Source organism: Paraburkholderia lycopersici, from assembly GCF_900096975.1.
Taxonomy (GTDB): Bacteria; Pseudomonadota; Gammaproteobacteria; order Burkholderiales; family Burkholderiaceae; genus Paraburkholderia; species Paraburkholderia lycopersici.
In genome coordinates this window covers 115,344-173,014 of the sequence record NZ_FMYQ01000001.1, presented here as the reverse complement: position 1 = coordinate 173,014, position 57,671 = coordinate 115,344, and the positions used below count along the sequence as shown (strand labels likewise).

Annotated in this window: 42 protein-coding genes (1 of these 42 only partly in view); 22 read left to right on the top strand and 20 right to left on the bottom strand. The window is 67.4% G+C overall.

The window, feature by feature from the left end:
* On the bottom strand, positions 1-938 hold the 5' portion of the coding sequence (locus tag BLU17_RS00665) for a GlxA family transcriptional regulator (protein WP_091993102.1). 67 nt of this gene lie to the left of the window's left edge; the window shows 938 of its 1,005 coding nt (coding positions 1-938); it begins with the start codon at positions 936-938; its stop codon lies beyond the left edge, outside the window.
* A 287-nt stretch (positions 939-1,225) separates the two neighbouring features.
* Between BLU17_RS00665 and galU the strand changes: the two genes are divergently transcribed.
* Positions 1,226-2,194 carry a UTP--glucose-1-phosphate uridylyltransferase GalU gene (gene galU, locus BLU17_RS00660; protein WP_091993100.1) on the top strand — a complete coding sequence of 323 codons (969 nt, stop codon included), beginning with the start codon at positions 1,226-1,228 and terminating at the stop codon, positions 2,192-2,194.
* Between the two features lie 89 nt (positions 2,195-2,283).
* Here galU and BLU17_RS00655 read toward each other — a convergent pair whose 3' ends face one another.
* Positions 2,284-2,736 (bottom strand): GDP-mannose mannosyl hydrolase, encoded by a 453-nt coding sequence (locus BLU17_RS00655; protein WP_091993098.1) that lies wholly within the window; start codon positions 2,734-2,736, stop codon positions 2,284-2,286.
* A gap of 229 nt (positions 2,737-2,965) precedes the next feature.
* The gene (locus BLU17_RS00650) at positions 2,966-4,930 is read right to left on the bottom strand and encodes a hypothetical protein (protein ID WP_245746677.1); all 1,965 of its coding nucleotides are present in this window, start codon (positions 4,928-4,930) and stop codon (positions 2,966-2,968) included.
* A 628-nt stretch (positions 4,931-5,558) separates the two neighbouring features.
* On the opposite strand from BLU17_RS00650, the gene BLU17_RS00645 reads away from it, so the two are divergent.
* The 7 genes from BLU17_RS00645 (at position 5,559) to BLU17_RS00615 (ending at position 15,568) form a co-directional block, all read left to right on the top strand.
* Positions 5,559-6,554, top strand: coding sequence for a GlxA family transcriptional regulator (locus tag BLU17_RS00645; protein WP_091993096.1), 996 nt, complete (start codon positions 5,559-5,561; stop codon positions 6,552-6,554).
* A 96-nt stretch (positions 6,555-6,650) separates the two neighbouring features.
* A complete protein-coding gene (locus BLU17_RS00640; RefSeq protein WP_091993094.1) occupies positions 6,651-8,186 on the top strand; it encodes a mannose-1-phosphate guanylyltransferase/mannose-6-phosphate isomerase in 1,536 nt (511 codons plus the stop codon).
* Between the two features lie 30 nt (positions 8,187-8,216).
* On the top strand, positions 8,217-9,608 hold the full coding sequence (locus BLU17_RS00635) for an undecaprenyl-phosphate glucose phosphotransferase (RefSeq protein WP_091993091.1): 1,392 nt from the start codon (positions 8,217-8,219) through the stop codon (positions 9,606-9,608).
* Between the two features lie 65 nt (positions 9,609-9,673).
* Positions 9,674-11,905: a polysaccharide biosynthesis tyrosine autokinase gene (locus tag BLU17_RS00630; protein ID WP_091993089.1), complete on the top strand. Its 2,232-nt coding sequence runs from the start codon at positions 9,674-9,676 to the stop codon at positions 11,903-11,905.
* Positions 11,906-12,003: 98 nt separating this feature from the next.
* The gene (gene gmd / locus BLU17_RS00625; RefSeq protein WP_091994144.1) at positions 12,004-13,122 is read left to right on the top strand and encodes a GDP-mannose 4,6-dehydratase; all 1,119 of its coding nucleotides are present in this window, start codon (positions 12,004-12,006) and stop codon (positions 13,120-13,122) included.
* A 6-nt stretch (positions 13,123-13,128) separates the two neighbouring features.
* Positions 13,129-14,088, top strand: a complete 960-nt coding sequence (locus BLU17_RS00620) for a GDP-L-fucose synthase family protein (RefSeq protein WP_091993086.1) — start codon at positions 13,129-13,131, stop codon at positions 14,086-14,088.
* Positions 14,089-14,239: 151 nt separating this feature from the next.
* Positions 14,240-15,568 (top strand): glycosyltransferase WbuB, encoded by a 1,329-nt coding sequence (locus BLU17_RS00615; protein WP_091993084.1) that lies wholly within the window; start codon positions 14,240-14,242, stop codon positions 15,566-15,568.
* A 70-nt stretch (positions 15,569-15,638) separates the two neighbouring features.
* On the opposite strand, the gene BLU17_RS00610 is transcribed toward BLU17_RS00615, so the two are convergent.
* Positions 15,639-16,265, bottom strand: a complete 627-nt coding sequence (locus BLU17_RS00610) for a hypothetical protein (protein ID WP_143189148.1) — start codon at positions 16,263-16,265, stop codon at positions 15,639-15,641.
* 217 nt (positions 16,266-16,482) lie between these two features.
* Here BLU17_RS00610 and BLU17_RS00605 point away from each other — a divergent pair, with 217 nt between their 5' ends.
* Positions 16,483-17,172, top strand: a complete 690-nt coding sequence (locus tag BLU17_RS00605; RefSeq protein ID WP_425434049.1) for an LbetaH domain-containing protein — start codon at positions 16,483-16,485, stop codon at positions 17,170-17,172.
* Positions 17,173-17,268: 96 nt separating this feature from the next.
* Here the strand turns inward: BLU17_RS00605 and BLU17_RS00600 are convergent, their stop codons facing one another.
* A complete protein-coding gene (locus BLU17_RS00600) occupies positions 17,269-18,345 on the bottom strand; it encodes a polysaccharide biosynthesis/export family protein (protein ID WP_245746676.1) in 1,077 nt (358 codons plus the stop codon).
* Here BLU17_RS00600 and BLU17_RS32985 point away from each other — a divergent pair.
* Positions 18,344-18,508, top strand: coding sequence for a hypothetical protein (locus tag BLU17_RS32985; RefSeq protein ID WP_176928860.1), 165 nt, complete (start codon positions 18,344-18,346; stop codon positions 18,506-18,508). The genes BLU17_RS00600 and BLU17_RS32985 overlap by 2 nt on opposite strands.
* Positions 18,509-18,737: 229 nt before the next feature.
* On the opposite strand, the gene BLU17_RS00595 is transcribed toward BLU17_RS32985, so the two are convergent.
* Positions 18,738-19,988, bottom strand: coding sequence for a glycosyltransferase (locus BLU17_RS00595; protein WP_176928879.1), 1,251 nt, complete (start codon positions 19,986-19,988; stop codon positions 18,738-18,740).
* Entirely contained in the window at positions 19,985-21,382 is a 1,398-nt protein-coding gene (locus tag BLU17_RS00590; RefSeq protein WP_091993078.1) for a sulfite exporter TauE/SafE family protein, read from the bottom strand. Before BLU17_RS00590 ends, BLU17_RS00595 begins: the two co-directional genes overlap by 4 nt.
* Positions 21,383-21,716: 334 nt before the next feature.
* Between BLU17_RS00590 and BLU17_RS00585 the strand changes: the two genes are divergently transcribed.
* Positions 21,717-22,889: an acyltransferase family protein gene (locus BLU17_RS00585; protein WP_091993076.1), complete on the top strand. Its 1,173-nt coding sequence runs from the start codon at positions 21,717-21,719 to the stop codon at positions 22,887-22,889.
* 81 nt (positions 22,890-22,970) lie between these two features.
* Here BLU17_RS00585 and BLU17_RS00580 read toward each other — a convergent pair whose 3' ends face one another.
* A complete protein-coding gene (locus tag BLU17_RS00580; protein ID WP_091993074.1) occupies positions 22,971-24,290 on the bottom strand; it encodes a glycosyltransferase in 1,320 nt (439 codons plus the stop codon).
* A 261-nt stretch (positions 24,291-24,551) separates the two neighbouring features.
* On the opposite strand from BLU17_RS00580, the gene BLU17_RS00575 reads away from it, so the two are divergent.
* Positions 24,552-25,799, top strand: a complete 1,248-nt coding sequence (locus BLU17_RS00575; RefSeq protein ID WP_091993072.1) for an oligosaccharide flippase family protein — start codon at positions 24,552-24,554, stop codon at positions 25,797-25,799.
* Positions 25,800-25,823: 24 nt separating this feature from the next.
* Here BLU17_RS00575 and BLU17_RS00570 read toward each other — a convergent pair whose 3' ends face one another.
* A complete protein-coding gene (locus tag BLU17_RS00570; protein WP_245746675.1) occupies positions 25,824-26,981 on the bottom strand; it encodes a glycosyltransferase in 1,158 nt (385 codons plus the stop codon).
* Positions 26,982-27,397: 416 nt separating this feature from the next.
* Here BLU17_RS00570 and BLU17_RS00565 point away from each other — a divergent pair, with 416 nt between their 5' ends.
* A complete protein-coding gene (locus tag BLU17_RS00565) occupies positions 27,398-28,336 on the top strand; it encodes a glycosyltransferase family 2 protein (protein ID WP_245746674.1) in 939 nt (312 codons plus the stop codon).
* A gap of 221 nt (positions 28,337-28,557) precedes the next feature.
* Here BLU17_RS00565 and aroG read toward each other — a convergent pair whose 3' ends face one another.
* From aroG to BLU17_RS00545, 4 genes are all read right to left on the bottom strand, one after another.
* On the bottom strand, positions 28,558-29,631 hold the full coding sequence (aroG, locus tag BLU17_RS00560; RefSeq protein ID WP_091993067.1) for a 3-deoxy-7-phosphoheptulonate synthase AroG: 1,074 nt from the start codon (positions 29,629-29,631) through the stop codon (positions 28,558-28,560).
* 438 nt (positions 29,632-30,069) lie between these two features.
* A complete protein-coding gene (tldD, locus tag BLU17_RS00555; RefSeq protein ID WP_091993064.1) occupies positions 30,070-31,536 on the bottom strand; it encodes a metalloprotease TldD in 1,467 nt (488 codons plus the stop codon).
* A gap of 116 nt (positions 31,537-31,652) precedes the next feature.
* Entirely contained in the window at positions 31,653-32,480 is an 828-nt protein-coding gene (locus BLU17_RS00550) for a carbon-nitrogen hydrolase family protein (RefSeq protein ID WP_091993062.1), read from the bottom strand.
* A gap of 70 nt (positions 32,481-32,550) precedes the next feature.
* Positions 32,551-37,023, bottom strand: coding sequence for a YhdP family phospholipid transporter (locus BLU17_RS00545; RefSeq protein WP_091993060.1), 4,473 nt, complete (start codon positions 37,021-37,023; stop codon positions 32,551-32,553).
* Between the two features lie 298 nt (positions 37,024-37,321).
* Here BLU17_RS00545 and glnE point away from each other — a divergent pair, with 298 nt between their 5' ends.
* A complete protein-coding gene (glnE, locus tag BLU17_RS00540; protein ID WP_091993058.1) occupies positions 37,322-40,165 on the top strand; it encodes a bifunctional [glutamate--ammonia ligase]-adenylyl-L-tyrosine phosphorylase/[glutamate--ammonia-ligase] adenylyltransferase in 2,844 nt (947 codons plus the stop codon).
* Positions 40,166-40,213: 48 nt separating this feature from the next.
* On the opposite strand, the gene recN is transcribed toward glnE, so the two are convergent.
* On the bottom strand, positions 40,214-41,893 hold the full coding sequence (gene recN / locus BLU17_RS00535) for a DNA repair protein RecN (RefSeq protein ID WP_091993056.1): 1,680 nt from the start codon (positions 41,891-41,893) through the stop codon (positions 40,214-40,216).
* Positions 41,894-42,021: 128 nt separating this feature from the next.
* Complete coding sequence (locus BLU17_RS00530; protein WP_091993054.1) at positions 42,022-42,933, bottom strand: NAD kinase; 912 nt, start codon at positions 42,931-42,933, stop codon at positions 42,022-42,024.
* Positions 42,934-43,232: 299 nt separating this feature from the next.
* On the opposite strand from BLU17_RS00530, the gene hrcA reads away from it, so the two are divergent.
* From hrcA to pabB, 8 genes are all read left to right on the top strand, one after another.
* Positions 43,233-44,252, top strand: coding sequence for a heat-inducible transcriptional repressor HrcA (gene hrcA / locus BLU17_RS00525; RefSeq protein WP_176928877.1), 1,020 nt, complete (start codon positions 43,233-43,235; stop codon positions 44,250-44,252).
* Between the two features lie 184 nt (positions 44,253-44,436).
* The gene (gene hemH / locus BLU17_RS00520) at positions 44,437-45,504 is read left to right on the top strand and encodes a ferrochelatase (RefSeq protein WP_091993051.1); all 1,068 of its coding nucleotides are present in this window, start codon (positions 44,437-44,439) and stop codon (positions 45,502-45,504) included.
* A 51-nt stretch (positions 45,505-45,555) separates the two neighbouring features.
* Positions 45,556-45,963, top strand: coding sequence for an RNA-binding S4 domain-containing protein (locus tag BLU17_RS00515; RefSeq protein WP_091993049.1), 408 nt, complete (start codon positions 45,556-45,558; stop codon positions 45,961-45,963).
* A 65-nt stretch (positions 45,964-46,028) separates the two neighbouring features.
* The gene (locus BLU17_RS32980) at positions 46,029-46,211 is read left to right on the top strand and encodes a hypothetical protein (protein ID WP_176928858.1); all 183 of its coding nucleotides are present in this window, start codon (positions 46,029-46,031) and stop codon (positions 46,209-46,211) included.
* 289 nt (positions 46,212-46,500) lie between these two features.
* On the top strand, positions 46,501-47,091 hold the full coding sequence (grpE, locus tag BLU17_RS00510; RefSeq protein WP_091994133.1) for a nucleotide exchange factor GrpE: 591 nt from the start codon (positions 46,501-46,503) through the stop codon (positions 47,089-47,091).
* A gap of 207 nt (positions 47,092-47,298) precedes the next feature.
* The gene (gene dnaK, locus BLU17_RS00505; RefSeq protein ID WP_091993047.1) at positions 47,299-49,254 is read left to right on the top strand and encodes a molecular chaperone DnaK; all 1,956 of its coding nucleotides are present in this window, start codon (positions 47,299-47,301) and stop codon (positions 49,252-49,254) included.
* 280 nt (positions 49,255-49,534) lie between these two features.
* On the top strand, positions 49,535-50,668 hold the full coding sequence (dnaJ, locus tag BLU17_RS00500) for a molecular chaperone DnaJ (protein ID WP_091993045.1): 1,134 nt from the start codon (positions 49,535-49,537) through the stop codon (positions 50,666-50,668).
* 44 nt (positions 50,669-50,712) lie between these two features.
* The gene (gene pabB / locus BLU17_RS00495) at positions 50,713-52,632 is read left to right on the top strand and encodes an aminodeoxychorismate synthase component I (protein ID WP_091993043.1); all 1,920 of its coding nucleotides are present in this window, start codon (positions 50,713-50,715) and stop codon (positions 52,630-52,632) included.
* 118 nt (positions 52,633-52,750) lie between these two features.
* On the opposite strand, the gene panB is transcribed toward pabB, so the two are convergent.
* From panB to BLU17_RS00470, 5 genes are all read right to left on the bottom strand, one after another.
* The gene (gene panB, locus BLU17_RS00490) at positions 52,751-53,566 is read right to left on the bottom strand and encodes a 3-methyl-2-oxobutanoate hydroxymethyltransferase (protein WP_091993041.1); all 816 of its coding nucleotides are present in this window, start codon (positions 53,564-53,566) and stop codon (positions 52,751-52,753) included.
* Positions 53,567-53,632: 66 nt separating this feature from the next.
* The gene (locus tag BLU17_RS00485) at positions 53,633-54,322 is read right to left on the bottom strand and encodes a deoxynucleoside kinase (protein ID WP_091993040.1); all 690 of its coding nucleotides are present in this window, start codon (positions 54,320-54,322) and stop codon (positions 53,633-53,635) included.
* Positions 54,319-54,858: a 2-amino-4-hydroxy-6-hydroxymethyldihydropteridine diphosphokinase gene (gene folK / locus BLU17_RS00480; protein ID WP_091993039.1), complete on the bottom strand. Its 540-nt coding sequence runs from the start codon at positions 54,856-54,858 to the stop codon at positions 54,319-54,321. The genes BLU17_RS00485 and folK overlap by 4 nt, the downstream gene beginning before the upstream one ends.
* A 71-nt stretch (positions 54,859-54,929) precedes the next feature.
* Entirely contained in the window at positions 54,930-56,603 is a 1,674-nt protein-coding gene (pcnB, locus tag BLU17_RS00475) for a polynucleotide adenylyltransferase PcnB (RefSeq protein WP_091993037.1), read from the bottom strand.
* A complete protein-coding gene (locus BLU17_RS00470) occupies positions 56,600-57,286 on the bottom strand; it encodes a histidinol-phosphatase (protein ID WP_091993035.1) in 687 nt (228 codons plus the stop codon). The genes pcnB and BLU17_RS00470 overlap by 4 nt, the downstream gene beginning before the upstream one ends.
* Positions 57,287-57,671: the final 385 nt, after the last annotated feature.

The following is a 57,671-nucleotide window of genomic DNA, read 5'->3' as shown; positions in this document are numbered from 1 at the left end:
AAGATTCTTGCAAGGCGCTCGCCGCGCGGCACGCCGCAACGTTGTGCGATTTCGTCGATCGGCAGATTGGTTTGCGAAAGCAGCAGGCAACTGGCATCGAGCCGCGTGCGCAGCAGATATTCGGACGGCGTGAGCCCCGTTTGTGTCTTGAAGTGGCGCAGGAAGTTGCGCATGCTCATCTGCGCGACGCGCGCCGCGTCGGCGACCGAGATCGGCTGGTGATAGTTCTCGCGCAGCCAGTGTGCGGCCGAACTGATCTTGCCGTTCGCGCTGTCCGTTTCGCCGTCGTCGAGCATCGGGCCGAGGCGTTCCCACGAACCCGGCATCGAGTCCTCGGAAACGCGCTGTGCAAGCGCCACGCCATGATTGCGCTTGACGACCTTGAGCGCCGCGACCAGCGCCTCCGAAGGCGCGATGACCGAAGCGCCGGCGTTGCGCGCCTCGAGCGCGCGGCGCAGCCGCTGCGCCGAGGTTGCCGAGTTGCCGCCGGCGCGCAGGAAGGGCACGTCGGCGGCGGCGAGCACGGCGCGCCCTTCGCCGAGCGCGCGGATGATGCGCACCTTGGGCGCGAGCGTCTGCAGCCGTGCGATGAGCCGCGCGTTGTCGCGCGCCAGGGCCGCGCCCGGGCCGCCCGCGATGAAAAGCGTGTCGAAGCCGCTGCGCAGCGGCCCGTGCAGACTTTCCGACCATATCCGCAGGCCGCAGCCGCTCGCCACGTTGCCGCCGGGCTCCGAGAGCATGACGAGCGAATAGGCGGGGAGGGTGTCGGCGCAGGCATCGTTCGCAAGACGAAACACGTCGGCGAGCAAGGTCACGTCCCCGAGCGGGAAGCCCTCGAAAACCAGTATGCCGATGCGTTTGGCCACGTGTCCGAACTTGAAGTGAGCGCCGCGCGGCTGGAAGGCGGCTAGCCGGCAGACCACCCGATCGATGTGCATGGCCGGTTCCTCGCGCAGAAAGGATTCGCAGGAGTACGTTGCGTTTTTGCGTCGCGCGCCCCCGTGTAGCAGGGATTCGCGGTCACATCACGCTCTCGGGATTCATCATAGGCCGGTGAGCCGCCGCCGCACGGCGCAGTCTGAAAATGCCGAGAAGTTGGCAGAATGGCTCGGTATGCGCTGGTTAAGCTGACTGCGCGTCCATCATCGCCATACCGGCGCCTGTTGACGTGAAATCCGCGCTGTCCGGACGAACCACCGAAACCCTGCGAGACAACGAGGCGACCATGATAAAAGTGCGCAAGGCTGTTTTTCCGGTTGCGGGTCTCGGCACGCGTTTCCTGCCGGCCACGAAGGCCAGCCCCAAGGAAATGCTGCCTGTCGTGGACAAGCCGCTCATCCAGTATGCGGTCGAAGAGGCGGTGGCGGCCGGCATCACCGAGCTGATCTTCGTGACGGGGCGCGGCAAGCGGGCCATCGAAGACCACTTCGACAAGTCCTACGAGATCGAGCGCGAACTGCAGGCGCGCGGCAAGGCGGCGCTGCTCGAAACCGTGCAGGGCATCAAGCCCGCCCACGTGGAATGCATATTCGTGCGCCAGCCCGAGCCGCTCGGCTTGGGCCACGCGGTGTTGTGCGCGCAGAAGATCATCGGCGACGAGCCGTTTGCCGTGCTGCTCGCCGACGACCTCATCGCCGCCGACCCGCCCGTGCTCACGCAGATGCTCGCACGCTTCGATCACTACCACTGCTCGCTCGTGGCCGTCGAGGAGATCGAGCGCGAGCACTCGCGCTCGTACGGCGTCGTGATGGGCCGGCCTTGGGACGAGCATGTGTTTCGCGTGTCGCGCATCGTCGAAAAGCCCGAGCCCGCCAACGCGCCCTCCACGCTTGGCGTCGTGGGCCGCTACGTGCTGATGCCCGGCGTCTTCGATCATTTGCGCCGCTTGCGTCCCGCTCCGGGTGAGGAGTGGCAACTGAGCGACGCGATCCAGTCGATGCTCGCCGACGAGCAGGTGCTCGCGTACCGCTATAGCGGGCACCGCTTCGATTGCGGCAGCAAGCTCGGCTATTTGCAGGCGACGGTCGACTATGCGCTGCGCCACCCCGAGGTGCGCGAGGCGTTTGGCGCGTGGCTGCGCGCGCGTGAACGGCGCGAGGCGCCGTGCGAGCAGGAGGGGATGCCTGCTTGCTTCGCGAGCGCGGAGGATGACGACGAACGCGCGACGCTCGCCCCAGCGGCGGCAATAAGCTGAGCGCGTCATTTATCGCGCGGGCGCGCCGTTCGTGCGCGCGCGACGAGCACCGCGACTGAGGCGCGAGACGCCTCGCGCGGCGCCTCTGGCTAGCGGAAATATTCCTTCGTGTTCTTGTGCACGTCGTCGCGCAGGAGCAGTTCTTCGGGCCACAGCCACGCGTACTGGCTGTGCTGATCGAAGCGCCCGACCGGCACCGTGCTGTCCAGCATGAACGCGTAGGCGAGCACGACGTAGTGCGTGCCGATGCCGTTCTCTGCCGCGAAGTTGTCCGGATATAGATGCTCGTACACGCCTACGAAGCGCGCCGACGAGCGCTGCATGCTCGCAATGCCCAGCTCTGTCTGCACGATGCGCGTGAACGCCGCGTCGAGCCGCTCGTCCTTGCGGATGCGCCCTCCCGGCACGAACCACGTGCCGCGCGCCGGACGATTGCGCCGTTGGCCCACGAGCACGCGGCCGTCGGCATCGGCGACGATCAGGTCGATCGCGACGAGCGGTGCGAGTCGCACCACCTCCAGGAATTCGGTAGGCGACAGCATGGATGTGCGTATCCGTGGGGTGTCGGTCGTGTGGACGAGATGGTCCGAGGCGCAGCCGCCGCGCACGCGGCGTGTTCATCAGCAGTCTAGGCGGGTCGATATTGTGTTGCACTGTCCAGAGCCGCCTAAGTCTCGCTATCGTGGGCCAATATGCCGCCGCCCGCAGGCGCCGTCGCGACACGGCCAGCGCGCGGCTTTGCGCCGCGCATCGGCTGCGGGCGGCGCGCGCTCAGGGCTTCTGCGCGACGTATCCCGCGGGCGTGACGGCGTTCGACTTGACGATGTCCGCGTTATTCGACACGACATACACGGGCGATTCGGTCAGCCGCAGCGGGAGCATGCCGTCGTTGTAGGTCATCGTGGTCGCGTTGCCCATCATGTCGAGCACGCTTACCTGGCCCGAGCGGCCGCGCGCGTCCACCTGCAGCGCGTAGTTCGTCGCGCGCGTCGCGTCGAAGCCGGTCTTCGCGCTCCAGCGCGCGTTGTCGTGGCTCCATAGCGCCGTGACGACCTTGCCGCCGCCTTTGCCCTTGCCGTCATCGGGGCGTGCGAACGCGTAGGCGTAGACGCCCGCGGGCGTGCCGCGCAGGGGCCCGAGCGTATAGGTGCCGTCGATGAGGCGCGTCATGGCCGCGACCGCGAGCGCGGCCGGCTTCGGACTGATGTTCGACGCGCCATACATGCCCTTCGGGTGGTCGAGCTCGAAGAACACGCCATAGCCCGGCGTGGTCTCCGGCATGTCCGCGCCATAGAACACGAACGTGGTGTCGGCACCTTCGCCGAGCAGGATCAAATGCGCGCGCGCGACGACCGCGGCCTGCGCGTAGAGCGTTTGCGCATCGGGATAGTCGGCGGCGTAGTTCGTGCCGATGTCGTAGCTGATGCCGGTCTCGGTCACGAAGAGCGGCGCGCCGGGCTTGAGCACGTCGCGCATCGTCGCGCGCAGTTCGCGCATGGCCTCGGGCAGCGAGAGCGTGCCTTTTTCGGGCGTGCCATAGAGCCGTTCGGGCGGATGCGAGGGGCTCGTCCCGAAGTCGTAGTAGCCATGGATCGTCACGCCGTCGAGATACCTGGCAATGCCAAGTGGTGCGAATTGCTTCAGCCACTTCGTGTTGCCCTGCACGCCCGCGTAGGTCGGTCCCATGACGATCGCCGAAGGGTCGCTCGCGTGTATGCCTTCGTAGATCGTCTTGTAGAGCTCGACGAAATGCGCGTCCGTGTCTTTCCAGGGCAGGCCGCCGTCCGCGTCGGGTTCCCATGTGACCTGATAGTAGTTGTGCGCCTGGCGCGGAAAGATCTGCTTGCGCACGCGTGCCGATTCGGCGCCAACGCGCGCCATGTAATCGCGCAGCGCAGCCGCCGAGGCCGGCGCGTAGCTGTGCGTCTCCTTGCCGTCCGGGCTTGCCCATGCGGGAATGCCGTCGAGCTGGATCAGCCGCATGATGTCGCCGGGCTTGAACGAGAGATCGAGCTGGGACGCGGCCGGGTCGAACGTGTTGGGGCCCTTCGGCTCCATGACGTACCAGCCGCGCTTGTCGTTCGCCCATGCGAGACCGAGGTCCGTGTACATGGGACGCAAGCCGTCGCCGCCGCAGCAGTGCTGGCCGGGCGCTATGTATGCGGAACCTTGTCCGCCGAAGCGGTGCAGGTCCTGGCGTGCGAAGCTGGGCGCGGGAAGTGCTGCGCCGACGTCGGGCAGCACGCCGAAGGTGGCGATGCCTGCCGGCCGCGTGCCGCGCTGGGGCAACCCCGCGGAAGGCTGCGAAGCGAGCGAGGCCGAGAACGCGAAGTAGCCCGCCCGCGGCATCGTGCAGGCGATCGACGTGACGCGCGGGCCCGCGTCCACCTGGAAGGCGCCGCTTGCCTGCGTGCGGCTCCAGGTGTCGGAGATCTGCCATTGCACCTTGTCGTCGCGCGTGGCGCGCGTAATAACGTCGATACGCACGCTCTTGCCGCGAGGAAAGAGGCGCGTGCCGTCGCTGCCGGGCGTGTCCGCCGAAATGGGATCGTCGCCCGCGCCCGGCGCTGCGCGGCTGTCGGCGTTGCGGCACACCGGTGCATCGGCGGCGCGGCATGCGCCCGAAGCGACCAGGAACCCGAGCGCAAGCGCTGCGGCCGGCGCCAATGAAGCGCACGTGCGGCGCGCGGCAGACGACTTCAAGAGTGCGGACGAAACGGCTGGGCGCAATGTCATCGGCGGGTTCCTCGCAGCATGAAAGGCTAAGACTAGTTGCTTGCAGACGTCATTTGCCGCCAGCGTCCAGGCTTTTTTCGCAAATCTGCCGGCCGGCGTCGCGCTCGACTTGTGCAGTGCTCGCATAGCCCATTCATATAAATCCGCTCTCCGTGAATTTTTTTATTGTGCGGCGCAAACAAGTTTTAATGGGTTTAAAATGCGTTCCGCGTGCCTCGAAACAGTGCTGAAAGCATTGTTAATGTCATTTAATCAGACGAATAGGCACGCGCTCCTTAATTGCCCGCTTCGCTTCCATCCCATGCGTATGCATCGATCGGAAGGCATCGAATGATTGGTAGTAACAAAGGCGAAAATACCGGCCAGTTGCGGCTAGCCGCCAATTTTGCCTGATCGATGTAATCGAACGAATTCGCTTTCGGGTAGTTTGCGTTTTTGTCTCCAGCCGTAGTGCGCATGGCTTCAAATCGGTCCGCGACCGGACTAAATGCGCCAATGTCTCGCCAGTTTCGGTCAGTCGTCGTTGCGGGAATTTTTATCTGCATATGATGCACTGCACACGGAATGCTATCGAAATGCTATTACCGCGACTTTTCACTTGGGACGGGGGATTGTTTAGGGGAAAAGCATGGCGTATGCAAGTCTGGAATTGCCGTCGTTCAGTCGTCCGCACCTTGTTACCGCGGGCGTCAGTCGCGAGGTGCGTCACGTCGCGATACTGCTTTTTGACGGTTGCTCGTTGCTCGGCGCGGGGATCGTGGCGGAAGTGTTTCATGTCGCTAACGAACTCTCCACCGACAGCACTCGCAGTTCACCCTACGATGTAAGCATCCTTTCAGCCGACGGCGGCAACGTCACCTGTTCGTCGTCGGTGCGGGTCTGGACAGACGGACTCGATGCGCGCCACTACGTCGGCTTCGACGCGCTCTTCGTGGCGGGCGGCAAGGGCGCTTATGCGGCCGCCAACGACGAGCGTCTGATCGCATGGCTGCGTCACGTGCACGCGAACACGGGCACCATTCGTCCGATCGGTGAAGGCCGTTCGCTGCTGGAGGCGGCGAGTCTGTGCAGCCAGCGCACCCAGCACGAGTTCGGTTCGTATGCGATGCAGAACGGCCGCGAGGAAGCAGCCGGCGACGCCGGCGACCGGCTCGAGTCGATGAAGAGCGCGCTCACGCTCGTCAAGCGCGACCTCGGCGTGGACGTTGCGCGCGCGGTGACCGAGCGCCTCATGCCCGATTCGGGCGGCAACCTCATGCCATTTCTCGGTGATGCGCTCGGCAGCGCGCCGGCCGACAAGGTGCGGGCGGCCGCTCGCTGGCTGCAGGAAAACTGTCAGCGTGCCATTTCGATCGCGGACGCAGCCCAGGTCGCCGCGATGAGCGAGCGCAACTTCCTGCGCCGCTTCAAGCTGGAGATGGGCATCACGCCGTCTGATTACCTTTTGCATGCGCGCCTCGCGATCACCTGCAGCCTGCTCACCGATTCGGAATTGCCGGTCGACAAGATCGCGCGCCGCACCGGCATGGGCAACGGCGATCGCCTCGCCAAGATCTTTCGCAAGCGCATGATGATTTCGCCTACCGAATACCGCGAACAAAGCCGCCGCGAAGCCGGCGTGTAAATGCTGTAACAAGCGGTAAATACGGTCGCACATCGCTGTACGGGATTCGCACGTCGAAAGACGACGCGATCCCGCCCGATATGCAGGAGTCCGAATATGAACGAAAGGTCATTGATTCAGCAGGGCCAGAGCGCGGTTCGCGTCGAAAGCGGACCCGGCACGCCGGACGAAGAGGCGGCGGCCTGCACGCGCATCGTCCCCGTCGTGCTGGCGGGCGGCTCGGGCACCCGCTTGTGGCCGATGTCGCGCGAGCATTTCCCCAAGCAGCTAATCGGCGTGGTGGGCAGCGATACGCTGCTGCAGGCGACCGTGCACCGGCTCGACGGCTTTGCGCCGGAATGGCAGGTCGCGAGCGCGCCAATTGTCGTATGTGGCGAAGAACATCGCTTCGTGATCGTCGAGCAACTGCGCGCGTGCGGGATGGACGCACGCCTCGTGGTCGAGCCCGCACGACGCGACACCGCGCCCGCTCTCACGCTCGGTGCGGCGCTCGCGTGCGCCAATGGCGATGACGCGATCCTCGTCGTGATGCCCTCGGACCATGCGATCGCCGACGTGAGCGCGCTGCAGCGCGCGCTCGAATGCGCCGCGCGGCACGCGCAGCGCGGCGCGATCGTGACGCTCGGCGTGCCGCCGCGCTCGCCCGAAACGGGGTTTGGTTACATCCGCATCGGCGAGGCGCTCGCCGATGGCGCGCATCGCATCGACGGCTTCGTCGAGAAGCCCGCGCCCGAGCTCGCCACGCAGTACGTCACCCAGGGCGGCTACTGGTGGAACAGCGGCATCTTCGTGATGCGCGCGAGCGTCTGGCTCGACGCGCTGCGCGTGCTGCAGCCCGACATGCACGAGGCGTGTCTCGCGGCCTTCGTGGACGGCCAGCATGACGGCGCGGTGTTCCGTCCCGCCGTGGAAGCCTTCAAGGGCACGCCCGCCGACTCGATCGATTACGCGGTGATGGAACGGCTTAGCGCGAGCAACGGCTGGGCGCCCGAAGGCGTGGTCGTCGCGCTCGACGCAGGCTGGTCCGACCTCGGCTCGTGGGACGCCGTGTGGGCCGCCATGGAAAAGGACGAAGCGGGCAACGTGGGGCGCGGCCGCGTGGTATTCGAAGGCGCGGTCGCAACCTATGCGCACTCCGACGGACGGCTCGTGGCCTGCGTGGGCACCTCGAACCTCGTGGTCGTCGAGACGGCCGATGCGGTGCTCGTCGCCGACCGCTCGAAGGTGCAGGACGTGAAGGGGCTCGTCGCGCGTATCAAGGCGCAGCACGCGCCCGAGGCCGATTCGCACCGCAAGGTGCAGCGCCCATGGGGCTTCTACGATTCGATCGACCAGGGCGAACGCTTCCAGGTCAAGCGCATCGTCGTCACGCCCGGCGCGCGGCTGTCGCTGCAATTGCATCACCATCGCGCCGAGCATTGGACCGTGGTGCGCGGCACCGCGCTCGTCACGCGTGGTGAGGAATCCTTCCTGTTGACCGAGAACGAATCGACCTACATTCCGCTTGGCGTGCGCCACCGGCTCGAAAACCCCGGCAAGGTGCCGCTCGAGATCATCGAGGTGCAGTCGGGCGCGTATCTGGGAGAGGACGACATCGTCCGCATCGACGATACGTACGGCCGCTGCGGTTGAGCGGGCGGGTGCCGGCGATAGGGAGAAAACATGCGCGAGCTTCAGAATCTGATGGCAAGAGTGCTCGACGTGTCTGCCGTGATGATCGGCGCGAGCGTGGCATCGGAGATTCGCTTCGACGATGTCGCGCCGCGCGGCGTGAACGAGGCCTTCGTGCTGCTCGCCGCCGCCTTTGCGCTGGTGATCTTTCCGGCGTTCGAGCTTTACCAGTCATGGCGCGGCCGCTCCAAGGCGGTGCTCGCGGGGCAGGTGTCGCTCGCATGGCTCGTGGTGCAGGCATGCGCGTTCATTTCCATGTATTCGACAATGCATCACGTAGACGTCGTCTCGCGCCTGTGGTTCGCATACTGGACGGCTGTGGCGGGGGGGCTGCTCATCGCGTGGCGCTTCGCGGCGCACGGCGTGCTCGCGCACGTGCGGCGCGCCGGCATGAACCTCCATCAGGTCGCCATTGCCGGTTCCGCTTCGCAGTGCGACGAGATCGTGCGGCGCATCGATGCGGAGCCCGGCTCGGGCTTTCGCGCGGGCGCGCTCTACAACACGATGCCGCAGGCGGCGACGCCCGCGAGCGCGCGCGAGGCCACGATGTGCGACACGATCGAGGCGTTCGCGCGGTACATCCGCGAGCACGACGTGCACGAGTTGTGGCTCGCGCTTTCGCTTGCGGAGGAGCGCACCGTCGTGCGCCTCGTCTCCGAGTTTCGCAACGACCTCGTGAACATCCGCTTCATTCCCGACGTGCGCTCGCTCGCGCTGTTCGACACCAGCAGCGTGATCGAGCTGCTCGGCGTGCCCGCCATCAATCTCGTCGCCTCGCCGCTGCCCGCGAGCGCGCAGTTCAAGAAGGCGATGTTCGATCGCGTGTTCGCGAGCCTCGCGCTCGTGAGCCTCATGCCGGTTCTGACTGGCATCGCGATTGCGGTGAAGGTCTCTTCGCCGGGGCCGGTGTTGTTCAGGCAGCGGCGCAAGGGCGCCGACGGCCGCGTGTTCACGATCTACAAGTTCCGCACGATGCGCGTGCACAAGGAAGCGCCCGGCACCGTGAGCCAGGCCACGCGCCACGACCCGCGCGTGACGCGTCTCGGCGCGTTCCTGCGCCGCACGAGTCTCGATGAGTTGCCGCAGTTCTACAACGTCTTGCGCGGCGACATGTCGGTGGTCGGTCCGCGTCCGCATGCGCTCGAGCACGACGATCTCTACCAGCGCGTGGTGACAGGCTACATCCACCGCTATCGCATCAAGCCCGGCATCACCGGCTGGGCGCAGGTCAACGGGTTTCGCGGCGAGACCGATCGCCTCGAAAAGATGGAAATGCGCGTCGCGCACGATCTCTATTACCTCGGCCACTGGTCGTTCTGGCTCGACATGCGCATCATCGCGGCCACGATCATTCATGGGCTGGTTGGCCGCAACGCGTACTGAGCGCTGCGGCAGGCGCCGATGGGGGCGCATTCAGGCGAGCAACACCAGGTTTCGGGAGAAGCAAGATGGCGATGAACTATGACGGCGCTTACTATGGCGCGGCAGGCGCCGACGAGCGATACCTTGGCGATTACCTGCGGACGATGGTCGCGAACTGGCGGGCGATCGCGGTCGTGACGCTCGCCGTCACGCTGCTGGGGGCCGCGTACGCGTTCCTCGCCACGCCGACCTATCGCGCCGACGTGCTGTTCCATCTGGTCGACAAGGGCGACGGCGCGAAGAAGGACAGCAGCCTGCCGCCGCTCACGGGCATGTTCGACGAGAAGTCGTCGGCCAATGGCGTGATCGAGATGCTGAAGTCGCGCAACGTGACCGAGGAAACGGTGCGGCGCCTGCATCTCGACATTTCGGCGCGACCGCGCGAAATGCCGGTCATCGGCGGCATGCTTTCCGGCATCATGGGCTCCGAGTGGGCGCAGCGGCTGCCTTCGCTCCTGCGTCCGTCCGGCTATGCCTGGGGCGGCGGCGACATCAAGGTGTCGCGCTTCGATACGCCCGAAGCGCTCTATGAACGCGATTTCACGCTCGTCGCGGGCGACGAGCCCGGCACGTTCCTGCTGCGCGACCCCGACGGCATCCCGCTCCTGCAAGGTCGCGTGGGCGAGGACGTGACGGCCAACACGTCGGTCGGGCCGATCTCGCTCCATGTGGACAGCCTGAGCGGGCCGCCCGGCACGCCTTTCCTGCTCACCCGCGCTTCGACGCTCACCACCGTCGACCGGCTGGAGCGCTCGCTCGAGATTCAGGAAGTCGGGCTGCAGTCCGGCGTGATCCGCGCGAGTCTCGAAGGCCACAACAGCAAGCTGACGGCCTCGATCCTCAACAACGTGGCGCGCGAGTTCATCAAGCAGGACATCGCGAGCCGCTCTGCGGAAGCCGAGCACATGCTCGCGTTTCTCGACGATCAGCTGCCGCAGTTGCGCGCGCAGGTCGATGCGGCCGAGCAGCGGTACAACAAATTCCGCAACGAGCACGGCACCGTCGATCTCGGCGAGGAAAGCCGGCTGCTGCTGCAGCAGGTGAGCGACAACAAGACTCGCCTCGAAGACCTGCGGCAGCAGCGCGCGGAACTCGCGCAGCGTTTCACCGAGCATCACCCGGCCGTGCAGGCGCTCGACGCGCAGATCGGCACGCTGCAGGCCGCGCAGTCGGCGCTCACGCGCAACGTGGCGCAACTGCCCGACACCGAGCAGAACGCGGTGCGGCTCCTGCGCGACGTGAACGTGAGCACGGAGCTTTACACGAGCTTGCTGAACAGCGCGCAGCAATTGCGCGTGGCGCGGGCGGGCCAGGTCGGCGACGTGCGCGTGGTCGATTTCGCCGAAGCGCCCGATGACCCCGTGCGGCCGAAGCGCCTGCTCGTGATCGTGCTCGCCATCGGCGCGGGGCTCGTGCTGGGCGTGCTGGTCGCGTTCGTGCGCAAGTCGCTGTACGGCGGCGTGGAGCGTCCCGACGAGCTCGAAGCGGCGCTCGGCGTGCCGGTGTTCGCCGTGGTGCCGCGCAGCCCGCAGCAGTTGCGGCTGCAGCATCACGTGACGTTGCGCCGCCGCGGGCTGCACGTGCTCGCGCAGCAGAACCCGCAGGACGTCGCGGTGGAGGGCGTGCGCAGCCTGCGCACGTCGCTGCAGCTCACGCTCAACGACGCGCGCAACAACATCGTGATGTTGACGGGCTCGCGGCCCGACATCGGCAAGTCGTTCCTCTCGGTCAATCTCGCGGCGCTGGTCGCTTCGGTGAACAAGCGCGTGCTGATCGTCGACGGCGACATGCGCCGCGGCGACGTGCATTCGCACTTCGGCATTGCGCACCAGCCCGGGCTCTCTGACGTGCTGCTCGGCGCGGACCTGAACGGGGCCATCCAGCACGAAGTGCTGCCGGGCCTCGACGTGCTCGCGAAGGGATCGTTGCACTCGCACCCGTCCGAGCTGTTGATGAGTCCGCGTTTCGAGTCGCTGCTCGAGGAACTGAAGGCGAAATACGACCTCGTGATCGTCGATACGCCGCCGGTGCTCGCCGTGACCGACTCCACGGTGATCGGGCGCTACGCCGGCACGACGCTGCTCGCGATCCGCCATGGCCGCCATCCGATCTCGGAACTCGAGGAGACGGTCAAGCGCCTGCGCATCGGCGGCGTCAATCTGCGCGGCGTGCTGCTCACCGACGTGCCGAAGACCGGCGCGTTCATCGGCGGCGGCTATCGCGGCGGTTACTACGGTTATGAAAGCATTGCAGGGTAGCAGCAGGTTGGCAGCAGGTCCGCGGCCGGCTGGGAGCCGCCGCGGAAAGTGGAACCACCGAATCCCATTTCGCTCACGGCGAGGAGAGAACGATGGCGATGGCTCGCAAGGTTGCGTTGATCACCGGTATCACCGGTCAGGACGGTTCGTATCTGGCAGAACTGCTATTGAACAAAGGCTACGAGGTGCATGGCATCAAGCGGCGTTCGTCGCTCTTCAACACGGACCGCATCGATCACCTGTATCGCGACGTGCATGACCCGGAACCGGGCATCCAGCTGCATCACGGCGAGCTGACCGACTCCACGGCCCTGTTGCGCGTGATCCAGCGCGTCGCCCCCGACGAAATCTACAACCTCGCCGCGCAAAGTCATGTGGCGGTGTCGTTCGAGGAGCCCGAGTACACGGCGAACGCCGACGGCCTCGGTACGCTGCGCATTCTGGAGGCGATCCGCATTCTCGGACTCGCGCAGAAGACGCGCTTCTACCAGGCCTCGACCTCCGAGCTGTACGGGCTCGTTCAGGAAGTGCCGCAGCGCGAGACCACGCCGTTCTATCCGCGCAGCCCCTATGCGGTCGCGAAGCTGTTCGCGTACTGGACCACGGTCAATTACCGCGAGGCGCACGGCATCTACGCGTGCAACGGCATCCTCTTCAATCACGAGTCGCCGCAGCGCGGCGAGACCTTCGTCACGCGCAAGATCACGCGCGCCGTCGCCCGCATTGCGGTCGGACTGCAGAAGGTGCTGTATCTCGGCAACCTCTCCGCCATGCGCGACTGGGGCCACGCGCGCGATTACGTCGACATGCAGTGGCGCATGCTCCAGCAGCAGGAGCCCGAGGACTTCGTGATCGCGACGGGCGTGCAGTACAGCGTGCGCGACTTCGTGCGCGCGGCGGCCGAGGAGCTCGGCATCGCCGTGCGCTTTGAGGGCAGCGGCGTGGACGAGGTCGGCGTTGTCGATCACGTGGACGCGCGCGACATGCGGGTCGAGCCGGGCGACGTGATCGTGCGCGTGGACCCGCGCTACTTCCGCCCGACCGAGGTCGAAACGCTGCTCGGCGACGCTTCGAAGGCCCAGGAAAAGCTGGGCTGGAAACCGGCCACTTCGTTCCATTCGCTCGTCAAGGAAATGGTGCGGGCCGACTACCAGATCGCCCGGCGCGACGCTCTCGTCACGCTGGCTGGCTTCCGGGCGCTGGAACATCACGAGTGAACGCCCATGAACAAGCACTCCCGAATCTTCGTGGCAGGGCATCGCGGCATGGTAGGCTCGGCGCTCGTGCGCGCGCTGCAGGCGCACGGCTACTGGAACCTCGTCACGCGCACGCACGCCGAACTGGATCTCACGGACCAGGCCGCGGTCGATGCGTTCTTCGAAGGCGAGAACATCGATGCGGTGCTGCTCGCGGCCGCGCGCGTGGGCGGCATTCTCGCGAATTCGACGCAGCCCGCGCAGTTTGCCTGGGACAACCTGGCGATCGAGACCAACGTGATTCGCGCGTCGTACAACGCCGGGGTGGAGCGGCTGGTGTTTTTCGGCTCGTCGTGCATTTATCCGCGCGAATGCCCGCAGCCGATCCGCGAGACCTATCTGCTCACCGCGCCGCTCGAACCGACCAACGAAGCCTACGCGATCGCGAAGATCGCCGGCCTTAAGCTATGCGAAGCGTACAACCGGCAGTACGGCACGCATTTCGTCTCGCTGATGCCGACCAATCTGTACGGCCCCAACGACAACTACGACCTCGGCAGCAGCCACGTGCTGCCAGCGCTGATCCGCAAGGCGCACGAGGCGCGCCGGGCCGGCCAGCCCACGCTGACAGTCTGGGGGTCCGGCACGCCGCGCCGCGAGTTCCTGCATGTCGACGATCTCGCCGATGCGACGCTCTTCGTGCTGGAGCACGATACCGGCGACGGCGTGTACAACGTCGGCGTGGGCGAGGACCTGTCGATCCGCGACCTCGCGCGGCGCGTGTGCGACGTGGTGGGCTTCGATGGAGAACTCGTGTTCGACTCGACCAAACCCGACGGCACGCCGCGCAAGCTGCTCGACGTGTCGCGCCTGGGCGGTCTCGGCTGGCACGCGCATATCGGCCTCGAAGAGGGGCTCGCCCGCACCTACGACGACTTTCTTCAAACGCATGCCGCGCCGGCATACGAGGCAGGCATGCGGGCTTGACTTGCCTGAACGGCCGAACGGGGGCGTCTGGTTGGTGGTGGGCGTCGTGCGCGGACCGGATGCACGACGCCCGCTTTTTTTGTCCGGCGCGCGAGACGAAACGAGGCGGCGGACAGGCAGCCGCGGAAAGCCAAAGGACGAAAGACACGCAATGAGAATCCTGATCTACGGACTGAACTACGCGCCCGAAGTGACGGGCGTCGGCAAATACACAGCCGAAATGGCGGAATGGCTGGCGGCGCGCGGCCATGAGGTGCGCGTGGCGTGCGCGCCGCCTTACTACCCGCAATGGCGCGTGCACGACGGCTATCGCGCGTGGCGCTACCGGCGCGAAACGCTGCGCGGCGTGAGCGTGTGGCGCGCGCCGCTATGGGTGCCGTCGCAGCCGGGCGGGCTCGAGCGCATCGTGCATCTGGCGAGCTTCGCGCTGTTCTCGCTGCCGCTGCTCGCGCGGCTTGCGGCGTGGCGGCCGCAGATCGTCATGCTGATCGCGCCGACGCTGCTGTGCGCGCCGGGCGCCCTCATGCTCGCGCGCGCCGTGGGCGCAAGGAGCTGGCTGCATATTCAGGACTTCGAAGTCGATGCGGCGTTCGACCTCGGTCTTCTGCAGGGTGGCCGTGCGTCGCGTTTCGCGCGCGCCCGCGAGCGCGCGCTGCTGCGCCGCTTCAGCGTCGTGTCGTCGATTTCGCCGCGCATGGTCGAGCGCGCGATCGACAAGGGCGTGGATGCGGCGCGCGCCGTATGCCTGCCGAACTGGGTCGACACCAACGCGATCTTTCCGCTGCCGTATCCGAGCCCCTTCCGGCGGCGGCTCGGCATTGCGCCGGAGAACACCGTCGTTCTGTACTCGGGCAACATGGGCGCGAAGCAGGGCATCGAGATTCTCGCCGACGTCGCGACGGCGCTCGCCGCGCGGCCCGACATCAGCTTCGTGTTCTGCGGAGAAGGCGCGGCGAGGCGCGAGCTGATGGCGCGCTGCGAGCCGCTGCCGAACTGTCACGTGCTGCCGCTGCAGCCGGCGTCGATGCTCAACGATTTGCTCAACGTGGCCGACATCCACGTGCTGCCGCAGCGCAACGACGCCGCCGACCTCGTGATGCCGTCGAAGCTCACCGGCATGCTCGCGAGCGGCCGCGCGGTCGTGGCCATGGCGCGGCCCGGCACGAGTCTCGCCGACGTGGTCGCGGACCACGGCATCGTGGTACCGCCCGAGGACGGCGAGGCGCTCGCGGCGGCGATCGTCACGCTCGCGGGCGACCCCGCGCGCCGTGCAACGTTGGGCCGCGCCGCGCGCGGCTACGCGAAGCGCATGCTCTCGCCGCAATCCATTTTCGGCGCGCTGGAAGCGAGGCTCGCCGCGCTCGCTGACGAGGGAGCCGACACGACGGCTGGTTCCCGGCCCGCCGCAGGCGGTGCGCCCTCGGCGCAAAACGCCGCGCGGAAGGCGGCGCGGCCGGAGGTCGAGCAGTCCGATGTCTGAGCGGTGCCCATGCGTGCGTGACGATGGCGCCCTGGACCGCGAGCGGCGGCCCGGCGGTGCGAGCCCGGATTCACCACGGCGATTTGTAGAGCTCCGCGTTCGTCTCCTCAGGCGACCCGTAGGGATTGCTGTAAGGATTGCCATACACTTGGGCAGTCGGCGAGGTCTGGCTGGCGCCATAGTCGTATCCGGCCGTCGCAGCCTGGTGTCCGCGCGCGCCGCTGCCCTTCGTCATCGCGTTGCCGGCGCGCGAGATGCCGTTCGCACCGATCCTGCTGTTGCCCGTGACGCGCCGGCCGTTGCCTGAAGCATCGCTTCTGCCGCCGCCCGTGGCGCTCGCGCCGCTCGTCGCGTAATAGTCCGAGGGCGTGACGATGCGCATGTGCTTTTCGTTCGTGAGCGCGTCGCGTGCGTCATCGGGCGAGGCGCCGTCGCTGCTGTACGGGTTCGCGCTGTACGGGTTGCCGGACGTGCGCGGGGCGCCGAGCAGGCGCTGCTCGTCGGATTTTCCGCGCCGCACGGCGGAGGAGAGTGAGTCGTCCTGCCGGTCGCTCGCCGCGGCGGACGACGCGCCGGTCGCGCTGCGTTGCGCAAGCGCCGCGCATGGCCACGCGGCGCACGCCGCTTGCAGCGCGGCGGCAAGGACGAAGGGCGCGGCGCGCCCGAGCGGGGGCAGACGGGGAGAAAAGCGGGGCATGGCGTCCATCCTGCGCGCCGCCAACGGTGCGGCGTCATGCCTTCATGGTGCCTGGGCCGCGTCGCGCCGCTGCGCCAAAACCCCGGCCCTGTCGGCCACGCGTGCGAGGCGAAGCGGCGGGCGCCGGATAATGAAGCGCTGGCCCGATGCGACCCGGGGTGCGGGCCGTTTCGGCCCGCACCCAGCAGGAACCGACCCGGATGGGCAAGGAGCGTTCATGACGGAAGCGGTCGAAGGAGTTATGCCCATCGGCGCGGGCGTGACGGGCGTGACGGGCTTGGCGGGCGATGAGGCCGGCGAAGCGCGGCAGGCAGAGATCGCGCCGCCGCAGGCACCGCCGCCCGCGCGCGAGGAAATCCGCGTGCTCGACCTGAGCCGCGCGGGCAAGGGCAACTATGTCGCGGGCCGCGGCAAGCTCGTGCAGGCCCTGTGGTATGTCGCCGAGACCTGCGTGCTCGACAACCGTCTGCTGCCGCTCTCGGGGCTGCGTGCGGGTTTGCTGCGGCTGTTCGGCGCGAAGGTCGGCGCGCATTGCAGGCTCGTGCACCCCATGCGCGTGAAGGCGCCGTGGAATCTCGAACTGGGCGACAACTGCTGGATCGGCGTCGACGTCTGGATCTACAACCAGGCGCCGATCCGCATCGGCTCGAACGTCTGCCTTTCGCAGGGCGCGTTCCTGAGCGCCGGCTCGCACGACATGCGCACGAACATGGACCTCCACGTCGCGCCGATCGTGATCGAGGACGGCGCCTGGATCTCGTCGAAATGCGTCGTGCAGATGGGCGTGACGATCGGGCGCTCGGCCGTCGTCACGCCGCTGTCGGTCGTGCACCGGTCGCTCGAGGCGGGCGGGGTGTATGGCGGCAATCCGTGCCGCTTTATCCGCTGGCGCTTCGAGGAACGCTGATCGGCGCGAGGCTGACGTGAGCGGCCGCCGGGCCCGCTCACGCAGGCCACCACCCGCCGCCCCGCAGGGCACCACCAGCCGCCCGTACCCGCCTGGCTAGTACCCGGCACCGACGTACCGGCCCGCCGACGCTGCCTGCGTGCTCGGCAGGATCAGGTTGATGACGCGGCTCCACTTCACGAGCGCCGACGCATCCACGAACACGACGTCGTTCGGTTTCAGGTCGAACTCGTCGGCCGTGGCCATGGCTTCGGGCGTCGACGCGTCGAGGTGGAAGACCGTGCGGTGGCCTTCTTTCTGTCCGCGCACCACATACACCTGCGAGGCGTCGCCCGAGCCCTGGCTGATGCCGCCGGCGTTGCCCAGCGCGTCGTTCAGCGAGAGGTGGCCGTTGTCGAACGGCAGCGGGCCGGGGTGCCCGACTTCACCCAGCACGTACACGCGGCTCTCGTTCGCCGAATAGACGCGCACGAGGTCGCCGTTCTGCAGCAGGATGTTGTCCGGGTTCACGCCCTTCTTGATCATGTCCGGAATGTTCACCATGATCGTCTTCTTGCCGCGCGTCACGCTAACCCGCGAACGGTCGCCTGCCGCCGTGAAGCCTCCCGCGCGGTTGATCGCCTCGGGCAGCGACATCGTCATGTCGTTGAGCACCATGAGGCCGGGCGTGCGCACCTCGCCGTCCACGTACACGCGGCGGCTGCGGTACGACTCGATGCGCAGCGTCACCTGGGGCTTGTTCAGGTAGTAGGCGAGCTTGCTCGCCACGAGGTTGCGCGCTTCCATTTCGGTGAGCCCCGCCACGTGGATCGGCCCGACGTAGGCCACCTGGATCGCGCCCGTCGAGTCCACCGTGTAGCCCGACTGCACCTGGCTCGCGCTCTGGTCGGCCTGGCCGGCGCTGCTCGTCGAGGACGTCGGCAAGTTCATCTCGGGGTGGTCCCACACGACGATGCTGAGCACGTCGCCGGGCCCGAGCGTATAGGGCTTGGGCGTGCCGAACAGCGTCTCGACGTCGGTCGGGATGGTCGTCGTTTTTCCCGCCGTTTCCTTCGCGACCAGTTCGTTATTGATCTCGACGAGCGCGCCCGCCGGCGGTTGGTCGCCGTTGCCGCCCGTGTGCGCGGCTTCGGTGGCGGCCTTCGCCTGCGTGACGCTCGAAGGCGCGGACATGCCCGGCGACATGGCGCAGCCCGACATCAGGGCCGCGATTGCCGCGATCGCCGCCATGGCCACCCACGCCCGGCCCGCCGACACCCTGCGCCGGCCGCCCGCGGGGCTGCATGCGGCGGGCCACGAGACGTCCTCGTGCGCGCGCTGCGTCGCGGTGGATTGAGCGGCCTCCCCGCCAGAACAAACAGGTGTGTTGTGTAACATAGCCTTGCCCCCTCACTCACAGGATTCGCACATCGCCACGAAAGTGCAACGCTCGCTCGTCGTTCGATTCGTTTTGGACGCTTCGGCTGCGTTGCCTCGTCACCCCTGCCAATCCCTACTCATCCGCTGTCCGGCCCGGCTGCCCAAGGGCCGCCCGTGGCCACCCCGTCCGCTACGCCCGCGGGCGTTCAGTTTTGCGCCGACGCCGTCTGTTTTGCCTGTTCCGCCGGTTCGACGCGCGCCATGGCGCTCATCGGGCGCCCCGCGCGCGACCGCGCGGCGGCGTGCGACGGATGCTCCTTCAGCAGGCCGAGCAGCGAGCGCACCATGCCGTCCATCGCGAAGCGCGCGTCGAACGTGCGGCGGGCCTGCAGGCGCATTGCGTCGCGCGCGCGTTCGTCCAGTGCGCGCCACGACGCGAAGAGCCGCTGCGTGCCGGCGACCGTGTCCGGTGCGACGAAGCCCGCGCGATCCGCTTCGACCTCGCGCCATACGCCCACCTTGTCCGAGACCAGCACGGGCAGACCGCACGCCAGCGCTTCGGCCACCGACACGCCGAAGTTCTCCTGGTGCGAGGGCAGCACGAACACGTCGCTCGCATAAAAGGCGCCCCACTTGAGGTTGCCCTGCAGCATGCCCGGCCAGCTGATGCGATGCGCGATGCCGTGCGACTGCGCCATGGCCTGCAGCGCCGGTTGCCAGTTGCCCTTGTCGGGGCCCGCGATCAGCAGATGCGCATCGGGCGTTTCGTGCGCGTGCCCGGCGAACGCGTGGACCAGCATGTCGCAGCCCTTCTTCGGGTGCAGACGTCCGAGAAATAGCACGATGCGTTTGTTCTGCAGGTGCGGCGACTCGCGCAGGAACGCTTCGCGCAACGTCTGCGGGTCTTCGCGAGGCGCATTCGTGCCGAACGGCACGACGCGTTCGTTCGCGCGGTACAGCCAGAACGACTGGCGCGCGAGCAGGCGTTCCTCGTCGGTCGTGAAGACCACGGCGGCGGCGTCGCGCAGTACGCGAAACTCGCCCCACGGCCAGTACGTCCACTTCTTCAAATGCTTGACGGGATAGGTATCCCGGAACCACGGGTCGAGCATGCCGTGCGTGTACACGTAGTACGGCACCTGCGCATGTCGCAGGGCGCGCCATGCGCCGAAGCCGTGGTATTGCCAGAGCCCGTGCACGATCGCCGCGTCGAAGCGCCCGGCGTTCGCGTGCAGCCACGGCACGTAGCCGGCGCAGTAGCCGTAGTGTCCGCGGCCAGGCCCCAGCGCGTGGAGCGGCAGCGGGAAGTCGCGCACATAGGGCGCGTCGATCGGATCGAGCGACGCCACCTCGATCTGATGGCCGAGCGCCGTCATCGCGAGGCCGCTCTGGCGCACGCCTTCTATGGGTCCGCCCGAGCGCGGATCGACGGTGGAAACGAGATGCAGGATTTTCATCGGGGCTCCGGGGTCGCATAAGTGGTGAGCGGCACCGGCGCCGCCACGGGCGCCGTTGGTCTGAAGGCTGGTTCCTGCGGATAGGCGGGAGAGAAGCGCTGGCGTCTGCGTACGAGGTCGATCCGGTAATGAAGCTGCGAGTACAGCGCGACGATGAGCCCGAGCGCGAGGCCGTAGACAAGCCCCGAAAAACGCGTGCCGAGCGGATTGCCGCCGATCGACGCGCCCGGCAGTGCCGCGAGCACGAGGATCGCCATGCTCAGGGGCATGAGCAGCGGGTGGCGCGGCGCGATGCGCCGCCAGCGCCTGAACGCGCAGCCCGCGACGACGAGCGCGACGATCACCGCGAGCGGCATGCAGGCCCCGAACAGGATGCCTTCCGCGTATAGCTGGTACACCCAGAAGTTGTGGCCCGCCACCCAGTCGCTGGTGTTGAAGTAGTCGGACTTGCTGAACGTCTGGTTCACGTACTGAAAATAGATCGGCGAGTAGCGGTAGATGTGGCCATAGCCCTTGCCGAACAGCAGCGATTGCGCCGACTCGGTGGCCTGGTCGTACTGGTCGCGCATTTCGGCGATACGCGTGACCGTGGTCGGATCGCGGTCCGATTCGGAGTTCTGCGCGGCGGTGACGCGCTGTGTCCAGTGGTTCGTGATCGACGGGAAGAGCCACGCGGTGCCCACGCCGAGCGCCACGACGAACGACAGCGCCACGCCGGTACGGAAAAACGACTTGATCAGGTGGCCGAACGATGGCGAGGCGAGCCACGCGGCGAACATCGCGAGCAGCACGGTGGCGATCAGCAGGCTGCGCGTGACGCTCAGCAATTCGACGACGAGCGTGGCGATGAAGACGGCAATCATGCTCACGCTGAAGCGCCGCGCGACGATGAACTGATGGAGCAGCATGGCCTGGAGCGCGAGCATCGTCGGCGAGACGATGCGAAAGCGGATGTCGGCGAGCGGACCGCCTACCGCGAACAACCCGAACAGGAACGTGAAAATGAGGCCGAGCACGTTCGCGTAGTAGAGCGCGCGTTGCATCTGCGCGACGCGTATCGGATGCCATGGGCGGCACATCGCCATATAACCGAGCGCGAACAGCAGAAACGGCAGGATTACGCGCAGATACTGGCCCATCGGGTTGTGCTGCAGCAACTGCGCGATGACGCTGCCGACGAGGCTCAGCACCAGCGCGCCCGTCACGAACGAGCGCAGCCGCGACGGACGGGCGAAGCGCGGACCGATCATCGCGAGGATGGCGGCCCCGGCCACGGCCGGAAACACGGCCAGCCATTGCGCGCTGTGGCCGAACTGGGAGTCCGGTGCCTTGTAGTCGAAAGCAAGCGGCACGAGACACACCCAGATCCACAGGACGGCATGTTTGTTTCGCATCGGCGGTTCTCCCGGTGCGGTGCACAAGTTTGCATACGGGTCGCATGACGGCCGCACGGCTTGAGCGCGCCGCATGCGAGGGCTCGACTCAATATAAAACGGCACAAGTGGCTTGCGCACGCGCGTGGCGGGAAGCGGCTGGGTTGTGGCGGCAGGAAAAAAATTCTGATCCGGCACCGGCGGACCCGGTCACGCCTGGCCGAGAACGCCGGGAAGTTGGCGAACGCTGCAGGGCGGCTATGCCCATGATGGGGTCGGCAGCAGTAAGTTTTTCACCGCTTGCGCTACGAGGATTTGGCAGAGGTATTCGGCGGCACTGAGCGAGGAAACCGTCATGAAGCTATTGCACGGCGTGAGATTGTCGGCGACTGGGCGGTCCGTCGAACTCGACTTCGTGCGCGGCATCGCCATCTTCGTCGTGATGGGCTATCACTTCCATACGGTGCGCACCGGCCATGCGTGGGTGAGCATCATCGAGTACCCGCTGAAACACTTCGGCCACGAGGGCGTGAATCTGTTCTTTACGCTGAGCGGCTTCCTCGTGGGCGGCCTCCTGTTGCGCCACTACGCGCAGACGGGCCAGATCGGCGCGCGCCGCTTCATCGTGCGCCGGATCTTCAAGATCTGGCCTGCGTACTATGCGCTGATCCTGTTCCACCTGATCTCTGGCCGCCATCCGCGCGATACGTTCCTCTGGCAGAACCTCACGCACATGCAGAACTACTTCGGCACCTCCATTGCGCAGACGTGGAGCCTTGCCGTCGAGGAGCACTTCTATCTGTTTCTGCCGGCGCTTCTGATGGTTCTCGCGCACTTCCGGCTGCGCGCCAATGCGCTCATCGCGGTGATGGCCGTGCTGTGCGCGGCCGTATTCGGCGCGCGGTGCTTCGCCGTGGCGAACGGCGACCTCGACGGCGCGTTCAACTACACGCAGTACCGCATGGACAGCCTGCTCGTCGGCGTCATGCTCGCGGCCATTTACTGGATGAAGCCCGAAGTCTGGCGCAGCCTCGTTGCGAAGAAGCGCTGGCTCTTCGGCGTGGTGGCGCTGCTTCTCGCGTGGCTCGTGTTCGCGACGCCCCACGTCGCGCTCGACGAGAGCGTCGGTTATACGATCCAGGCCGTGGGCTATTGCGCGCTCATCATGCTCGTGCTCGAGCACTCGGGCCGCTTGCGCACGACGTGGCTGTATCGCGGACTGGCGTGGCTCGGCGTGTACTCGTACGGCATCTACCTGTGGCATTCGCTCGCGCTCGCGCCCGGCGACTATCTGATCCACAAGGCGAGCGCGCTCGGCGTGCCGCCGCTCGCCGCCTGGCCGGTCGTGATCGTCGCGCAGTTCGCCATTGCTTCCGCGCTGGGCTACCTGACCACGCGCGCCGTCGAGTTTCCGTTCCTGCGCGTGCGCGACGCCCTGTTCCCGGACCTGCGCGGGGTCGTTTCTCCCGTTTCTCCCGCGCGCCGCGAGACGCCGCCCGTGGAAGGCAAGATCGAAGGCGTTGCCTGAGCGCCGCGGGCGGGGCTTCGTTGCCGGTCGGCCAAGTATTTCGGTATGCAAATTATTGTGGGTTGCGTGGCTACGCGTGGATCAGATCATCGCGGCCTGCAGTGTGCGCTTGAACTGGTCGAGCGTATTTTGCGAGAGCAGACTTTCGCCGGCGGGCTGCGCCGCCACGGCGTCGCCGCGCCAGCGCACGGCGAGCGCGTCGAGCGCGCGCGCGATCGTGGCCGGTTCGAGATCGTCGAGCAGCGGTCCGAGCGCACCGTCGCGGCAATACCAGCCGATCAGGCCGTCAGCGCTCGCCACGACCGGCTTGCCGAAGCGGTAGGCCTGCACGAGCACGCCGCTCATGCCGTAGTGCTGCTTGTAGCCGAGCCACACGGCGTCGCACGCGGAAAAGAGATCGCGTTCCATCTCCTCGGGCACGAACTGGTCGAAGATCGCCGGCGCGGGCGTGAGCTGCGGCGCATGCGCGTCGATGAACGCGCGCGTTTCGTCGTCCTGCTGGCCGGCGATCACGAGGCGCGGCACATCGCGCCTGTGCGCGAGCGCGAGCATCAGTTCGCAGATGCCTTTGCGTTCGCCGATCGCGCCGTAGACGAGCAGGTGGCGCGCGTGCGCGTCGAGTTGCAGACGCGCGCGCGCGAGCTGCGGATCGGCGGCATGGGTCTCCGGAAACGGGTCGGCGACGTAGTTCAGCGGCGCGGCGCGCTTGGGCCTCGTGCCTGCGAACCAGCCGGGCAGCGTCGGGTCGATCGTGAAGAGGGTGCGCAGCCCGCGCGCGCGCATGGCGCGCCGGAACAGCGCCGACTTGGCCATATCGACGAGCGGACGGCGCGGCGTGCGCAGGCCGATGCCCGCATGGTGGAAGGTCATGCCCATGACGATCGCGATCCACGGCGTCTTGCCGAACGGCGAATTGAGCCCGCCGAGTGTGTAGAAGAAATAGTCGGCGTAAGGCGCCACGACGAGACGCACGCGCGTCGTCTGGCTAACCTGCCTGAGCGCGCGCGCATAGAAGTTGCGAAAGCGCATGTACACGCTCATGGCGAAGTGCGGCCCGAGCGGAACGGTATGCAGATCGAGCAGCACAAGGCGAAGATCGGGCCGCGCTTCGTGCACGATGCGCTGCGCGAGCGGATGGCTCGCGTATTCGGTATCGGTCACCACGAGACAGCGATGTCCGGCTTCGACGCATGCCTGTGCGATCCAGTCGACGTAACGCCAGCGGTGGCCGGTGAAGTTAGGCTCGATGATCGTGATCCAGTCGTCGCCCGTCGATGCGCGGGTGTCGGGAAGCGCGGAACTCCCGGCCGTACCGGCGTCAGTGTCGGCATCGGGCAGCGAGGCGACGTCCCGGGGGGCGGCGGGGGCATTGCGGTATCTGGCGATCGACACGTTGTCCATGTGGGAGGCCCGATGAATGTTCCTGCGAACACGATAGCAGCGCGGCGCACGCGATATGCGCCAGATTGAGGATCGCACTGGCCGAAAATGCCTGGCATATGCCGCATGGTTCGAGCGGCACGGACGCCGCCCGCGGCCCGTCCGAATCCGCCTGGCTGATGGCGCGTCGCGCCAACGGCGGCGCGGTAAGGTCCAGAACGCGGGACCCGGACGCGTTCCCAAACATGCGGGCCGCGCGGACACCATACAGGAGAGCATACTTTGCGCGCGATGCGGCTGCCGGCATGGCCGGTGAAGGCGGGTTTCGGTCCTGGCGCGGCGACCTGGGTGCTGCTGCAACAGGTCGTCGTGCGCGGCCTCGTGGCGGTCAAGTTCCTCGTGATCGGGCGCATTCTCGGACCTTCGGCGATCGGCCTTGCGAGCGTGGCGCTGCTCGCGGTCGCGATTGCCGAAGCGCTCTCCGACACGGGGCTCGCGCAGGCCGTCATCCAGGGCCAGGCGCCGCCGACGCGCGCCGAGGCCGGCGCCGTCTGGACCACGCTCGCCACGCGCGGCCTCCTGATCGCGCTGCTGCTCGTCGCGAGCGCGCCGCTCATGGACGCGCAGTTTCACCTCGGCGGCGCCATCGGGCTCGTGCAGCTCGCCGCGCTGCTGCCGCTGTTGCGCGGACTCGCTTCGCCCGCCTACTTCATTGCGCAGCGCGACCGGCACTTTCAGCACATCGCGGCGATCGAGATTTCGTCGTCGTGTATCGACTGCGGTCTCGGCATCGCGCTCGCGCTCGCGGGCGCGGGACCGTACTCGCTGCTGCTCGGCATGATGGTCGGCGAGGCCTGCAAGAGCATCGTCACGTGGGTGGCGCTGTCGCCGCGTCCGCCTGTGCGGCTGCGCTGGTCGGGCATCGGGCATTACGTGGGCTTCAGCCGCTGGATCTGGGCGAGCAGCGTCATCATTCTCCTCACCAACCAGTTCGACAAGGTGGTGGTCGGCAAGCTGCTCGGACCGACCCAACTAGGCGCATGGCAGATGTCCTCGAAGCTCGCGCAAATGCTGCTGGCCGACGCCGCGATCGCCATGTCGCAGTACCTGTTCCCCACTTTCGCCGCGCATCATCGCGGCGGCCCGCAGTCGGCCGCGCGCCTCTTCCGGTTCTATCTCACGGTGGCCGCGGGGGGGCTCGCGTGCGTCGTCATCGTGCTGCGCTTCGCCGCCGAGCCGCTCTTCTCGCTCGTGCTCGGCGCCGCGTGGCTGCCGGCCGTGCCGCTCTTTCGCATCTTCGTCATCAACATGGCGATCAGCGCGCTCAACTCGGTGCTGGCTTCGTACCTGCGCGCCGTCGGCGATGCGCGCGCGGTGACCGTCGCGTCGCTGCTGCAGGTCGCCGCGCTCGTGCTGTCGGTGCCGCCCGCGTTGCATCTGTGGGGCGTGACCGGCGTGGCCTGGTCGATGACGTTCGGGCTGGCTTCAGGCGCCGGATGGATGCTGTGCCGCGTATCGCGTCAGAAGTAGCGGACGCGTTCGGCGCTCAGGCGCTCACTCGCGCAAGGCCGCTTCCACGATCTCGGCGAGCTGATGCCCGAGCGTGGGCGAATTGAGCTGGCAGTACACGGCGTGCGCGGCGGCGGCCGTCGCGCGCATGGCCTCGGGCGGCATGGCCCAGATGCGCCGCAGCGTGGCGGCGAGCGCGTGCGCGCCGCCGTCGCGGCCGAAGAAAAAGCCCGTGCGGCCGTCTTCGACATAACCGGGCTCCGGGCCCATGTGCAGCGGCAGCCGGTCATGCACGATGGGCGGCAGGCTCAACGCGAACATGTGCACCACGCTCAGGCCCGCCGAGCCCGGATAGCAGCCCACGCGGCAGCGCCGGCTGATCGTCGCGATCGCGTTGTCGTCGAACACCGCGCCGTACCAGATCACGTCGCCGCGCTCGCCGTACTTGCGCTTGAGGTGCTCGCCCTGCTCGCCGTCGCCGATCACGTGCAGCGTGATGTCGTGGCCTTCGCCGTGGAGCTGGCCGACCACGTCGATCAGCGGTTCGATCTCCGAGCCTTCACGCAGCCGGCCGATGAACAGAATGCCGTTCTCGGCGCCGGTCTTGTCGGCGGGCTCCACGCCGCACGAGACGGTCAGCGAATTGTTCGCGACGACGAGTTTCGCGAGCGGGCAGCCGATGTCCCCGAGCGAGCGCCGCGAAGCCTCCGTATAGCAGACGTAGCGCACGGCGAGCGCGACCGCGAGCCGGTAGCACACCGTGCGCATGACGCCCGCCGATTTGTGCCGGTAGAGCCCCTGGCCGTGAATCAGCACGGGCACGCGCATCACGCGCCCGGCGAGCAGCGCGAGCCAGAGCGACAGATAGCGAACGTCCGCGAAGATCAGGACTGCGTCGGGACGTTCGAGAACGATGCGGCTCAGCACGCGGCTTTGCATGCGGATGCGCCGCGAGGGCAGGCCCGCGATGCGCGTTTCGATGAACTCGTCGCATTCGGGACGTTCGCGCGAAAAGCCGTTGGCTTCCACGCCTTCCGAGCACGCGAACACCTTGACCGAGAAAAGACGGTTCAGCGATTCGATGACTTCGATGCGATAACGCGCAATCAACGGTTGCACGTAAAAGACGACGGGCCGCCCCGCTTGCGCGCCGACTCCGGCTTCGCAAACCGGTGTACCGGAAGCGACGATCTCGTGGTCCACAGCCTGGCTCCGGCGCGTCGATGCGGTCATATGGGAAGAATCTTCCGGTGGGCGGCTATTCGGTCATATTTGCGCGAATCTATAGCAGTTTTAGGCGAGCCTTGGAAAAAGAGGAATCCGAAAATTACTATTGAAAAAATGCGGCCGGGGGCGCCACGCTATGGGCGATGCGCAATCGATAAATGCACCGGAAAGGCGCAATAAATGGGTGATTAATTCACGAAAAAAAAGCGCCGTAAAATCCCGTAAATTCGATGGCGGTGTTTTCCGGCGAGTGCGATGTCGTTCGCAAACCGTTGGAATCAGTCGTTGAATAGATTGTTTCGGACAACTTGAATCGGGGTCGCCTGGAAGCCCTTGGGCGTCGTGCTAACCTCGATTCGAGTCGAAATGACCGCCGGAATGCGGAGAAACCGATGACAACGCTCGCAACCGATGATCTTCCGTCTTCCATGGCGGCCCCAGGCGGTGCGACGGCGCGCTTGCGCGTGGCGGTCGTCATCGCGACGAAGGGGCGGCCTTCGGCGACGGCATGGGCCGTGCGTCTGCTCGCGCGGCAAACCGTGCGGCCCGCCCAGGTCATTCTTTCGGCGAGCAGCACGGACGACATCGGACCGTATGACGCCAACGGTCTGCGCGTGAACGAAATCATCGGCACCGCGGGGTCGAGCGTGCAGCGCAACCGCGCGCTCGACGCGCTCGCGCCGGACGTCGACGCGGTGATTTTCCTCGACGACGATTTCGCGCCCGAGCGCCACTGGATCGAACTCTGCATGCAACTGTTCGAGAGCGATCCGGCGTTGGTGGGTTTTTCGGGCCGAACGCTGCGCGACGGCGCGAACACGCAGCCGATCTCGTGGGAAGAGGCGGTCGCGCTCGTGGACGGCGCGCAAGCCGAAATGTTGCGGCGTCCGCCGCTGCGGCCCTGCGCGGAGCTATACGGCTGCAACATGGCGTGCCGCGCGCAGGCCATCGCCGATCTGCGCTTCGACGAGCGCCTCGTGCTCTATGGCTGGCTGGAGGACAAAGACTTCTCGCGGCGCCTCGCGCGGCGCGGCCGGCTCGTGTATTGCGACTATCTGCTGGGCGTCCATCTCGGGCTGCGAGGCGGGCGCGTTTCCGGCCGGCGCTTTGGCTATTCGCAGGTCGTCAACGCCATGTATCTGTGCAACAAGGGCGTGATGTCGCGCAAGGAAGCGACGAGCAACATCCTGCGCGCGCTGAGTATGAACTGCGTGAAGTCGGTGCGCCCGGAGGCGCATCTCGACCGGCGCGGACGCTTGATCGGCAACATGATCGGCATCGCCGACCTGTGCATCGGTGCTGTGCGGCCGGAGCGCGCAGCGCGACTCTGAACTACCGCGCAGCGCGACTCTGGGTTACGGCGCAGCGCGACTCTGGGTTATCGCACAGCGCGACTCTGGGTTATCGCGCAGCGCGGCTCTGGGTTACCGCGCAGCGCGGCTCTGAGCTATCGCACCGCGCGACTCCAGGTATTCATGCCGCGCGACCCCGGATCACCGTGCCGCGCGGCCCCGGATCCCAGCGCTGCGCATGTCCCGATGGCCGATTGCGATCAGTTGCCCGAGCCGCGCGCGATGCGGCGCTGCTTGACGGCTTGCGCAAGCACTTCGAGCACGCCCACGCTCTCGTCCCAGCCGATGCACGCGTCGGTGATGCTCTGGCCATAGGTCAGCTCGCAGCCTTCCTTCAGGTCCTGGCGGCCCGCCACGAGGTGCGACTCGACCATCACGCCCACGATGCGCTCGTCGCCCCCGCCCACCTGGCGGCCGATGTCGGCGCACACGGGAATCTGGTTCTCGTGCTTCTTCGAACTGTTCGCGTGGCTCGCGTCGATCATGAGGCGCGCGGCGAGGCCCGCCTTGCCGATGTCGCTGCACGCGGCGTCCACGCTTTGCGCGTCGTAATTCGGCGTCTTGCCGCCGCGCAGAATCACGTGGCAGTCCTCATTGCCGGCCGTCGAGACGATGGCCGAATGACCGCCCTTCGTCACCGAGAGAAAATGGTGAGGCTGCGAGGCGGCCTTGATCGCATCGACGGCGATCTTCACGTTGCCGTCCGTGCCGTTCTTGAAGCCGACCGGGCAGGAGAGCCCCGAAGCCAGCTCGCGGTGCACCTGCGATTCCGTTGTGCGCGCACCGATCGCGCCCCACGATACCAGGTCGGCAATGTACTGCGGGCTGATCATGTCGAGGTATTCGGTGCCGGCGGGCAAGCCGAGTTCGTTGATCTCGACGAGCAGTTCGCGCGCGGTACGCAGGCCGTCGTTGATCTTGAAGCTGTTGTCGAGGTACGGGTCGTTGATGAGGCCCTTCCAGCCCACCGTCGTGCGCGGCTTTTCGAAGTACACGCGCATCACGATTTCGAGTTCGTTTTTAAAGCGCTTGCGCTCTTCGACGAGCTTCTTCGCGTAGTCGATGGCGGCCTTGGTGTCGTGGATCGAGCACGGCCCGATGATGACGATCAGGCGGTCGTCCATGCCGTGCAGAATGCGGTGCATTGCGCGGCGCGACTCGAAGATCAGCGTGGAAGCGGCTTCCGAGCACGGGAATTCGCGGATCAGGTGAGCGGGCGGCGTGAGTTCCTTGAGTTCGCGGATGCGGACATCGTCGGTGTTGTGCGGGGGCATGGTCGTTTCTCCTGATCCTGTGTGCGTAGCGTGCGTCGCTTGGACGGTGCTTCAAATCCGGTTAGATGAAAGTGCGGCTCTTGAGGCGAAGGGCAAAAAAAAACCGCCAGGCTTGGCTGGCGGTTTCTCGTGTGTTCGGGGTCCTGCGCGTACTATCAACCCTCTCGATCCGCCAGCGGTCTGAGATACCAAAAGAAGTAAAAGTAAAACTTCGTGGCGAACATGGCGGTGCGAGTGCTGAATGAAAGCGTCGTGAAGACTTCGCGTTCGTGATGTCGAAAAGGGTGATTGCCTTTATAACCCGGGCTTCTCGTGGCTGGCAAGTCGGGTTGGCAAAAAAAGCGGAAGGGCCGCAGAAAAAATGAGGTGCATGCAGGAAATCCGCACGGAGGTGCGGATTTTCCGCATCCCCGTGCATGGAGTTTGCAGGGAGGGTGCTTAAACCGTGCCGCCCACCGTCATGCGGTCGATGCGCAGCGTCGGCTGGCCCACGCCCACGGGCACGCTCTGGCCCTCCTTGCCGCACACGCCCACGCCCGAGTCGAGGCGCATGTCGTTGCCGATCATGCTCACGTACTTGAGCGACTCCGGGCCGCTGCCGATCAGCGTCGCGCCCTTCACGGGGTAGGTGATCTTGCCGTCCTCGATCATGTACGCCTCGGAGGCCGAGAATACGAACTTGCCGTTCGTGATGTCCACCTGGCCGCCGCCGAAGTTCACGGCATAGAGGCCATTCTTCACCGAGGCGATGATTTCCTGCGGGTCCTTGTCGCCGTTGAGCATATACGTGTTGGTCATGCGCGGCATGGGCAGGGCGGCGTACGACTCGCGGCGCGCGTTGCCGGTGACGGGCATTTTCATGAGGCGCGCGTTGAGCGAGTCCTGAATGTAGCCCTTGAGAATGCCGTCCTCGATCAGCGTCGTGCACTGCGTGGCGTTGCCTTCGTCGTCGATGTTCAACGAGCCGCGGCGGTTGGGCAGCGTGCCGTCGTCGACCACGGTCACGCCCTTGGCGGCGACCTGCTCGCCGATACGCCCCGCAAATGCCGACGAGCCCTTGCGATTGAAGTCGCCTTCGAGCCCATGGCCGATCGCCTCGTGCAGCAGCACGCCGGGCCAGCCCGGCCCGAGCACGACGGTCATCGCGCCGGCCGGCGCCGGGCGCGCTTCGAGGTTCACGAGCGCGGCGTGCACGGCGTCGTCCACGTACTTCGAGAGGATCTCGTCGGTGAAGTAGGCGTAGTCGAAGCGTCCGCCGCCGCCGCCGTTGCCGATTTCGCGGCGGCCGTTCTGCTCGGCGATCACCGTGACGGACACGCGCACGAGCGGGCGGATGTCGGCCGCGAGCGCGCCGTCGCTGCGCGCGACGAGCACGACGTCGTACTCGCCGGCGAGCGCGGCCATGACCTGCGTGATGCGCGGGTCGCGGCCGCGCGCCATTTTCTCGACGCGCTCGAGCAGCTTCACTTTTTCGGTGGCGTCGAGCGAGGACAGCGGGTCGGAGGGCAGGTACAGATCGCGGCCCGCGATGCCCGTGAGCGACCTCGCTACCTGGATTTTCTGCTTGCCGCCGCCGGCTCTCGCGATCGAGCGTGTGGCGACGGCCGCCTGGCGGATCGCTTCGGGCGAGAGGTCGTCGGAATAGGCGAAAGCGGTGCGCTCGCCGGACACGGCGCGCACGCCCACGCCCTGGTCGATGCTGAAGCTGCCCGACTTGACGATGCCCTCTTCGAGGCTCCAGGCCTCGCTGCGCGTGGTCTGGAAGTAAAGGTCGGCGTAGTCGACGCGGTGCGTGAAGATCTCGCCGAGCGTGCGCGTGAGCACTGCCTCGTCGAGGCCGTAGGGCGTGAGGAGCAGGTCCTTCGCGGTCGCCAGATTGCGGATGCCGGGTTCGATGATGTTCATGCGCTCAGAGGGATCAGTCGATGAGTCTGTCAATGGAGATTCGGGCGCGGTGCTGCGAAATCAAGCGTCCCGATCGTGGTGGTATGGGTTCGCGGGGTAGTCAGGCCGGGGGATATTCAGCCGCAGTCGAGCACGCGGTGCCGCCACGCGGGCAAGCTCGCACGCACGGCGGCGATGCGTTCCAGATCGATGTCGCCGGCCACCACGCCGGCGCCTTCGTCGCGCACGGCGACGATCTCGCCCCACGGGTCGATCAGCATGGTGTGGCCCCAGGTGCGCCGGCCGTTCTCGTGGTGGCCGCCCTGGGCGGCCGCCAGCACGTAGCACTGGTTCTCGATCGCGCGGGCGCGCAGCAGCACCTGCCAGTGCGCGCGGCCGGTGGTGTACGTGAACGCGGAGGGCACGACCATCAGCGCGCAGTCGCCCATGCGGCGGTACAGCTCGGGAAAGCGCAGATCGTAGCAGACCGACAGTCCGACGCGGCCGAACGGCGCCTCGAACGTGCGCACTTCGTCGCCGGGCCGGATCGTGCGCGCTTCGTCGAACGATTCGGCGCCTCTTTCGAAATTGAACAGATGGATCTTGTCGTAGCGCGCGCGCTCCTCGCCGCTCGGATCGAACACGAGCGTGGTGTTGAGCACGCGCGTGTGCTCGGGCGCTTCCAGCGGCAGCGTGCCGCCGATGAGCCACACGCCATGGCGCTTTGCCGCGTCGGCGAGAAAGCGCTGGATCGGGCCGTCGCCGTGCGGTTCACGAATCGCGAGCTTGTCGCTGTCCTTGTGGCCCATGAAGCAGAAATATTCGGGCAGCAACGCGAGGCGCGCGCCTGCGGCAGCGGCTTCGGCGATCAGCTTTTCGGCTTCGGCCAGGTTGCGTTCGCGATCGGGCGTGCTGACCATTTGCAGCGCGGCGACGCGAAACGGCTCGAGGGGGGGAGCGCTCATCGACAGATCTTGAATGGGGTTCGGGAAAGCGTGGCACGCATACTGCGTGCCCGTTTGCGCCGGGGCGGGGTCAGTGCGTAGCGCCCGGCGCCAGCGCGTCCATCTTACCTTGATCGCCGTGCAGCCGCTCGACGTGCGGTTTCGACCATGGGCCGGTGATCGCGAAATCCGTCGCGAAGGCGTGCTCGACCGTGTGCGAGAGCACGATGTCGCCGATCAGCGCGCCGAGGCCGAAGAGCGGATTGATGACGGCCGCGGCGACCACGCCGGCGCCTGCGCTGACCGTCGGCACCACGCGCACGCGCAGGTCCTGGGTTTCGTGCGCGAGGTCGACGCTGCCCGTCATCGTCGCGCGTCCCGGCGCGGTGACGAGCCGGAAGTCGTTGGTGCTGCCGATGCCGTTCTGGATCTGCGCGGTGGCCGTCGCGCTCGTGAAGGGCAGGCCCTCGCCGATCACGTCGCGGAAGTCCATTTGCGTGAAGCGCGCGAGGCTTTGCAGGCTCAGCACGCCGAGCAGCCTCGCCACGCCAGGATCGACCTTGAGGATCTGGCCGTGGCGCAGCTCGAGCGTGAGATTGCCGTTGAGCGACGGAAAGTCGATGCGCGTCGGGCCGCCGCGCCACACCAGGTTGCCCGAGAGCACGCCCGAGCCGCGCCTGAGCACACGTGGCTTGCCCGCGCGTTCGAGCAGCGCGCCGGCGTCCGCGATGTCGAGGTGGAAGTCGAGCGCGGTGCGGCGCGGCGTCTGCATGCCGGCGGCGGCCGAGTCGTCGCTCGCGCCGGTGTCGTCCACGGCGCGCCAGTTTTCGGTGGCCGTGAGGTGCGCGTCCGGGTTGCTGATGTCGAGCCGGTCCAGCTGCCAGACCGGCACGCCGTTGTCGTCGAAGTTGTGCGCGTTCACCTGAAGGCGGCCGAGATCGCGCCCGCGCACGATGAGCCGGTTCACGACGAGATCGATCGACGGCATGTTCTGCGCGGGCTGCGACATCGCCTGGCCGAGCAGGTCGTTCTCCGTGGCGGCGGGCACGGTGAGGCTCGCAAGCCGCGCTTCGAGCGTGCCCGGCGCGCCCGGCACGTCGCCGGGCTTCCAGGAGACGTGGCCCGAGACCTGGTTGGAGGCGACGTTCGCCTGCCATTCGTTGCCGCGCTCGCCGGTGCGCGACGCGCCGACCACGACGTTCTCCCAGTGGCGCTTGAGCAGCGTGAGCGTGCCGACGTGGACCGCGAAGCGCGAGGGCAGGAACTGCCCGACCGCACCGTCCGCGGCGAGCGGGGACGAGGCGGCCGTGGCTTCAGCGGAGGCCGGTGCCGGTGCCGGGCTTTGCGCCGCGCCGGTTGCGGCGGATTGGGGCGCGCCCGCGTCTTGCGTCGCGGTTCTTGCCGCGCTTCGCGGTGCGGAGAGCGGAGCCCCGGCGTCGCTCGCGGCACGCGCGATAGCGGGTGCGGCAGGCCTGCGAGCCGGCGTCGCGCCCTGAGTTTGTGTTGGCGATTGCGCCTGCGCCGGCCCTGCCGCTCCGCGCAACTGCTGCACCACGGCGCGCCACGCGTCGGCGTCGAAGGCCGGGAGGTCGATGGCTGCCGTCACGCCTTGGGCGGGCAGGTCCGCAGGCCGGTTCATGCCGATCGCGCCGCGCATCACTTCGGGCACGCGGCCCGGATGGCGGCGCAGCACGTAGCGCGCGGCGAGCGGCCCGAGCGTGAGCTCGGCGTGCTGGTACGCGGCACTGTCGGCAGTGTCGGCACTGGCGCCGGGTCCGGCGAAGTCGCCCGTGCCCGGCTGCAGATCGAAGCTCAACGGCATCGGCGTGCCGGCCGCCTTGCCGAACGGCGCGGGCAGGTCGAGCGCGAGGCCGGTGAGGTCGGCGTCGGCCTTCACGTCGGGTAGATGTCCGCGCTCGCCCGCCACCGAAAGCGAGTAGGGCGCCGCGCCCGAAAGACGCCCCAGCGCCGCCGCCGCCATGCCGTGCAGATTCAGCCCGCGCGCCGCATCGACGGCTACGTCGCCCGCGACGTTCACCGCATAGCGTCCGTCTTCGCGCAGGCCGCCGCTCGCGCGCAGGTCGCCGCCGAGAAAGCGCGCCGTGAGCCGGTCGAAATTGGCGCTGTGGTTGGTGAAGCGCACGCGGCCCGTGAGGTTCGAGACCGGCGGCACGTTGCTCGCGGTGAGCGTGTTGTTCTCGAAGCCGATCGCGCCCGCGAGCAGCACATTCGGCATCGGCTTGCGCGGGATCGTGAGCTTGAGCGAAAGCGTGGACTGCCCTTGCGCCCGCACCTTCGCGGCGAGGTGCTTCGACATCACGCCGAGCGAGCTGTTGTCCGCGTAGTCGAGCAGGTCCGCGAGCGGTCCGCGTCCGGTGCCCTCGATCACGAGGTCGGAGCCCTTGATGCCCAGCTCGTCGATGCGCCCGCTCACGTCGCGCAGCACGAAGCGGCGGTAGTGGCCGCGATCGACGTCGAAGCGCAGCTTGTTCTCATGCAGCCTGAACACGCCGTCGATGCCGTCGAACGCCGGCCAGATGTTCGGCGCGCCGTTGCGCATCTTGCGCGGCGGGAACGGCGACGGGTCGAAGCGCCCGCCCGTGAACGGCGCGACGATGCGGAACTGGCCCGCATCGGGCGCGCGCGAGTAGGGGAATTGGGTCAGATCGCCGTGGATCTCGATCGTCGCGCCCCTCGACACGCCCGCCTGCAGACCGTGGCCGAGATAGATGCGCGTTTTCTCCATGAGGCTGGTGGGCAGATAGCGCGGGATGGCGTTGACCTGCGCGCGCTCGAAGTGCGCGACGAGGTCGAGCGAGCCGCGCCCCTTGCCGGGGTTCGTGTAGTGCGCGGTCATCTTCGCGCGCGCGTCGGCGTTTTCCACGCCGAAATCGGCGACGTCGACGGTGAAGGCCTTCAGCCGGTTGCCGGGCTCGCGCTCGGCGGCAACGGTCCATTTGGCCGCGCCGTAGAGCCGGTCGAACGTGAGGCGCGGGTTGTCGAACACGCCGGGCAGCGTGACGGCGGCGTTGGCCGTGTCGAGGTCGATGGTGCCGTGCGATTCGTCGGAGTCGATGCGCCCCCAGAGGTTCTCGAAGCCGGGCAGGCCCGCGCGCGGGTGGCCGCGCGGCGTGAGGCCCGGCCCCGGCTCCTGCGCGTTCACGCTGATGCCCTGCAGGTCGCCCTTGAAGCGATAGTGGGTGATGGGCTCGACGCCCGTGGCGCGCTGCTCGGTGGCCGCTTCGCCGGCCTCGGGTTTCGCGCGCTCGAGGCCCAGTTCGTAGTTCGCGACGAGCCCGCGCGGATTGAAGCGCACGAGCGTATTGAGTACGCGCCCCGGCAACGGCAGCGCGCGCATGAACTCGGCGAGGATGCCGAGGTCGATGCGGTCGCCGCGCACGGTCATCAGCTGGCCGTGCTGCACCGACTGCTGGCGAAAGCGCGCGTCGAGCGTCGTGAGCGCGAGCGAGCGCGCGAGCGGCGTGCCGTCGTCGAGCGGCGGCTGGCCGAGCTCCGCATGGAAGTCGCGCAGCCTGAGCGTGTAGTCGCCGGGCTCGATGCCCACGCGCCAGTGGAAGTTCGCCACGGGCACGTCGAGCAGCGGCTGCGTCGGCCGCACGCGCAGCGAAACGTTTGCTCCTTCGAGCGCGCCGCTCGCCGAGAGAATGCGTCCGTTCGCGAAGTGCGCCCAGATCGCGTTGTCGATGCGGCCGGTGTAGGTGGCGATCGGTATGTTGACGTAGCGCGCGAGCGTGGGCAGGTCGACGGGGCCCGTCGAGAGATAGGTGTCGCCGCTCCAGCCGAGCGGCTTGCCGGCCTGCGAGGCGCGCGCATGCGTGAAGTGCGCGCGGAAGTCGAGCGGGCCGTGCAGCACGGTGCCCTCGGCCGGCGCCTGCAGCGCGACGCGGTGGTCGTAGCCGTCGTTGAGGATCGCGAGCCGGATGTGCGAGAGCGCGAGGTCGGGCGCGTCGCGCGTGGCGTCGTGCCAGCGCAGCGTGCCGCCGCGCAGCACGATGGCCTCCTGGCGCATGAGCCAGGTCGTGAAGGTGGCGTTGCCCGTATGCGCGGTGGGTACCGGCACGCCCGCGACGGTGAGCGTGCCGTCGTCCTCGCGGGCGATCTGCACGTCGGGCTGCTCGACCACGATGCTCGAGAGCAGCGGCTCGAGCAGCACGAGCGAGCGCCATGAAACCGACGCGGTGGCGTGCGGCACGTCGAGCGCGATCTTGCCGTGGCGGTCGCGGATCGTGAGATTGCTGATGTCGATGCCGGGCTGGAAGCCGGACCAGTGAGGCGCCAGCCTGCCGATGCGGAACTCGGCGCGGATCTTCTCCGAGACGACCTGCTCGATGCGCGGACGGAAGCTGTCCACGCGGGGCAGCACGACGTAGCGCAGCCCTAGCAGCAGGGTGCCGACGATGAAATACAGGACGAGCGCGATGGCCGCCAGCACGCGCAGCGTGTGACGCAAGACCGGGTGATGATGGTGCGGCCCCCCTGGCTCGGCCGCCTGGCTGGCATGTCCGGATGGGGGCGGGCCGGCGTGATCGTTTCGCTCGGACATGCTGCGGCGGGTGGGGTATGGTAGCGTTGCGTTCTAACGACGAAATGTATCACACAGGGCCGTCGGGCCGACCATCCGGGGAAGCCGGGATGGCCGTGCCGCGCGTGACACGCACGGTTTTCCGCACTGCAGCGCCCGTGACGCCGGATGCAACGGCGAAGCGGGCCGCCAGTTCCGGTGGGACAAGGGTTCGGTGCAAGCGGGGTTCGGTGCGAGCGTCGCGCGGGACGGTTCCTGCCGATCGAACCATAGCGACTGTCGTCGACACAACAGCGAGCCTTCCGGCAAGCAGCCCTTCATGACCGACATCCCCCTTCTCAGTTCCAGTTATTCCCGTTATGCCGCGCGTGCGTACGCCGCGCGTCCCGGGCTCGCGGCCCAGGTCGAGGCGCTGGCCGCCGCGCCGCTCACGCGCGAGCGCATCGTCGCCCGGCTCGACGCGTTGAGCGATCAGCAGCGCGGCGGGGCGAATCTGCCAGCAGGCGCATCAGCAAGCGCCGCACCCGCCGCGCCGCTCACCGACGAGCCTTTGAAGAAGGTCCTGCGCCAGTTGCGCGTGGAGGTGATCTGCGCGGTGATGGAGCGCGACCTGGGCGGCGTCGCCGATGTCGCCGAGGTGACCGGCAGCATGACCGATCTCGCCGAAGTCGCGATCCAGCGCGCGCTCGCGAGCGTGAGCGCCGATCTGGAGGCGCTCTACGGCGAGCCGCGCGGCCCCGGCGGAGAGCGGCTCACGCTCGGCGTGGTGGGCATGGGCAAGCTCGGCGGACGCGAGCTGAACGTCTCGTCCGACATCGACCTGATCTTCGTCTACGAGGACGACGGCGAGACCACGGGCGGCCAGCGTGCGCCCATCGCCACGCAGGACTACTTCACGCGCGCGGGCAAGCGCCTGATCGGCGCATTGAGCGACGTGACCGAGGACGGCTTCGTGTTTCGCGTCGACATGCGGCTGCGCCCGAACGGCGACTCGGGGCCGCTCGTGTGCAGCCTCGGCATGCTCGAAGAGTACTTCTACGTGCAGGGCCGCGAATGGGAGCGCTATGCGTGGATCAAGGGGCGGCTCGTTTCCGAGGCCGGGAGCGAAAGCGCGCTGCGCCTTGCGCGCCAGCTCGACTCGCTCGTGAAGCCCTTCGTCTACCGGCGCTATCTGGATTTCGGCGTAATCAGCGCGATTCGCTCGCTGCATCTGCAGATCCGCCAGGAAGCGCAGCGGCGCGCCATGATGCGCCCCGACAAGGCCGACGACATCAAGCTCGGGCGTGGCGGCATCCGCGAAATCGAGTTCAGCGCCCAGGTCTTCCAGCTGATTCGCGGCGGCCAGGACGCGGGCTTTCGCGTGCGCCCCACGCTGGCCGTGCTCGGCTATGCTGCCGCGCGCGGGCTGATCGCGCCCGACGTCTGCGCCGAACTCACGCGCGCCTACCACTTCCTGCGCGAACTGGAGCACCGCCTGCAATACCGCGACGACGCGCAGACGCACGCCATGCCCGTCGATCCGGAAGAGCGCGCCGTGCTCGCGAGGTCGATGGGCTTTGCCGACTACGCCGCGCTGATGACGGCGCTCGACGGCTACCGCGACAAGGTGGAGCGCCAGTTCGTGCAGATCTTCTCCGACAAGGTGGGCGGGGAGAGCGGCTGCGGCGCGGCGGAGGACGGCGCGGCGGCGTGGGTCTGGAGCGGCGCGCTCGCCGAAGAGAGCGCCGAAGGCGAACTGCTCGAACGCCTCGCGCAACTCGGCATCGACGACCCCGCGCCGCTGCTCGCGCGCCTGCGCGGGCTGTGGCAGTCGTCGCGCTACGCGGGCCTGCCCGAGAAGAGCCGCGAGCGTTTCGACAGCGTCGCGCAGCGCGCGCTCGAAGCCGCTGGCACGCTCGAGCCGCGCGAGCGGCGCGGCGACACGCTCGCGCGCATGTTCGACCTGCTCGAAGCCGTGATCCGGCGCGGCGCGTACCTCGCGCTGCTCACCGAATACCCGGACGCGCTCAACCGCGTGCTCAAGGTGCTCGGCGCGTCGCGCTGGGCGGCGGGCTATCTGATCCGCCATCCGCAACTGCTCGACGAACTGCTCGACGACGAGGCCATGGCCACGCCCTTCGACTGGCCCGAGTTCTCGCGTCTGCTGCGCGCGCGCCTCGCCGCCGCCGCCGACGTCGAGCAGCAGATGGACCTGCTGCGCCACGCCCACCAGGCCGAAGTGTTCCGCATCCTGCTCAACGACCTGGCCGGCAGGCTTTCGGTCGAGCACGTGAGCGACCGGCTCTCGGAACTGGCGGACGCCGTGCTCGACGTGACCATCGAAACGGTCTGGCAGCAGTTCGCGAGGCGCCATCGCGAGGTGCCTCGCTTTGCCGCGATCGCCTACGGGAAGCTCGGCGGCAAGGAGCTCGGCTACGCGTCGGATCTCGACCTGATCTTTCTCTACGACGACGATGACGAGCGCGCCTCGGAAATCTACGCGATGTTCGCGCGGCGGCTCATCACCTGGCTCACGACTGCGACCGGTGCGGGGACGTTGTTCGACGTCGATCTGCGGCTGCGGCCGAACGGCGAGTCGGGCCTGCTCGTGACCGACCTCGACGCGTTCCGCCGCTACCAGTTGCGCGAAGGCGACGCGGCCAATACGGCGTGGGTGTGGGAGCACCAGGCGCTCACGCGCGCGCGCTTCTCGGCCGGCGACGCGGCGATCGGCAGCGCCTTCGAGGCGATCCGCGCGCAGGTGCTGACCACGCCGCGCGGCGCCGCGCCGCTCGCCGGGGAAATCGTGGAAATGCGCCAGCGCGTGGAAGACGGCCACCCGAACCGCACCGGGCTGTTCGACCTGAAGCACGACCGCGGCGGGATGGTGGACATCGAGTTCCTCGTGCAGTACTGGGTGCTGCTGCACGCGGCGCAGGACCCCGAGCTGATCCGCAACACGGGCAATATCGCGCTCCTGCGCGAGGTGTCGCGCCTCGGGCTGATGAGCGCGGAAGAAGCGGAAACCATAGGCTCGGCGTACCGGCTTTATCGCAAGCTGCAGCACCAGTTGCGGCTCGACGGCATGGAAAAGGCGCGCGTCGATCCGGCGCGCGTCGCGCGCGAACGCGAGGCGGTGCTGGCTTTGTGGAAGCGGGTGTTCGGGCCGAAGGAGGCGGCTTAGGGCGAGCGTGTTATGCGTCGACGGCGGGTGCGCCGGGCGCATGCGCATTCAAGCCGCCAACATCTCCTTCGCATGCCGCCGCGTGGTCGCGGTGATCTCGAGGCCGCCCAGCATGCGCGCGACTTCCTCCACGCGCCCGCCCCTGTCGAGCGGCGTGACGGCCGAGACCGTGCGGCCGTTGCCGTCGCTGGACTTCGACACCTGGAAGTGGTGATCGCCGCGCGCCGCGACCTGCGGCAGGTGAGTGACGCACAGCACCTGGCGCTCTTGCCCGAGTTGATGCAGCAGGCGCCCGACCACTTCGGCCACGCCGCCGCCAATGCCCGTATCGACTTCGTCGAAGATCAGCGTGGGCGTGGGGCTCGCCGCGCTCGCGATCACCGCGAGCGCGAGGCTGATGCGCGCGAGTTCGCCGCCCGAGGCGATCTTCGCGAGCGGGCGCAGCGGCACGCCTGCGTGGCCCGCCACACGGAATTCGATCTGCTCGAGACCGTGCGCGCCGCCGATCGGTTCGCCGTTCGAGCCGCTGCCGAGCGGCATGAGCGCGACTTCGAAGCTGCCGCCCGCCATCGACAGCTCCTGCATACCCTGCGTGACGGCCGCGCCGAGCGCCTGCGCAGCCTTGGCGCGCGCCTTCGAGAGCCGGCGCGCCTCGGCGAGATAGGCGTCCTGGGCTTTCTGGACGGCGGCGCGCAGGCCGTCGAGATCGGACGCGGCGTCGAGCGCAGCGAGCTGCTGGCGCCGCGCCGCGTGCTCCTCGGGCAGCGCTTCGGCCCGCAGACGGAACTTGCGCGCCGTCGAGTGCAGCGCGTCGAGGCGCTGCTCCACCTGCGCGAGCCGCTGCGGATCGAGGTCGAGGCGTTGCGCGTAATGCGAGAGCGAGTACGCCGCTTCCTGAAGCTGGATCGCGGCGGGTTCGAGTGCGGCGAGCGCGTCGTTGAGCCCGGCGTCGAGCCCGGCGAGATCGCGCAGCGTCGAGAGGATCGCGTTCAACTGCGAGATCATCGCGTCGTCGGATTCGGACAGCGCCGCGAGCGCACCCTGCACGCCGTCGATCAGGTTCGCCGAATTCGAAAGCCGCACGTGCTCCGCGTTCACCTCTTCCCACTCGCCGGGCTGCGGTGCGAGCTTGTCGAGCTCGGCGAGTTGCCACGCAAGGCGCTCGCGCTCCAGTTGCAGCTCGCGGTCGCGTGAGGTGGCGGTCTGCAACGTCAGACGCGCGTCGCGCGCGTCGCGCCACGCACGCGTGACGGCGGCGGCGAGGTCGGTCAGGCCCGCGTGCGTGTCGAAAAGCTCGCGCTGCGCGTCGGGGCGCATGAGCAATTGATGCGCATGCTGGCCGTGGATGTCCACGAGCATTTCGCCCACCTCGCGCAACTGGGCAAGCGTGGCCGGCGTGCCGTTGATGAAGGCGCGCGAGCGTCCGCCGCTGTCCACCACGCGGCGCATCATGACGGTGTGCTCGCTGTCGCCGTTCGCGAGCGCGTGCCCGTCGAGCCACTGGGCGACGTGCGGCGGTGCGTCGAATTCCGCGGTGATGTCGGCGCGGCCTTCGCCCGTGCGCACGACGCTCGCGTCGGCACGCGCGCCGAGCGCGAGGGCGAGGGCGTCGATCAGGATCGACTTGCCCGCGCCCGTCTCGCCGGAAAATACGGTGAAGCCGCTGTCGAATTCGAGGTCGAGCGCCGCGACGATCACGAAGTCGCGAATCGAGAGGTGGCGAAGCATGGCGTCTGGGGTCTGCTTTCTGGGTTGTCGGTGGTTGCCGTGGGACGGCTGGCTGCATGGCAACGGACGCGCACGACCGGCGCGCCGCGCGTGCCAAACGCGCATTCTCGCGACAGGACAGCGCGGGTTCAGTCCTCCGGATCGCCCTGCAACGAGGGATGCTCGTTCCAGTGCAGCTTCTTGCGCAGCGTGCGGTAGTAGCTGTAGCCGACGGGATGCAGGAAGGGCACAGTATGGCGCGAGCGGCGCACCTCGATCACGTCGTTGAGCTCGAGCTGCGTGAACGACTGCATATCGAAGTTCACGTTGACGTCGCGGCCCGCCACGATCTGGATACTCACCTTGCAGTCGTCGGGCAGCACGATCGGCCGGTTCGAAAGCGCGTGCGGAGCGATCGGCACGAGCACGATACCCTGCAGTTGCGGATGCAGGATCGGCCCCTGCGACGAGAGCGCGTAGGCGGTCGATCCCGTTGGCGTGGCGACGATCAGGCCGTCCGAGCGCTGGTTGTACATGAAGCGGCCGTCCACGTTCACGCGCAGCTCGGCCATGCCGGAAAAGCCGCTGCGGTTCACCACAACGTCGTTGAAGGCGAGCGCGTGATAGATCGGGTCGCCGTCGCGGGTAATGCGCGATTCGAGCAGCGAGCGCTCTTCGCGCTCGAACGAGCCGGCGAGCAGTTGCGGCACGACCTCCTGCATTTCGGAGAACGCGATGTCGGTGATGAAGCCGAGCCGACCGTGGTTGATGCCGATGAGCGGCGTGCGATAGGGCGCGAGCTGGCGGCCGATGCCGAGCATCGTACCGTCGCCGCCGAGCACGACGGCCACGTCCGCGCGCGCGCCGATCTCGGCGGGCTGAAGCGCGGGATAGCCGCTGGCGCCGATTTCCTCGGCTGTCTGCGCCTCGAACACGACCTCGAAGCCGCGCTTCGCAATGGTTTGAGCGAGCGCGGTCAGCGGCTCGGCGATGCCCGGCGTGTTGCTGCGCCCGACTAGCGCAACCGTCTTGAACTGGCTCTGGATCTTCTGGATCTGCATGCCGGCATTACACCATAGTCAGGTCGCGAAAAGAACCTGGCGCGGGCTGCGGACGGCCCGCCGGGCCTTGCGCGCCGCGCGTTCCAGCACGAGGCTGGTGACACGGCGATGACAGGACGCGACGCGACGCGCAACCCGCCCCGGCTCCGCACGCCCGAATGCCCCGAATGCCCCGAGCGTCCGGCGCATGCGCCGTCGAATCCGGCAATGCGCCGCGCCCGGCGCCGCTTGCGTTCCCGCCGGCCGGGGCCTGGCGGCGCACTCGCGGCCAACCCGCCATTAGGCTAAAATTTTCACTCATGCTAGATCCCCGCGCACAAACCCTCCTCAAGACGCTGATCGAGCGCTACATCGCCGAAGGTCAGCCGGTCGGCTCGCGCACGCTGTCGCGCTATTCCGGCCTGGAGTTGAGCCCGGCGACGATCCGCAACGTCATGTCGGACCTCGAGGAGCTGGGGCTCGTGTCCAGCCCGCATACCTCGGCCGGGCGCGTGCCCACGCCGCGGGGCTACCGCCTTTTCGTCGACACCATGCTCACCGTGGAGCCGAGCTCCGACGAGGACGCGCTCACCCGCGCGGTGAAGACCACGCTGCGCCCCGGCGAGCCGCAGAAGGTGGTGGCGGCGGCGGCCAGCGTGCTTTCGAACCTCTCGCAGTTCGCGGGCGTGGTGCTCACGCCGCGGCGCAGCCACGTGTTCAAGCAGATCGAGTTCATGCGCCTTTCGGACAAGCGCATCCTGCTCATCATCGTGACGCCCGAAGGCGACGTGCAAAACCGCATCATGGCGACGCAGCGCGACTTCACGCCCTCCGAGCTCATTGAAGCCTCGAATTACATCAACGCGCATTTCGCGGGCCTCTCGTTCGACGAGGTACGACGCCGCCTGCGCGAGGAAATCGACGCGCTGCGCGGCGACATGACCACGCTCATGCACGCGGCCGTGACCGCGAGCACGGAAGAGCCCGAGACCAGCGACACCGTGCTCATTTCCGGCGAGCGCAACCTGCTCGAAGTGGCCGATCTTTCGTCTGACATGGCGCGCCTGCGCAAGCTCTTCGACGTGTTCGACCAGAAAACCAGCCTGCTGCAGCTGCTCGACGTCTCGAGCCACGCGCAGGGCGTGCAGATCTTCATTGGCGGCGAGTCCAACCTCGTGCCGATCGAGGAAATGAGCGTGGTGACCGCGCCCTACGAAGTAAACGGCAAGATCGTGGGCACGCTCGGCGTGATCGGGCCGACGCGCATGGCCTACAACCGCGTGATCCCGATCGTCGACATCACCGCGCGCCTTCTGTCGCTCACGCTCAGCCAGAACTGAGCGCGCTTTCCTTCCCGAGGATCATCGTCGAAAGCCGCGCCGCGCGCCATCGTCCAAATGGCCAACGCCAGGCGGTCCGCTTGCGCTGCGTCGAGGCGCGCGGTTGGCCCGCCTGGTCCGCCCGCTATAATGGTTCTTCCGTGCAACCGTTGCTGCGCTTTTCGCGCGGCGTCTCCGACCGCCTATGCGTTTCGATCTCGAGCGGCCCTCGCAGTCCGCCGCGGCGCATCGCGTCGCCGTGCTGCTCATCAATCTCGGCACGCCCGACGCGCCCACGCCGCGGGCCGTGCGCCGCTATCTCGCGCAGTTTCTCTCCGATCCGCGCGTGGTCGAGATTCCGGCCCCCATCTGGCAGGTCATCCTGCGCGCGCTGATCCTGCCGTTTCGCGGGCGTGCGTCGGCGAAGAAGTACGCCGCGGTCTGGACGCCTGAAGGCTCGCCGCTGCGCGTGCACACGCAAAAGCAGACCGAGGGCCTGCGCCATCTGCTGCAGATCAACGACTACGCCGTCCTCGTCGATCACGCGATGCGCTACGGCACGCCCGACATCCCCGCGATGCTCAACCAGCTCAAGCTGGCGGGCGCGGAACGCATTCTGCTCATGCCGATGTATCCGCAGTATTCGGCGTCGACCACGGCCACGGCGTTCGACGCGGCATTCGCCGCGTTGCGCCGCATGCGCAACCAGCCGGAAATCCGCACGGTGCGCGGCTATCACGACCATCCGGCTTATATCGCGGCGCTCGCGGCGCAGGTGCATCAGTACTGGCACGCGCACGGCAAACCCGACTTCGCGGCCGGGGACCGTCTCGTGCTCAGTTTTCATGGCGTGCCGAGCCGTACGCTCGACCTCGGCGACCCGTATCACGACCAGTGCCAGCAAACCGCAGCGCTCCTCATGCACGCGCTGGAACTCACCCCGGTGGAGTGCCGGGTCACGTTCCAGTCGCGCTTCGGGCGCGCGCAGTGGCTGCAGCCGTACACGGCGCCTGCACTGCGGGAGTTGGGCGCGGGCGGCGTGCGCCGCGCGGACGTGTTCTGCCCAGGCTTCACGGCCGACTGTCTCGAAACGATCGAGGAAATCGGCATGGAAGTGCGCGACGAATTCCTGCATGGCGGCGGCAAGGAGTTTCACCGCATTCCGTGCCTGAACGCCGCGCCCGCGTGGGTCGCTGCCTTGGGCGAAATCGTTGCGCAGCACCTGCAGGGCTGGCCCGTGCAGGCCGCGGCGCCCGCCGGGGCAGTGGCCTGACCGTCGAGGGGCCGGCTGACCGGTACCCGGCGCTCATCCGGAAAGCATCTGATGAACTACAAGATTTCGACTGAACCTGGCGCGCGCCTGCGCATCGACAAGTGGTTGTGGGCCGCGCGCTTCTTCAAGACGCGCTCGCTCGCCTCGGACGCCGTGGGCAAGGGGCGCGTGCGCATTGGCGGCGACGCCGTGAAGGCGTCGAAGGACGTGCGCGTGGGCGACCTCGTCGAAATCGAGATCGATCACGTGGTATGGGAAGTGGAGGTGCTGGGGATTTGCGAGGTACGCGGACCGGCGAGCGTCGCGCAGACGCTTTACGCCGAAACCGAGGCAGGCCGCGAGCGGCGCGCGGCCGAGCAGGACCGGCGGCGACTCTTTCGCGAGCCGGCCGCCGTGCTGCAGGGCAGGCCGACCAAGCGCGATCGCCGCACTATCGACAAACTTTCGCGTGAGGGTTGAATAGCGCCTCCATTGTGGCGTGCACGCCCCCATACTCCGTCGTGTTTTCGTTCACGGCGCCCGACATGCAGATGGTCGTGGTTCCCGCAATGAGTACCAGCGCGACCACCGATATGGCAAAGGTCAGTTTCACGGTACTCCCCTTGGGATCGCTGCAAAACGGCCAGTTTCGCGGCCCGGTTAGCGTGTTCGTTTGTGGAGATTTGCTAGCTGCGGGCCTGTTCGGTGCGGTGCCGAACTCAGGGTAAACGCCTCATGAGCAGCACCTGTTCCTGAGTGTAGGTCAGGGTTGCCCCGTACTCAATTTCATTTTTGCGGCACTGCAGTAATGATTGTAACGGGCGGTTTCGCCGCGCGGATCGCTGTATAAAAAGCCGCGCGCCCCCCTTGAAACAAGCGATCCGGCACCCATGTGGTGTCGCGATATACAAAGCGTCTGTCGCATCGGCACAACGGCCGGCGGCGCAGCAGGCAGGAATGCTGGAACGCGGCCGGCGCTTTGTTCCCCTTTTTTCACTATCCAACGACTTCAGCGACATGGAAAACACGCAAGAGAACCCGACGAGCCAGAACCCCACGCCCGCGGACGAGGCGTCGCAGCAGGCAGCCCAGCCCCAGGCGGCCGGGGCCGCCGGGCAGGCAACGCAAGGCGGCGTGGACCAGAACGCTGCCGCGCTGGCCGAAGCCGCCCTGGCCGAAGCCCAGGCGAAGGTCGCCGAATTGCAGGACGCCTTCGTCCGCGCCAAGGCCGAAACGGAGAACGTCCGCCGCCGCGCGCAGGAAGACGTCGCCAAGGCGCACAAGTTCGCGATCGAAAACTTCGCCGAGCATCTGCTGCCCGTGATGGATAGCCTCGAAGCCGCGCTCGCGCACGGCTCGGACGACCTCGCGAAGGTCAACGAAGGCGTCGAGCTCACGCTCAGGCAGCTGACCGGCGCGCTCGAGAAAGGCAAGGTCGTCGCCATCAACCCCGTGGGCGAGAAGTTCGACCCGCACCGCCACCAGGCCATTTCGATGGTGCCGTCCGAACAGGAGGCGAACACGGTTGTGAGCGTGCTGCAAAAGGGTTACGTGATCGCCGATCGCGTGCTGCGTCCGGCGCTCGTGACCGTTTCGGCGCCGAAGTAAGCAAAAGGCAGGCAGGGCGACGGCCGAAATGGGCAAAGCGGCCCCGCAATTGAAAAAAATGATGGAACGCATAGCCCGAACCCTTGAAATCGCCGTCTCGGCACTTATTTGGGCAACAGTTCCGAATTGAAGTGGGCGCCAGCCGCGCGAATCGTAAAACGCGCAAGCGGCGTCCACCCAGCGATCAAAATTGGAGATTTGACAAAAATGGGCAAAATCATCGGTATCGACCTCGGCACCACCAACTCGTGCGTGGCGCTGATGGAAGGCAATCAGGTCAAGGTGATCGAGAACTCCGAAGGCGCCCGTACGACGCCGTCGATCATCGCGTACATGGACGACAACGAAGTGCTGGTCGGCGCGCCGGCCAAGCGCCAGTCGGTCACGAACCCGAAGAACACGCTGTACGCGGTCAAGCGACTGATCGGTCGCCGCTTCGACGAAAAGGAAGTGCAAAAGGACATCGGCCTGATGCCCTACAAGATCGTCAAGCACGACAACGGCGACGCGTGGGTCGAAGCGCACGGCGCCAAGCTCGCGCCGTCGCAGGTTTCGGCCGAAGTGCTGCGCAAGATGAAGAAGACCGCTGAAGACTACCTCGGCGAGCCGGTCACGGAAGCCGTGATCACGGTTCCCGCGTACTTCAACGACAGCCAGCGCCAGGCTACCAAGGACGCCGGCCGCATCGCCGGTCTGGAAGTCAAGCGCATCATCAACGAGCCGACGGCGGCCGCGCTCGCGTTCGGCCTCGACAAGGCCGAAAAGGGCGACCGCAAGATCGCCGTGTTCGACCTCGGCGGCGGCACGTTCGACATCTCGATCATCGAGATCGCCGACGTGGACGGCGAAATGCAGTTCGAAGTGCTCTCGACCAACGGCGACACGTTCCTCGGCGGCGAAGACTTCGACCAGCGCATCATCGATTACATCATCGGCGAGTTCAAGAAGGAGCAGGGCGTCGACCTCAGCAAGGACGTGCTCGCGCTGCAACGCCTGAAGGAAGCCGCCGAAAAGGCCAAGATCGAACTGTCGTCGGGCCAGCAGACCGAAATCAACCTGCCGTACATCACGGCCGACGCCTCGGGTCCGAAGCACTTGAACCTCAAGATCACGCGCGCCAAGCTGGAAGCGCTGGTCGAAGACCTGATCGAGCGCACCATCGAGCCGTGCCGCGTGGCGATCAAGGACGCGGGCGTGAAGGTCGGCGACATCGACGACGTGATTCTCGTCGGCGGCCAGACGCGTATGCCGAAGGTGCAGGAGAAGGTCAAGGAGTTCTTCGGCAAGGACCCGCGCCGCGACGTGAACCCGGACGAAGCCGTGGCCGTGGGCGCCGCGATCCAGGGCCAGGTGCTCTCGGGCGACCGCAAGGACGTGCTGCTGCTCGACGTGACCCCGCTGTCGCTCGGCATCGAGACGCTCGGCGGCGTGATGACGAAGATGATCAACAAGAACACCACGATCCCGACCAAGCACTCGCAGGTCTACTCGACGGCCGACGACAACCAGGGCGCCGTGACGATCAAGGTGTTCCAGGGCGAGCGCGAAATGGCGGCCGGCAACAAGCTGCTGGGCGAGTTCAACCTCGAAGGCATCCCGCCCGCACCGCGCGGCACGCCGCAGATCGAAGTGACCTTCGACATCGACGCGAACGGCATCCTGCACGTGGGCGCGAAGGACAAGGCGACCGGCAAGGAAAACAAGATCACCATCAAGGCGAACTCGGGTCTTTCGGAAGCCGAAATCGAGAAGATGGTGAAGGACGCCGAAGCGAACGCGGAAGAAGATCACCGTCTGCGTGAGCTGGCCGACGCGCGCAACCAGGGCGACGCGCTGGTTCACAGCACGAAGAAGGCCGTGGCCGAGTACGGCGACAAGGTCGACGCCTCCGAAAAGGAAAAGATCGAAGCCGCGCTGAAGGACCTCGAAGAAACGCTGAAGAGCACGTCGGCCGACAAGGCCGAGATCGAGGCGAAGGTCGAGGCGCTGTCCGCCGCTTCGCAGAAGCTCGGCGAGAAGATGTACGCCGACATGCAGGCACAGCAGGCAGGCGCGGCGGGTGCAGCCGGCGCGGGCGCCGCGGGTGCAGGCGCGGAGCAGGGCGCGCAGAACAACGCCGACGACGTGGTCGACGCCGAGTTCAAGGAAGTCAAGAAGGACTAAGTCGGTTCGTGGCGGTCACGACCGTTCTGCCTGATCGGCGGACGGTCGTGACGCAACGAAAGCGGCCGCATCGGTTACGATGCGTGTCAGCATTGCAGCGCCTGGCGAGCCGTTCGGCTCTCCGGGCACATTTGTTTTATGGAGGCCGTTCTCTTTCAGGGGCCGACGCGGCGTGACAACGCCCGTGCGGATGTTCGAAGGAACGGCAAACGGGTCACGAGATCCAGCATTCAAGAGGAGCCGGCGCGCGCCGCGAGGCGCTAGCCGGCGTTGAACCGATATGGCGAAACGGGATTACTACGAGGTTCTGGGCGTCGCGAAGAACGCGAGCGACGACGAAATCAAGAAGGCGTATCGCAAGCTGGCGATGAAGTACCACCCCGACCGCAATCCGGACAACAAGGATGCGGAAGAGCATTTCAAGGAGGTCAAAGAGGCCTACGAGATGCTGTCGGACTCGCAAAAGCGCGCGGCTTACGACCAGTACGGCCACGCCGGCGTCGACCCCAACATGGGCGGCGCCGGCGCGCAGGGCTTCGGCGGTTTCGCGGATGCTTTCGGCGACATCTTCGGCGACATCTTCGGCCAGGCAGCGGGCGGCCGCGCCGGTGCGCGCAGCGGCCCGCAGGTGTATCGCGGAGCCGATCTGCGCTACAGCATGGAAATCACGCTGGAACAGGCGGCGCACGGCTACGAGACGCAGATTCGCGTGCCGGGCTGGAGCAGCTGCGAGGTCTGTCACGGCTCGGGCGCGAAGCCCGGCACCAAGCCCGAAACCTGCCCGACCTGCCATGGCTCCGGTTCGGTGCGCATGTCGCAGGGCTTCTTCAGCATCCAGCAGACCTGCCCGAAGTGCCACGGCACGGGGTCCTGGATTCCCGAGCCCTGCACGAACTGCCACGGCGCGGGCAAGGTGAAGGAAACCAAGACGCTCGAAGTGAAGATTCCGGCCGGCATCGACGACGGCATGCGCATCCGGTCGGCAGGCAACGGCGAGCCGGGCATCAACGGCGGACCGTCGGGCGATCTCTACGTCGAGATCCACATCAAGCAGCACGCGGTGTTCGAGCGCGATGGCGACGACCTCCACTGCCAGATGCCGATTCCGTTCACCACGGCGGCGCTCGGCGGCGAGATCGAAGTGCCGACGCTCGCGGGCCGCGCGACCTTCACCGTGCCCGAGGGCACGCAGTCGGGCAAGACGTTCCGCCTGCGCGGCAAGGGTATCAAGGGCCTGCGTTCGAGCATCGCCGGCGATCTGTATGTGCACGTGCAGGTGGAAACGCCGGTCAAGCTCACCGATCAGCAGCGCGAACTGCTCCAGCAGTTCGAGAAGTCGCTCGTGGAAGGCGGTTCGCGCCACAGCCCGCAGAGCAAGAGCTGGTTCGACCGCGTGAAGAGCTTCTTCGACTGATGCGCGTTTGGGGCGTCACCATGCAGTAACAGGCAGTCAACGCAATGGCAGTCAATCCTGGCGGCGTGGTCTTCGCGCTGCTCGACGACGGCGACTCGACGGCGGCCAGCCGTTCGAGCCGCCTTTATACGGGGTTCGTGCGCGAGATCGCATGCGGGCGCGCGGCGGACCTCGACGCGGTGTGCGCGCAAGTAAACGCCGAACTGCGCGCGGGCCGCGAGTCACTCGTGATCGGCGACTACGAGTTCGGACGCGTGCTCGAATTCGCGAAGCACGACACGCCCTCGTCCATCCAGACGCAGCACGGCCACGCCGCGCTGCGTTTTTTATTGTTCGAACGCTGCGAAAAGCTCTCGCGCGCAGAAGCCGATGCATGGCTCGCCGCGCAGGAGGGCTGCGAAGCGGGCAATGAACCGGGCCGTGAAGCGGACTATGCAGCGCCGGCGCCGGCGCCAGCGGGCGTGGCGGGCGTGACGATCGGTGTCGATCGCGAGCGCTTCGAGCGCGACATCGCTGCCGTGCAGGACGCATTGCGCGCGGGCGAGTCGTATCAGATCAACTATACGTACCGGCTCGGCTTCGAGGCGTTCGGCTCGCCGCTTGCGCTTTACCGCCGTCTGCGCGAGCGTCAGCGCGTGCGTTACGGCGCGCTGATTGCGTTGCCCCACGACCGCTGGGTGCTGTCGTGCTCGCCGGAACTGTTCGTCGAGAAGCACGGGCGAACGTTGCGCGCGAAACCCATGAAGGGCACGGCCGCGCGCGCGGCGAACGCCGACGAGGACGCGGCCGCCGCGCATTTTCTCGCGAACGATCCCAAGAACCGCGCCGAGAACGTGATGATCGTCGACCTGCTGCGCAACGACCTCTCGCGCGTGGCGCAGACGGGCTCGGTGCGCGTGCCGGCGCTCTTCAGCGTGGAACCGTACGCGTCGGTCTGGCAGATGACGTCGACCGTCGAGGCGACGCTGCGCGACGGCACGACGTTCGCCGACGCCATGCGCGCGCTCTTTCCGTGCGGCTCGATCACGGGCGCGCCCAAGCATCGGACGATGGAGCTGATCGAAACGCTCGAACATGCGCCGCGCGGGCTTTACACGGGGACGATCGGCTGGCTCGACGCCCCGGAGCATGGTGACGCTTGCGGCGACTTCTGCCTTTCGGTCGTGATCCGCACGCTCACTCTCGAAGCGTCTGCCGCCGGCTCCGCGCGCCGTGGCGAGATGGGAGTGGGCGCGGGCATCGTGCTCGACAGCGTGGCCGCCGACGAATACGAGGAGTGCCGACTGAAGGCCCGTTTTCTGACCGACGCCGATCCGGGCATCGAATGCTTCGAAACCATGTATGCAACGCGCGCGCAAGGCGTGCGCCACGTCGAACGCCATCTCGCGCGGCTCGCGGCGAGCGCGGCGTGGCTCGGTTTCCCATGCGACGTAGCGGCATTGCGTGCGCGCATCGACGAAACCTGCGCCGCGTTCGCGGACGACGACGCGCCACACCGGCTGCGCCTTGCGCTCGGCAAGAGCGGTGCGGCAACGCTCGGCAGCGCGCCGCTTGCGCCGCTCGCGCACGACACGGTGAACGTGCTGCTCGCAGCGGATCGCGGCTTGCCGCCTGTCGCGTCCGCCGACGCGCTGCTGCTATGCAAGACCACGCGCCGCGCCGAATTCGATCGCGCCTGGCGCGAGGCCGAAGCGCTGGGCGCCTTCGACATGCTGTTCTTCAACGAGCGCGGCGAGCTGACCGAAGGCGGCCGCTCGAACGTGTTCGTGAAGATCGACGGTGCGTGGTGGACGCCGCCGCTCGCGTCGGGCGTGCTGCCGGGCGTGATGCGCGGCGTGCTGCTCGACGACGCATCGTTCGGTGCGAAGGAGCGCGTGCTCACGCGCGCCGACGCGCTTGCCGCCGAAGCCTTGCTCGTCACCAATGCCCTGCGCGGCGCGGTCCCGGCACGCCTCGTTCGATGACGCAGCCGTAACGCATCAACGCATTGCCTGGAAGGCCCGGCAAAAAAAAGCGCGCTCCCACGGGAGCGCTTCGTTCGTTCTGCGGATTACGGGTCCAGCCGCCGATCGGGTCGCCGGCTCAGAACACGTGCTCGGGTCCCGGGAACGTGCCTTCCTTCACGGCCTGCACATATGCGCGCACGGCCGATTCGATGTCGGGCTGGCCTGCCATGAAGTCCTTCACGAAACGCGGCCGCTTGCCGGGGAAAATGCCGAGCATGTCGTGCAGCACGAGCACCTGGCCCGAGCAGTCCACGCCCGCGCCGATGCCGATGGTCGGAATGCGCAACTGCTTCGTGACTTCCGTGCCGAGCGCCGCGGGCACGGCCTCGATCACGATGAGCTGCGCGCCCGCGTCCTGAAGCGCGAGCGCGTCGCGAACGAGCTGCGTGGCGGCCGCGTCGCTCTTGCCCTGCACCTTGAAGCCGCCGAACGCATGCACCGACTGCGGCGTGAGGCCGATATGCGCGCACACGGGCACGGCGCGCTCCACGAGCCGCTTCACCGTCGGCGCGAGCCATTCGCCGCCTTCGATCTTCACCATCTGCGCGCCGGCGCGCATGAGCTTCACCGAGTTTGCGAAGGCGTCTTCTGGCGTGCCGAACGTGCCGAACGGCAAATCGGCGACGATCAGGGCCCGGGTCTGCGCGCGCGCGACGCATGCCGTGTGGTAGGCGATATCGTCGATGGTCACCGGCAGCGTCGTCGTGTGGCCCTGGAGCACGTTGCCGAGCGAGTCGCCGATCAGCACCGTATCGACGCCCGCGCGGTCGCACAGCGCCGAGAAGCTCGCGTCGTAGCAGGTCAGCATCGCGATGCGTTCGCCAGCGTCGCGCATCGCCTGGAGTTTGGGCACGGTGACCGCGCTGCGGTTCGTTTCCTGCAGGTAAGCCATGGGGGAATCCGTTGGGAGAAGGAAAAACGGGAGGGGCCGCGCCGCCTTGCCGCGCCGGTGCGACGACTAGAGCGACGTGCCTTTGACGAAGGACTCTTTGCGGCCGCGCATCGTCTCGATACGTTCGGCGACGAGCGCAAGGTCCGCGTCGGAATCGGGCAGGTCCAGATGCTCCGCGCCGACGGTCAGCACCGGCGCGCGGTCGTAATGATAAAAAAAATCGTTGTAGCTGTCGCAGAGCGTTCGCAGGAACGCGTCCGAGATGTGCAGCTCGCGCGGCACCGCGCGCTTCCGGATGCGCGCGTAGAGCGCCTCGGGGCTCGCCTGCAGATAGACGACGAGGTCGGGCGCCGGGGCGCTGGCGACGAGGCGCGAGGCGAGCGCGCGGTAGAGCGGCAATTCGTCTTCGGCGAGCGTGAGGCGCGCGAACAGATCGTTGCGCTCGGCAAGGAAGTTGGTCACGAGCGGGACGCCGGCCGCGCGGCGCGCGGCCACTTCGCGCGAAAGCTGCTCGCGCTGCAGCGCGATGTGCAACTGCGCCGCGAGCGCATGCGGGGAAGGCGCGGCATCGCGATAGACGCGCTCCAGAAACGGATTGTCGGCGTTCGATTCGAACAGCGTCTGCATCGACCAGCGTTCGGCGAGACGCGTGGCGAGCGCGGACTTGCCCGCGCCGATCGGCCCTTCGATCACGATGTACTGCAGCGCGGGCCGCGTGGCGCGCGCGCTGACGACGGGCAGCGGTGTCGCGCTCATCGGCAGTTGCCCGAGTCAGGCATATCCGGCGCGGGCGCGATGCCGAGGCATTGGCACAACGGCTTGACCTTCTCGATGCGCTGGTCGGCCACGGCGGCGAGGAACGCGCTGGCGGGGCCGTGGCCCGGAATCACGAGTTCGGGATCGATTTCGACGAGCGGTACGAGCGCGAACGCGCGGACCCTCATGCGCGGATGCGGCACGACGAGCTCGGGTTCCTCGATGATGGCGTCGCCGTAGAGCAGGATGTCGATGTCGAGCGTGCGAGGCGCGTTGCAAAAGGGACGCTCCCGGCCGAAGTGATGCTCGACGCGCTGGCACAGGCCGAGCAGCGCGTGGACGTCGAGACCGGTCTCGAGTTTCACGACGCAGTTGTAGTAGTCGTCGCCGCCCGCGTCGATGGGCGCGGTGCGGTACAGACTCGATTTCGCGACCACGGTGAGCGTGTGCTGCTGTGCAAGGCACACCACCGCGTCTTTGAGGGTCTGGCGCGCATCCCCCAGATTCGCGCCGATTCCCAGCCAGGCAACCGTCATGGCTTCACTTCCTGCGACTTTCGTTGCGGTTCGACACGTGTGCGCCGCGGCTTTCCGCGGCGCACACGGCGTCAGTCCTCGTGCGGACCGGCTTGGCCGCCACGGTCTGCACGGCTCGCTTCGTGCGTGTCCCCATCTGCGCCGTCCTCCGGCGCGGCCGCGCCTTCACCCGTTTTGCGGCTCTTCGCGCCGCCGCGACGGCGGCGCTTGCGCGGCGAGCGCTCCTTGCCGCCCTGCGAGAGCAGGGTCTCGCGCTCGGCGCCGTCGCCTTCGATGAAGTCCGTCCACCACTGGCCGACTTCGGCGTCGAGCTCGCCCGACTCGCAGCGCAGCAGGAGGAAATCATACGCTGCTCTAAATCTTTGGTGTTCCAGCAGCTTGATCGCGCCGCGGCCGCGTTTTTCGAGGCGCAGTTGCAGGCCCCAGATCTCGCGCATGTCCGACGAGTAGCGGCGATGGATCGCGAGCTTCTCCGTTTGCGCGTCGATCACGTCGTCCATCGCGCGATGCTGCGCCGGCACCGGGAATTCGCCCTCGGCCGTGTACTGCTGCCAGCGCTGCTGCACGTCGTGCCACAGCAGCGTGGCGAACAGGAAGCCCGGCGACACCGGCTTGCCCGCGCGCACTCGCGCGTCGGTGTTCGAGAGCGCGAGCGAGATGAAGCGCTCGCCGTGCGGCTGCTCGAGGATCACGTCGAGCAGCGGCAGCAGACCGTGATGCAGCCCTTCCTTGCGCAGCCACTTCAGGCACTCGAGCGCGTGGCCCGAGAGCAGCAGCTTGAGCATTTCGTCAAAGAGACGCGCGGCGGGCACGTTGTTGATGAGATCGGCGAGCTTCTGGATCGGCTCGCGCGTGTGCTCCTCGATCTCGAAGTCGAGCTTCGCCGCGAAGCGCACCACGCGCATCATGCGCACCGGGTCTTCGCGGTAGCGCGTGGCCGGGTCGCCGATCATGCGCAACAGGCGCGCGCGCATGTCGGCCATCCCGTTGTGATAGTCGAGCACGGTCTGCGTGGCCGGGTCGTAGTACATCGCGTTGATCGTGAAGTCGCGGCGCGTGGCGTCTTCGTGCTGCTCGCCCCAGACGTTGTCGCGCAGCACGCGGCCGCTCGCATCGACGGCGTGCGTCTTGCGGTCGAGCTCGTCGCGGCGCATGCGCCTCGCAGGCGCTGGCGGCGGCGCTTCGGCGCCGGTGTCGGTGTCGGTGTCGGCGGGCGGGGCGTCCATCAGCGCGCGGAACGTCGAAACCTCGATGATTTCCTGGCCGAACTGCACGTGCACGATCTGGAAGCGCCGGCCGATGATGCGCGCGCGGCGGAACAGCTTCTGCACCTGGTCGGGCGTGGCGTCGGTGGCGACGTCGAAGTCCTTGGGCGCGATGCCGAGCAGCAGATCGCGCACCGCGCCGCCCACGATGAACGCGCGAAAGCCTGCCTGTTGCAGGCCTTCGGTCACGCGCACGGCGTTGCGCGAGATGAGCGCGGGATCAATGCCGTGGACGTCGGCGGACAGGATGACGGGTGTGACCGGATCGGGCGCGCCCCTGGCCGCACGCGGCCTGGACGTTTTTGGCGCGCCGGCCGGTTTGCGGCGTGCGCGGGCGCTGCCGGCGACGGCGGCGGCGCCTTCGGGCGAGGCCGGATCGTGGTTCGGGCGGCTCGCGTGTCCGGCTGCCGGGGTTTCGGTGTCTTGCGCCGCTGCGGCGTCATTCTGGCCGAACAGCTTGCGGATGAATTTCTTGATCACTGGGCTTGGAACAAATTGAGAATGCGCCAGCCCGCTTGTTGCGCGCGAGCGCGCAGGGTGTCGTCGGGGTTGGTGGCGATCGGGTCGGTGACTTTTTCGAGCAGCGGAATGTCGTTGTGCGAGTCGCTGTAGAAGTAGCTGTGCTCGAAGTCCGACCAGTGCTTGCCGAGCGAGGCGAGCCATTGCTCGACGCGCACGATCTTGCCTTCGCGGTAGCTCGGCGTGCCCGTCGGGCGGCCGGTGAAGGCCGAGGCCGGATGGCCGTCCACGGTTTCGACTTCGCAGGCGATCAGCTTGTCCACGCCGAACACTTCGGCGATGGGCGCCGTGATGAACTCGTTGGTGGCCGTGACCACGCAGCAGAGGTCGCCCGCTTCCTTGTGCTTTTTCACGAGCTCCACGGCGGACGGCAGGATGGTCGGCTTGATGACCTCGTGCATGTACTGGTCGTGCCAGACCTTGAGCTGCGCGCGCGAATATTTCGCGAGCGGCGTGAGCATGGCGACGAGGTACGCGTGGATGTCGAGTTTGCCGGCCTTGTAGTCGGCGTAGAAGCGGTCGTTCTGCTCGGCGAAGCGCTCGGCGTCCACGATGCCGAGCTTCACCATGAAGCGGCCCCATTCGTGGTCGCTATCGGTGGGGATCAGCGTGTGATCGAGATCAAAAAGTGCAAGGTTAGCCATGGGCGCTCATTTTACTTGAAGCGGGTGATGCCGTTGCCGTTGCCGTTGCCGGCTGGCGGCGTCGGCGCGGCGGGGTCCGTGGGGGATGCCGGCGCATCCGGCGCGCTCGCGGCCGGCGATTCGGGGGGATTGGGTGGCTGCGACGGGGTGTCCGGTGCGTCCTGGTCCTTCGGGCGACAGGGCGCGCCTGGCATTGCGGCCGCGTGTTCGGACGACGCCTCGCCGGCGCTTGCGTCAGACACCGCGGGGCCGGCCGGCGGATCGAGGTCGCCGCGCAGCTCGCCGGTCATTTCGTTGCTCACGTCGGCTTCCACTTCGCCTTTGAGCTCGGCGCCCAGTTCCTTGTGGACGACGTGCCGGTATTTGGCACCCAATTCTCCTTCGA

Excerpts from the sequence above, each read along its gene's own strand:
- BLU17_RS00650 (WP_245746677.1), bottom strand. The coding sequence starts at position 4,930 with ATGACATTGCGCCCAGCCGTTTCGTCCGCACTCTTGAAGTCGTCTGCC.
- BLU17_RS00550 (WP_091993062.1), bottom strand. The coding sequence starts at position 32,480 with ATGAGCGCTCCCCCCCTCGAGCCGTTTCGCGTCGCCGCGCTGCAAATG.
- panB (WP_091993041.1), bottom strand. The coding sequence starts at position 53,566 with ATGGCTTACCTGCAGGAAACGAACCGCAGCGCGGTCACCGTGCCCAAA.
- recN (WP_091993056.1), bottom strand. The coding sequence starts at position 41,893 with ATGCTTCGCCACCTCTCGATTCGCGACTTCGTGATCGTCGCGGCGCTC.
- dnaJ (WP_091993045.1), top strand. The coding sequence starts at position 49,535 with ATGGCGAAACGGGATTACTACGAGGTTCTGGGCGTCGCGAAGAACGCG.
- gmd (WP_091994144.1), top strand. The coding sequence starts at position 12,004 with ATGGCTCGCAAGGTTGCGTTGATCACCGGTATCACCGGTCAGGACGGT.
- BLU17_RS00620 (WP_091993086.1), top strand. The coding sequence starts at position 13,129 with ATGAACAAGCACTCCCGAATCTTCGTGGCAGGGCATCGCGGCATGGTA.
- BLU17_RS00515 (WP_091993049.1), top strand. The coding sequence starts at position 45,556 with ATGAACTACAAGATTTCGACTGAACCTGGCGCGCGCCTGCGCATCGAC.
- BLU17_RS00590 (WP_091993078.1), bottom strand. The coding sequence starts at position 21,382 with ATGCGAAACAAACATGCCGTCCTGTGGATCTGGGTGTGTCTCGTGCCG.
- BLU17_RS00605 (WP_425434049.1), top strand. The coding sequence starts at position 16,483 with ATGACGGAAGCGGTCGAAGGAGTTATGCCCATCGGCGCGGGCGTGACG.
- BLU17_RS00585 (WP_091993076.1), top strand. The coding sequence starts at position 21,717 with ATGAAGCTATTGCACGGCGTGAGATTGTCGGCGACTGGGCGGTCCGTC.
- aroG (WP_091993067.1), bottom strand. The coding sequence starts at position 29,631 with ATGCCCCCGCACAACACCGACGATGTCCGCATCCGCGAACTCAAGGAA.
- BLU17_RS00640 (WP_091993094.1), top strand. The coding sequence starts at position 6,651 with ATGAACGAAAGGTCATTGATTCAGCAGGGCCAGAGCGCGGTTCGCGTC.
- BLU17_RS00580 (WP_091993074.1), bottom strand. The coding sequence starts at position 24,290 with ATGGACAACGTGTCGATCGCCAGATACCGCAATGCCCCCGCCGCCCCC.
- folK (WP_091993039.1), bottom strand. The coding sequence starts at position 54,858 with ATGACGGTTGCCTGGCTGGGAATCGGCGCGAATCTGGGGGATGCGCGC.
- hrcA (WP_176928877.1), top strand. The coding sequence starts at position 43,233 with ATGCTAGATCCCCGCGCACAAACCCTCCTCAAGACGCTGATCGAGCGC.
- hemH (WP_091993051.1), top strand. The coding sequence starts at position 44,437 with ATGCGTTTCGATCTCGAGCGGCCCTCGCAGTCCGCCGCGGCGCATCGC.
- BLU17_RS00470 (WP_091993035.1), bottom strand. The coding sequence starts at position 57,286 with ATGGCTAACCTTGCACTTTTTGATCTCGATCACACGCTGATCCCCACC.
- BLU17_RS00485 (WP_091993040.1), bottom strand. The coding sequence starts at position 54,322 with ATGAGCGCGACACCGCTGCCCGTCGTCAGCGCGCGCGCCACGCGGCCC.
- pabB (WP_091993043.1), top strand. The coding sequence starts at position 50,713 with ATGGCAGTCAATCCTGGCGGCGTGGTCTTCGCGCTGCTCGACGACGGC.
- grpE (WP_091994133.1), top strand. The coding sequence starts at position 46,501 with ATGGAAAACACGCAAGAGAACCCGACGAGCCAGAACCCCACGCCCGCG.
- BLU17_RS00645 (WP_091993096.1), top strand. The coding sequence starts at position 5,559 with ATGGCGTATGCAAGTCTGGAATTGCCGTCGTTCAGTCGTCCGCACCTT.
- BLU17_RS00630 (WP_091993089.1), top strand. The coding sequence starts at position 9,674 with ATGGCGATGAACTATGACGGCGCTTACTATGGCGCGGCAGGCGCCGAC.
- BLU17_RS00610 (WP_143189148.1), bottom strand. The coding sequence starts at position 16,265 with ATGCCCCGCTTTTCTCCCCGTCTGCCCCCGCTCGGGCGCGCCGCGCCC.
- BLU17_RS00655 (WP_091993098.1), bottom strand. The coding sequence starts at position 2,736 with ATGCTGTCGCCTACCGAATTCCTGGAGGTGGTGCGACTCGCACCGCTC.
- BLU17_RS00530 (WP_091993054.1), bottom strand. The coding sequence starts at position 42,933 with ATGCAGATCCAGAAGATCCAGAGCCAGTTCAAGACGGTTGCGCTAGTC.
- BLU17_RS00635 (WP_091993091.1), top strand. The coding sequence starts at position 8,217 with ATGCGCGAGCTTCAGAATCTGATGGCAAGAGTGCTCGACGTGTCTGCC.
- BLU17_RS00595 (WP_176928879.1), bottom strand. The coding sequence starts at position 19,988 with ATGAAAATCCTGCATCTCGTTTCCACCGTCGATCCGCGCTCGGGCGGA.
- glnE (WP_091993058.1), top strand. The coding sequence starts at position 37,322 with ATGACCGACATCCCCCTTCTCAGTTCCAGTTATTCCCGTTATGCCGCG.
- BLU17_RS00565 (WP_245746674.1), top strand. The coding sequence starts at position 27,398 with ATGACAACGCTCGCAACCGATGATCTTCCGTCTTCCATGGCGGCCCCA.
- BLU17_RS32980 (WP_176928858.1), top strand. The coding sequence starts at position 46,029 with ATGCAGATGGTCGTGGTTCCCGCAATGAGTACCAGCGCGACCACCGAT.
- BLU17_RS00600 (WP_245746676.1), bottom strand. The coding sequence starts at position 18,345 with ATGTCCGCGCCTTCGAGCGTCACGCAGGCGAAGGCCGCCACCGAAGCC.
- BLU17_RS32985 (WP_176928860.1), top strand. The coding sequence starts at position 18,344 with ATGCCCGGCGACATGGCGCAGCCCGACATCAGGGCCGCGATTGCCGCG.
- dnaK (WP_091993047.1), top strand. The coding sequence starts at position 47,299 with ATGGGCAAAATCATCGGTATCGACCTCGGCACCACCAACTCGTGCGTG.
- BLU17_RS00615 (WP_091993084.1), top strand. The coding sequence starts at position 14,240 with ATGAGAATCCTGATCTACGGACTGAACTACGCGCCCGAAGTGACGGGC.
- tldD (WP_091993064.1), bottom strand. The coding sequence starts at position 31,536 with ATGAACATCATCGAACCCGGCATCCGCAATCTGGCGACCGCGAAGGAC.
- galU (WP_091993100.1), top strand. The coding sequence starts at position 1,226 with ATGATAAAAGTGCGCAAGGCTGTTTTTCCGGTTGCGGGTCTCGGCACG.
- BLU17_RS00545 (WP_091993060.1), bottom strand. The coding sequence starts at position 37,023 with ATGTCCGAGCGAAACGATCACGCCGGCCCGCCCCCATCCGGACATGCC.